The sequence below is a fragment of the Devosia sp. T2-14 genome (assembly GCF_055397495.1).
The window spans coordinates 57,672-111,135 of record NZ_AP027921.1 but is presented as its reverse complement, the minus strand read 5'-3'; the positions used below and the strand labels follow the sequence as shown (position 1 = coordinate 111,135).

The 53,464-nt window shown below is 63.2% G+C and carries 58 protein-coding genes and 1 pseudogene (2 of these 59 only partly in view); 17 read left to right on the top strand and 42 right to left on the bottom strand.

The features are described 5' to 3' along the window. On the top strand, positions 1-144 hold the final stretch of the coding sequence (locus ACZ5WT_RS00575) for a branched-chain amino acid aminotransferase (RefSeq protein WP_464285442.1). It extends 747 nt beyond the left edge of the window; the window shows 144 of its 891 coding nt (coding positions 748-891); its start codon lies off the left edge, out of view; it ends in the stop codon at positions 142-144. 89 nt (positions 145-233) lie between these two features. Here the strand turns inward: ACZ5WT_RS00575 and ACZ5WT_RS00570 are convergent, their stop codons facing one another. The 11 genes from ACZ5WT_RS00570 to ACZ5WT_RS00520 all read right to left on the bottom strand — a co-directional run bounded on the left by ACZ5WT_RS00570 (position 234) and on the right by ACZ5WT_RS00520 (position 9,547). Further along, a complete protein-coding gene (locus tag ACZ5WT_RS00570; protein WP_464285441.1) occupies positions 234-680 on the bottom strand; it encodes a molybdenum cofactor biosynthesis protein MoaE in 447 nt (148 codons plus the stop codon). A 3-nt stretch (positions 681-683) separates the two neighbouring features. Then, entirely contained in the window at positions 684-935 is a 252-nt protein-coding gene (moaD, locus tag ACZ5WT_RS00565; protein ID WP_464285440.1) for a molybdopterin converting factor subunit 1, read from the bottom strand. Next, positions 932-1,498: a CDP-diacylglycerol--glycerol-3-phosphate 3-phosphatidyltransferase gene (gene pgsA / locus ACZ5WT_RS00560; RefSeq protein ID WP_464285439.1), complete on the bottom strand. Its 567-nt coding sequence runs from the start codon at positions 1,496-1,498 to the stop codon at positions 932-934. Before pgsA ends, moaD begins: the two co-directional genes overlap by 4 nt. 183 nt (positions 1,499-1,681) lie before the next feature. After that, on the bottom strand, positions 1,682-2,755 hold the full coding sequence (locus ACZ5WT_RS00555; RefSeq protein ID WP_464285438.1) for a 3-deoxy-7-phosphoheptulonate synthase: 1,074 nt from the start codon (positions 2,753-2,755) through the stop codon (positions 1,682-1,684). Positions 2,756-2,989: 234 nt separating this feature from the next. Then, positions 2,990-3,793: an ABC transporter permease gene (locus tag ACZ5WT_RS00550; protein WP_464285437.1), complete on the bottom strand. Its 804-nt coding sequence runs from the start codon at positions 3,791-3,793 to the stop codon at positions 2,990-2,992. Positions 3,794-3,795: 2 nt separating this feature from the next. Beyond that, positions 3,796-4,593 carry an ABC transporter permease gene (locus tag ACZ5WT_RS00545; protein ID WP_464285436.1) on the bottom strand — a complete coding sequence of 266 codons (798 nt, stop codon included), beginning with the start codon at positions 4,591-4,593 and terminating at the stop codon, positions 3,796-3,798. Then, positions 4,590-5,597 (bottom strand): ABC transporter ATP-binding protein, encoded by a 1,008-nt coding sequence (locus tag ACZ5WT_RS00540; protein ID WP_464285435.1) that lies wholly within the window; start codon positions 5,595-5,597, stop codon positions 4,590-4,592. The genes ACZ5WT_RS00545 and ACZ5WT_RS00540 overlap by 4 nt, the downstream gene beginning before the upstream one ends. Positions 5,598-5,692: 95 nt before the next feature. Next, a complete protein-coding gene (locus ACZ5WT_RS00535; RefSeq protein ID WP_464287131.1) occupies positions 5,693-6,172 on the bottom strand; it encodes a pyridoxamine 5'-phosphate oxidase family protein in 480 nt (159 codons plus the stop codon). Between the two features lie 173 nt (positions 6,173-6,345). Continuing rightward, a complete protein-coding gene (locus ACZ5WT_RS00530; protein WP_464285434.1) occupies positions 6,346-6,699 on the bottom strand; it encodes a YciI family protein in 354 nt (117 codons plus the stop codon). Positions 6,700-6,884: 185 nt separating this feature from the next. After that, a complete protein-coding gene (uvrC, locus tag ACZ5WT_RS00525; protein WP_464285433.1) occupies positions 6,885-8,768 on the bottom strand; it encodes an excinuclease ABC subunit UvrC in 1,884 nt (627 codons plus the stop codon). Next, a complete protein-coding gene (locus tag ACZ5WT_RS00520; protein WP_464285432.1) occupies positions 8,765-9,547 on the bottom strand; it encodes an SDR family oxidoreductase in 783 nt (260 codons plus the stop codon). The genes uvrC and ACZ5WT_RS00520 overlap by 4 nt, the downstream gene beginning before the upstream one ends. A 205-nt stretch (positions 9,548-9,752) precedes the next feature. Here ACZ5WT_RS00520 and ACZ5WT_RS00515 point away from each other — a divergent pair, with 205 nt between their 5' ends. Both ACZ5WT_RS00515 and ACZ5WT_RS00510 read left to right on the top strand, forming a co-directional pair. Beyond that, the gene (locus tag ACZ5WT_RS00515; RefSeq protein ID WP_464285431.1) at positions 9,753-10,073 is read left to right on the top strand and encodes a hypothetical protein; all 321 of its coding nucleotides are present in this window, start codon (positions 9,753-9,755) and stop codon (positions 10,071-10,073) included. Positions 10,074-10,127: 54 nt separating this feature from the next. Further along, positions 10,128-11,072 carry a DMT family transporter gene (locus ACZ5WT_RS00510; protein WP_464285430.1) on the top strand — a complete coding sequence of 315 codons (945 nt, stop codon included), beginning with the start codon at positions 10,128-10,130 and terminating at the stop codon, positions 11,070-11,072. A 35-nt stretch (positions 11,073-11,107) separates the two neighbouring features. Here the strand turns inward: ACZ5WT_RS00510 and ACZ5WT_RS00505 are convergent, their stop codons facing one another. Further along, entirely contained in the window at positions 11,108-11,464 is a 357-nt protein-coding gene (locus ACZ5WT_RS00505) for an SH3 domain-containing protein (protein WP_464285429.1), read from the bottom strand. Between the two features lie 203 nt (positions 11,465-11,667). Beyond that, positions 11,668-12,090 carry a hypothetical protein gene (locus ACZ5WT_RS00500; protein ID WP_464285428.1) on the bottom strand — a complete coding sequence of 141 codons (423 nt, stop codon included), beginning with the start codon at positions 12,088-12,090 and terminating at the stop codon, positions 11,668-11,670. A gap of 144 nt (positions 12,091-12,234) precedes the next feature. Here ACZ5WT_RS00500 and ACZ5WT_RS00495 point away from each other — a divergent pair, with 144 nt between their 5' ends. The 3 genes from ACZ5WT_RS00495 (at position 12,235) to hemH (ending at position 15,889) form a co-directional block, all read left to right on the top strand. Further along, positions 12,235-13,137: a LysR family transcriptional regulator gene (locus ACZ5WT_RS00495; protein ID WP_464285427.1), complete on the top strand. Its 903-nt coding sequence runs from the start codon at positions 12,235-12,237 to the stop codon at positions 13,135-13,137. 9 nt (positions 13,138-13,146) lie between these two features. Then, positions 13,147-14,781, top strand: a complete 1,635-nt coding sequence (locus tag ACZ5WT_RS00490; RefSeq protein ID WP_464285426.1) for a HoxN/HupN/NixA family nickel/cobalt transporter — start codon at positions 13,147-13,149, stop codon at positions 14,779-14,781. Between the two features lie 82 nt (positions 14,782-14,863). Further along, entirely contained in the window at positions 14,864-15,889 is a 1,026-nt protein-coding gene (gene hemH / locus ACZ5WT_RS00485; protein WP_464285425.1) for a ferrochelatase, read from the top strand. A 21-nt stretch (positions 15,890-15,910) separates the two neighbouring features. Here the strand turns inward: hemH and ACZ5WT_RS00480 are convergent, their stop codons facing one another. Further along, positions 15,911-18,286, bottom strand: a complete 2,376-nt coding sequence (locus tag ACZ5WT_RS00480; protein WP_464285424.1) for a transketolase-like TK C-terminal-containing protein — start codon at positions 18,284-18,286, stop codon at positions 15,911-15,913. A gap of 134 nt (positions 18,287-18,420) precedes the next feature. Between ACZ5WT_RS00480 and ACZ5WT_RS00475 the strand changes: the two genes are divergently transcribed. Then, on the top strand, positions 18,421-18,879 hold the full coding sequence (locus tag ACZ5WT_RS00475) for an Lrp/AsnC family transcriptional regulator (RefSeq protein WP_464287130.1): 459 nt from the start codon (positions 18,421-18,423) through the stop codon (positions 18,877-18,879). 380 nt (positions 18,880-19,259) lie between these two features. On the opposite strand, the gene ACZ5WT_RS00470 is transcribed toward ACZ5WT_RS00475, so the two are convergent. The 4 genes from ACZ5WT_RS00470 to ACZ5WT_RS00455 form a co-directional block, all read right to left on the bottom strand. Beyond that, on the bottom strand, positions 19,260-19,631 hold the full coding sequence (locus ACZ5WT_RS00470) for a hypothetical protein (RefSeq protein WP_464285423.1): 372 nt from the start codon (positions 19,629-19,631) through the stop codon (positions 19,260-19,262). 60 nt (positions 19,632-19,691) lie between these two features. Further along, the gene (locus tag ACZ5WT_RS00465) at positions 19,692-20,048 is read right to left on the bottom strand and encodes an SH3 domain-containing protein (protein WP_464285422.1); all 357 of its coding nucleotides are present in this window, start codon (positions 20,046-20,048) and stop codon (positions 19,692-19,694) included. Positions 20,049-20,116: 68 nt separating this feature from the next. After that, on the bottom strand, positions 20,117-21,991 hold the full coding sequence (locus ACZ5WT_RS00460; RefSeq protein WP_464285421.1) for an ATP-dependent nuclease: 1,875 nt from the start codon (positions 21,989-21,991) through the stop codon (positions 20,117-20,119). Beyond that, positions 21,991-22,185, bottom strand: a complete 195-nt coding sequence (locus tag ACZ5WT_RS00455; RefSeq protein ID WP_464285420.1) for a KTSC domain-containing protein — start codon at positions 22,183-22,185, stop codon at positions 21,991-21,993. Before ACZ5WT_RS00455 ends, ACZ5WT_RS00460 begins: the two co-directional genes overlap by 1 nt. 425 nt (positions 22,186-22,610) lie before the next feature. Here ACZ5WT_RS00455 and ACZ5WT_RS00450 point away from each other — a divergent pair, with 425 nt between their 5' ends. Continuing rightward, positions 22,611-22,970, top strand: coding sequence for an endonuclease domain-containing protein (locus ACZ5WT_RS00450; RefSeq protein ID WP_464285419.1), 360 nt, complete (start codon positions 22,611-22,613; stop codon positions 22,968-22,970). A gap of 57 nt (positions 22,971-23,027) precedes the next feature. Here ACZ5WT_RS00450 and ACZ5WT_RS00445 read toward each other — a convergent pair whose 3' ends face one another. Further along, positions 23,028-23,267, bottom strand: coding sequence for a hypothetical protein (locus tag ACZ5WT_RS00445; protein ID WP_464285418.1), 240 nt, complete (start codon positions 23,265-23,267; stop codon positions 23,028-23,030). A gap of 36 nt (positions 23,268-23,303) precedes the next feature. Then, on the bottom strand, positions 23,304-25,685 hold the full coding sequence (gene uvrB / locus ACZ5WT_RS00440; RefSeq protein WP_464287129.1) for an excinuclease ABC subunit UvrB: 2,382 nt from the start codon (positions 25,683-25,685) through the stop codon (positions 23,304-23,306). A 477-nt stretch (positions 25,686-26,162) separates the two neighbouring features. Between uvrB and ACZ5WT_RS00435 the strand changes: the two genes are divergently transcribed. Further along, positions 26,163-26,765: an outer membrane protein gene (locus tag ACZ5WT_RS00435; RefSeq protein ID WP_464285417.1), complete on the top strand. Its 603-nt coding sequence runs from the start codon at positions 26,163-26,165 to the stop codon at positions 26,763-26,765. 14 nt (positions 26,766-26,779) lie between these two features. On the opposite strand, the gene ACZ5WT_RS00430 is transcribed toward ACZ5WT_RS00435, so the two are convergent. Continuing rightward, a complete protein-coding gene (locus ACZ5WT_RS00430; RefSeq protein WP_464285416.1) occupies positions 26,780-27,895 on the bottom strand; it encodes a helix-turn-helix transcriptional regulator in 1,116 nt (371 codons plus the stop codon). A 123-nt stretch (positions 27,896-28,018) separates the two neighbouring features. Between ACZ5WT_RS00430 and ACZ5WT_RS00425 the strand changes: the two genes are divergently transcribed. Continuing rightward, positions 28,019-28,537 carry a hypothetical protein gene (locus ACZ5WT_RS00425; RefSeq protein WP_464285415.1) on the top strand — a complete coding sequence of 173 codons (519 nt, stop codon included), beginning with the start codon at positions 28,019-28,021 and terminating at the stop codon, positions 28,535-28,537. Positions 28,538-28,852: 315 nt separating this feature from the next. Here ACZ5WT_RS00425 and ACZ5WT_RS00420 read toward each other — a convergent pair whose 3' ends face one another. The 7 genes from ACZ5WT_RS00420 to ACZ5WT_RS00390 all read right to left on the bottom strand — a co-directional run bounded on the left by ACZ5WT_RS00420 (position 28,853) and on the right by ACZ5WT_RS00390 (position 35,846). Next, entirely contained in the window at positions 28,853-29,800 is a 948-nt protein-coding gene (locus ACZ5WT_RS00420; RefSeq protein ID WP_464285414.1) for an N-acetylglucosamine kinase, read from the bottom strand. After that, on the bottom strand, positions 29,797-30,471 hold the full coding sequence (locus ACZ5WT_RS00415) for an N-acetylmannosamine-6-phosphate 2-epimerase (RefSeq protein WP_464285413.1): 675 nt from the start codon (positions 30,469-30,471) through the stop codon (positions 29,797-29,799). The genes ACZ5WT_RS00420 and ACZ5WT_RS00415 overlap by 4 nt, the downstream gene beginning before the upstream one ends. After that, positions 30,468-31,334: a carbohydrate ABC transporter permease gene (locus ACZ5WT_RS00410; protein WP_464285412.1), complete on the bottom strand. Its 867-nt coding sequence runs from the start codon at positions 31,332-31,334 to the stop codon at positions 30,468-30,470. The genes ACZ5WT_RS00415 and ACZ5WT_RS00410 overlap by 4 nt, the downstream gene beginning before the upstream one ends. Next, on the bottom strand, positions 31,331-32,242 hold the full coding sequence (locus ACZ5WT_RS00405; protein ID WP_464285411.1) for a carbohydrate ABC transporter permease: 912 nt from the start codon (positions 32,240-32,242) through the stop codon (positions 31,331-31,333). The genes ACZ5WT_RS00410 and ACZ5WT_RS00405 overlap by 4 nt, the downstream gene beginning before the upstream one ends. 77 nt (positions 32,243-32,319) lie before the next feature. Next, on the bottom strand, positions 32,320-33,558 hold the full coding sequence (locus tag ACZ5WT_RS00400) for an extracellular solute-binding protein (RefSeq protein WP_464285410.1): 1,239 nt from the start codon (positions 33,556-33,558) through the stop codon (positions 32,320-32,322). Between the two features lie 47 nt (positions 33,559-33,605). After that, the gene (locus ACZ5WT_RS00395) at positions 33,606-34,676 is read right to left on the bottom strand and encodes an ABC transporter ATP-binding protein (RefSeq protein ID WP_464285409.1); all 1,071 of its coding nucleotides are present in this window, start codon (positions 34,674-34,676) and stop codon (positions 33,606-33,608) included. 321 nt (positions 34,677-34,997) lie between these two features. Beyond that, a complete protein-coding gene (locus ACZ5WT_RS00390; protein ID WP_464285408.1) occupies positions 34,998-35,846 on the bottom strand; it encodes a MurR/RpiR family transcriptional regulator in 849 nt (282 codons plus the stop codon). Positions 35,847-36,126: 280 nt separating this feature from the next. On the opposite strand from ACZ5WT_RS00390, the gene murQ reads away from it, so the two are divergent. Next, positions 36,127-37,056: an N-acetylmuramic acid 6-phosphate etherase gene (gene murQ, locus ACZ5WT_RS00385; protein ID WP_464285407.1), complete on the top strand. Its 930-nt coding sequence runs from the start codon at positions 36,127-36,129 to the stop codon at positions 37,054-37,056. A 5-nt stretch (positions 37,057-37,061) separates the two neighbouring features. Continuing rightward, entirely contained in the window at positions 37,062-38,072 is a 1,011-nt protein-coding gene (locus ACZ5WT_RS00380) for a serine hydrolase domain-containing protein (protein ID WP_464285406.1), read from the top strand. 9 nt (positions 38,073-38,081) lie between these two features. Here the strand turns inward: ACZ5WT_RS00380 and ACZ5WT_RS00375 are convergent, their stop codons facing one another. The 4 genes from ACZ5WT_RS00375 to ACZ5WT_RS00360 form a co-directional block, all read right to left on the bottom strand. Then, positions 38,082-38,399 carry an SH3 domain-containing protein gene (locus ACZ5WT_RS00375; protein ID WP_464285405.1) on the bottom strand — a complete coding sequence of 106 codons (318 nt, stop codon included), beginning with the start codon at positions 38,397-38,399 and terminating at the stop codon, positions 38,082-38,084. A 118-nt stretch (positions 38,400-38,517) separates the two neighbouring features. After that, on the bottom strand, positions 38,518-39,204 hold the full coding sequence (locus tag ACZ5WT_RS00370; protein ID WP_464285404.1) for an SH3 domain-containing protein: 687 nt from the start codon (positions 39,202-39,204) through the stop codon (positions 38,518-38,520). A 224-nt stretch (positions 39,205-39,428) separates the two neighbouring features. Beyond that, positions 39,429-39,830, bottom strand: coding sequence for an acyl-CoA thioesterase (locus ACZ5WT_RS00365; RefSeq protein ID WP_464285403.1), 402 nt, complete (start codon positions 39,828-39,830; stop codon positions 39,429-39,431). A gap of 2 nt (positions 39,831-39,832) precedes the next feature. Next, entirely contained in the window at positions 39,833-40,426 is a 594-nt protein-coding gene (locus ACZ5WT_RS00360) for a thymidine kinase (protein ID WP_464285402.1), read from the bottom strand. A 109-nt stretch (positions 40,427-40,535) separates the two neighbouring features. On the opposite strand from ACZ5WT_RS00360, the gene ACZ5WT_RS00355 reads away from it, so the two are divergent. Both ACZ5WT_RS00355 and ACZ5WT_RS00350 read left to right on the top strand, forming a co-directional pair. Then, complete coding sequence (locus tag ACZ5WT_RS00355) at positions 40,536-40,985, top strand: N-acetyltransferase family protein (protein ID WP_464285401.1); 450 nt, start codon at positions 40,536-40,538, stop codon at positions 40,983-40,985. 279 nt (positions 40,986-41,264) lie between these two features. Continuing rightward, positions 41,265-41,648 (top strand): DUF2147 domain-containing protein, encoded by a 384-nt coding sequence (locus tag ACZ5WT_RS00350; protein WP_464285400.1) that lies wholly within the window; start codon positions 41,265-41,267, stop codon positions 41,646-41,648. On the opposite strand, the gene ACZ5WT_RS00345 is transcribed toward ACZ5WT_RS00350, so the two are convergent. From ACZ5WT_RS00345 to ACZ5WT_RS00320, 6 genes are all read right to left on the bottom strand, one after another. Further along, positions 41,645-42,550 carry a DMT family transporter gene (locus ACZ5WT_RS00345; RefSeq protein WP_464285399.1) on the bottom strand — a complete coding sequence of 302 codons (906 nt, stop codon included), beginning with the start codon at positions 42,548-42,550 and terminating at the stop codon, positions 41,645-41,647. The genes ACZ5WT_RS00350 and ACZ5WT_RS00345 overlap by 4 nt on opposite strands. A 178-nt stretch (positions 42,551-42,728) precedes the next feature. Beyond that, complete coding sequence (locus ACZ5WT_RS00340; protein WP_464285398.1) at positions 42,729-43,961, bottom strand: aminotransferase class V-fold PLP-dependent enzyme; 1,233 nt, start codon at positions 43,959-43,961, stop codon at positions 42,729-42,731. A gap of 158 nt (positions 43,962-44,119) precedes the next feature. Then, entirely contained in the window at positions 44,120-44,785 is a 666-nt protein-coding gene (locus ACZ5WT_RS00335) for a Spy/CpxP family protein refolding chaperone (protein WP_464285397.1), read from the bottom strand. A gap of 115 nt (positions 44,786-44,900) precedes the next feature. After that, positions 44,901-45,536 carry a LysE family translocator gene (locus ACZ5WT_RS00330; RefSeq protein WP_464285396.1) on the bottom strand — a complete coding sequence of 212 codons (636 nt, stop codon included), beginning with the start codon at positions 45,534-45,536 and terminating at the stop codon, positions 44,901-44,903. A 16-nt stretch (positions 45,537-45,552) separates the two neighbouring features. Beyond that, the gene (locus ACZ5WT_RS00325; RefSeq protein ID WP_464285395.1) at positions 45,553-45,981 is read right to left on the bottom strand and encodes a CBS domain-containing protein; all 429 of its coding nucleotides are present in this window, start codon (positions 45,979-45,981) and stop codon (positions 45,553-45,555) included. A gap of 174 nt (positions 45,982-46,155) precedes the next feature. Continuing rightward, positions 46,156-46,377, bottom strand: coding sequence for a hypothetical protein (locus ACZ5WT_RS00320; RefSeq protein ID WP_464285394.1), 222 nt, complete (start codon positions 46,375-46,377; stop codon positions 46,156-46,158). Positions 46,378-46,593: 216 nt separating this feature from the next. Here ACZ5WT_RS00320 and ACZ5WT_RS00315 point away from each other — a divergent pair, with 216 nt between their 5' ends. After that, positions 46,594-47,013, top strand: a complete 420-nt coding sequence (locus ACZ5WT_RS00315; protein WP_464285393.1) for a DUF4864 domain-containing protein — start codon at positions 46,594-46,596, stop codon at positions 47,011-47,013. Between the two features lie 22 nt (positions 47,014-47,035). Here the strand turns inward: ACZ5WT_RS00315 and ACZ5WT_RS00310 are convergent, their stop codons facing one another. Then, entirely contained in the window at positions 47,036-47,347 is a 312-nt protein-coding gene (locus tag ACZ5WT_RS00310; RefSeq protein WP_464285392.1) for a hypothetical protein, read from the bottom strand. Between the two features lie 29 nt (positions 47,348-47,376). Between ACZ5WT_RS00310 and ACZ5WT_RS00305 the strand changes: the two are divergent. Together ACZ5WT_RS00305 and ACZ5WT_RS00300 are read left to right on the top strand one after the other, a co-directional pair. Continuing rightward, positions 47,377-48,449: pseudogene (locus tag ACZ5WT_RS00305) on the top strand (LacI family DNA-binding transcriptional regulator). Between the two features lie 58 nt (positions 48,450-48,507). Beyond that, positions 48,508-49,710 (top strand): pyridoxal phosphate-dependent aminotransferase, encoded by a 1,203-nt coding sequence (locus tag ACZ5WT_RS00300; RefSeq protein WP_464285391.1) that lies wholly within the window; start codon positions 48,508-48,510, stop codon positions 49,708-49,710. 87 nt (positions 49,711-49,797) lie between these two features. Here ACZ5WT_RS00300 and ACZ5WT_RS00295 read toward each other — a convergent pair whose 3' ends face one another. From ACZ5WT_RS00295 to ACZ5WT_RS00285, 3 genes are all read right to left on the bottom strand, one after another. Further along, positions 49,798-50,904 (bottom strand): hypothetical protein, encoded by a 1,107-nt coding sequence (locus tag ACZ5WT_RS00295; RefSeq protein ID WP_464285390.1) that lies wholly within the window; start codon positions 50,902-50,904, stop codon positions 49,798-49,800. 1,186 nt (positions 50,905-52,090) lie between these two features. Further along, a complete protein-coding gene (locus ACZ5WT_RS00290) occupies positions 52,091-52,795 on the bottom strand; it encodes an HAD family hydrolase (RefSeq protein ID WP_464285389.1) in 705 nt (234 codons plus the stop codon). A 154-nt stretch (positions 52,796-52,949) separates the two neighbouring features. After that, on the bottom strand, positions 52,950-53,464 hold the 3' portion of the coding sequence (locus ACZ5WT_RS00285) for a LysR family transcriptional regulator (protein WP_464285388.1). 379 nt of this gene lie beyond the right edge of the window; only the last 515 of its 894 coding nucleotides appear in the window; its start codon lies off the right edge, out of view; it ends in the stop codon at positions 52,950-52,952.

Here is a 53,464-nt window from a genome sequence, read left to right as displayed (position 1 = left end):
GAGTGCTTCCTCACCGGCACCGCCGCGGAAGTGACCCCGGTCAGCGAAATCGGCCAGTACCGCTTCACCCCCGGCGATGGCTGCCGCACCCTCATCGCCGCTTATTCGGCCGAGGTCCAGCCCAAGCGCGCCGCCGCCGAATAAGCGGAATCAGATTGTGAAAAAGCCGGGCCAAGTGCCCGGCTTTTTTCGTTTTTGGGGTGGAGCCACGGCTCATGGTTCGAGGCGTGCCGCTATTCCCAGCGCGCCTTGGCGGCGTCGTCTTCCGCTTTTGCCTCGACCCAATGCGTGCCCTTGGGGCCGGTTTCCTGTTTCCAGAAGGGGGCGTCCGTCTTGAGGTAGTCCATCAGGAATTCGGCGCCCTTGAAGGCGGCGTCGCGGTGGGGCGAGAGGGTCATCACCTGCACGATTGGTTCGCCGGGGCCGAGGGTGCCGTAGCGGTGGATGACGGTGGCCGCGAGCAGGCCGAAGCGGGCGGTGGCCATTTCGACGATGGATGTGAGCTGGTTGACCGCCAGCTCGGGGTAGCATTCCAGCGTCAGCGCGGTGATGGGGTCGTCGGGCCTGGAGCGCACGACGCCGGTAAAGGTCACCGCGGCGCCCGCACCATTGCCGGCGGCGAGGAAGGCGTTGGTTTCCGCGCCCGGATCGAACGGTTCAGTCGAGACGCGCACGCTCATGGCTCAGCCGCCGGTCATGGGCGGGAACAGCGCGACAACGCCGGCGCCGGCAATCGGGGCATCATGCGACACCAGCCTGGCGTCGACTGCCGCGCGGATCAGGCTGCGCTTTTCGGTGGCGAGGGCGAAGGCCTCGTCATTGGCGGCGAGCCAGTCGATCAGCTGACCGACGGTGGTCACCTCGGCGGGCGGTGATACCTGATCCTCGCCGCGGTTGAGGCGTTCGCGCAGCCAGGCAAAGTAGAGGATTTTCATTTCTGCTCTTCGACCAGATGCGGCCAGCTGGCGCGCAGATACTGGAAGCCGGTCCAGATGGTCAGGATGCCAGCGACCCAAAGCACGATGTCGCTGGTGAGGCGCAGGCCGGGAACGATCCGCTCCAGCAGCACGATGGCGAGCGCCACCAGCTGCAGCGTGGTCTTCCATTTGGCCAGCCAGCTCACGGGCAGCACGACCTTGGTATTGCCGAGGAATTCGCGTAGGCCCGAGATGAAAAATTCGCGGAACAGGATGGCGCAGACCGGGATCATGTCCCAGCCCGAAAAGCTGCCGTCCCAGGCAAGCGCCGCAATCAGGATGCCGACGAGCAGCTTGTCGGCGATCGGATCGAGCATGCGCCCGAGCGGGGAATACTGGTTCCAGGCGCGGGCCAGATAGCCATCGAGCCAGTCGCTGGCTGCAGCCACGACATAGATGATCAGCGCGATGAGACGCAGCCCGACGTCGCCTGACATCACCAGCCAGACAATGGGAATGATCGCCAGGATGCGGGCGATGGTGATGATGTTCGGGACGAGCAGCAGCGGGTTCTTGGCCATGGGGGGACAGAACAGGAATGGGGGCGGAGGGTCAAGGTGGTTCGCTTGGCGCGCGGCGCCACGGCTGCTGCCCACCGACTTGATCCGTGGGCCTCTCGTCGAGAGTGCCGGTTGGGGAGTGGCCCTCGGATCAAGTCCGAGGGCAGCGATCGTGGGCGGGAGGGGGCGTGGCCCCACAGGCCCTTACGCCACGGCCTGGTTCGTCGCAGCGCGGCGCTGGGTGACGGATTCGGCGAGGGCTTCGAGCGTGGTGACGGTGGTGTCCCAGTCAATGCAACCGTCGGTGATCGACTGGCCGTAGACCAGGTCCACGCCGGGGACGAGGTCCTGGCGGCCGGCGACGATGTTGGATTCCACCATGACGCCGATGATGCGGCGATCGCCCGAGGCCACCTGGGCGCCGATATCGGCCAGCACGGCGGGTTGGTTCTCGGGCTTCTTGGAAGAATTAGCGTGGCTGGCATCGATCATGATGGCGGCGGGCAGGCCGGCCTTGGCGGCGGCAGCAGAAGCGGCTTCGACGCTGGCGGCGTCGTAGTTCGGCGTTTTGCCGCCGCGCAGGATGATGTGGCAGTCCTCATTGCCTGCGGTCGCGGCGATGGCGGACTGGCCATCCTTGGTGACGGCGAGGAAATGGTGCGGCTGGCTGGCGGACGACACGGCGTCGAGCGCGATCTTCACATTGCCATCGGTGCCGTTCTTGAATCCGACCGGGCAGGAAAGACCCGAGGCCAGCTCGCGGTGAATCTGGCTTTCGGTGGTGCGCGCGCCGATGGCCGCCCAGCTAACCAGGTCCGCAATGTATTGCGGGGTGGTCATGTCGAGGAACTCGCAGGCGGCCGGCAGGCCCAGATTGTTGATTTCGAGCAGCAGGGCGCGGGCGGTGTGCAGGCCCATATCGATCTGGAAGCTGCCATCGAGATTGGGGTCGTTGATCAGGCCCTTCCAGCCGACCGTGGTGCGCGGCTTTTCGAAGTAGACGCGCATGATGATTTCGAGTCGGTCGCCCAGCTTTTCGCGCAGATCGACAAGGCGCTTGGCGTAGTCGATCGCAGCGGCGGGATCGTGGATGGAGCAGGGGCCGACGACGACGGCGAGGCGGTCATCGCTGCCGGCGAGGATATTGTGGAAGGCATGGCGGCTGCTGAGCACGGTGCGGGTGGCGGCATCGGTGCGCGGATGCTGACGCATGACCTCGATCGGGGTGGTCAGCGGCTTGATGGCTTTGATACGGAGGTCGTCGGTCGATTTAAGCACTTGGGAGTCTCCTCGGGGGATTTTCGGGGAGGCGGGCAAGTGAGAAAAACAAAAGCCGCCTCGAGTATCGGGCGGCTGGCTTCGGGTTTGGTCGTATCTTGTGAGATCAGATCAAGCGCGCGGTAGCCTCCGCCGGGAGCGGATAGCTAAAATACCAAAACGAAAAGGTGGCGACGTTGATCATGGCGAGATGTGTAGCGCGGGAAATGGCCCGTGTCGACTCTGACTTTTGGCCTAGCCTCCCGCGCCCTGATATTGGCGCAGGCAGTGACGCCAATAGGCCACAGCCAGCAGCACGGTGAGCGGGCCGATGGCGAGCGAGGCCAGCGGCGCCCAATCGCCCAGCAGCGGCACCGGTTTGCCCAGGGCCACGGCGGTGGGCACATAGGCCATGAAGCCCAGCGGCGCAAAGGTTAGCATCATCACCTGCAGCGGCACCGGGAAAATGCTCATCGGATAGCGCGCCAGTTCCCAGAACCCGAAGAAAATCGCGTAGAGATGCTGTGCTCGCACCCAGATCAGCGCGGTGGCGCCGACGATGGTGAGGATGGCCGCCGTCATCATGGCGGCGCTGGCCACCACGGCGACCAGATACAGGGCGGTGAGAATTGACCAGTCCGCCGAGACCTGGGTCAGCGACCAGGCCATCAGGCCCAGGGCCAGAATGATGTGGCCGCCATAGCCGACATTGAGTCCGGAGAATACGAGATAGGTCCAGGCTCCGACGGGTTTCACCAGGATCGCGTCCACGGTGCCGAGGCGGACCTTCTCTTCCAGGTCGTAGAACTGGGTGAAGCTCATCGAGGCGCCGACGGCATAGGCGAGCAGGTGAAAGGACAGCAGCAGCGCCATTTCGGGCCAGCGCCAGCCGCCCAGATTGTCGAAGCGATTGATGATCAGCGCGATGGCCGCGTAGTTGGTGGCGTAGCTCAGGCCCTGGGCAAACCAGCCCAGCACCAGTGCGCCGCGATATTCAAGGCGCGTGCGTACATGCATGTTGACCAGATGCGGGATGACGGCGAGGTTTCGCGACAGCATGGTCAGCCCCCCTGCACAACGAGACGATGCCGGGCCTGCGACCAGAGCCAGCCGGTGAAGCCGCCGAGCAGGCCGAGCCACAGCAGGCCGATCCCCAGATGGGTCCAGGTGGCGGCGACGTCGAGTTTGCCGAGATAGACCGCCGACGGATAATAGCTGACCCAGGCGAAGGGCAGGTAGCTGCAGATCGCGGCCAGTGCCGGCGGCATGAACCACAGGGGCACGATCGCCCCGGACGCCAGCGCCATGACACCCTTGAGCAGCCATTCCAGCGCAAAGGCCGTCATCAGCCAGAAGGCGAGCAGTCCGCACATGGTGGCCAGCGTGAACAGCATGAGCCACGACATCGCCCAATAGGCCACGAACATGGCGCCGTGGAAGGCACTGGCCGGCGGCAGCAGGCCGACGGCCACCCCGATGACCAGGGCGACCGGAATAGTGGTGACGGTCTGCTCGAACAGGTAATGACCGAAATGCGTCGTCAGCACATAGCCGGGATAGTGGACCGGCTTGACCAGATAGATGGTGACATCGCCCGTGCGCACGTCCTCGCCGACCTGCTTGATCACGCGCTCGACGTTCCAATAGAGCACCGTGCCGGCCAGGATCGCATAGGTGATCATTTCGGGCAGGGTGACGCCATCAACGCTGGCCGCGCCGGCAAACGCCGCCGACCACACGGCGATATAGGCGAAATTGATGATCAGCTTGCCGAACCAGCTGGCCCAGACCTGATTGCGATAGACCAGCCGCGACTGGAACGCGGTGGCGGTAAAGGTGGGGTAAGCGGTGACCCTCATGCCCGCGCTGCCGCGAGCTGGGGTTTCTGCTGGTAGAAGGTGCGGATCACCTCCTCGATGGCGGGTTCTTCGAGCGCCACGTCCTTGAGGTCATAGCCCGAGCCCAGCTCGGTCAGCACATCGAGGATGGAGGTTGCTTCGCTGTCGAGCACGAAGTGCTTGGCAGCGCCGTCATCGGTGACGAGGCGGGCGGTGGTCAGGCTGATCGGGCCGGGATCGGCGCCGAATTCCAGCGTCAGGCGGCGGCGCGAGCCCAGGGCCGCGCGCAGGCGGACGAGTTCGCCATCGAACAGCAGCTTGCCGTCATCGACCATGATCAGGCGCGGGCAGATTTCCTCGATATCCTGCAGGTCGTGCGTGGTGAGGATGATGGTGGTGCCGCGTTCGCGGTTCACCTCGGACAGGAATTTGCGCACGGCATCCTTGGCGACCACGTCGAGCCCGATGGTCGGCTCGTCGAGGAAAAGGATCTTGGGATCATGCAGCAGCGCCATGGCGATTTCGGCGCGCATGCGCTGGCCCAGGCTCAGCTGGCGCACCGGGCGGTCGAGGTAGCCATCCATGCCCAGCATGGTGGTGAGATAATCGAGATTGCTGGCAAAGCGGGCATCGGCAATGTCGTAGATGCGGCGGTTGAGCTCGAAGCTGTCGCGCACCGGCAGGTCCCACCACAGCTGGCTGCGCTGGCCAAACACCACGCCGATTTCGGCGGCATTGATCATGCGCTGCTCGTGCGGATTGCGGCCGAGCACTGACAGCTCGCCCGCTGTCGGCTGCAGGATGCCGGTCATCATCTTGATCATGGTGGATTTGCCCGCGCCGTTGGGGCCGAGATAGCCCACGGCCTCGCCGGCAGCGATGGTGAAGCTGATATCCTCCACCGCGCGCACTTCGGTATAGCTGCGGCTGAAGAGCCCGCGGATCGCCCCGCCCAGTCCGGAGACACGTTTGAGTTGGCGAAAGGTCTTGGAGACCCCGCTGGCGCGAATGCTAATGCCGGACATGACTTCCCCCTAGTCGGGGGAACGCTAACCGATTCGTCCGCGCTGCGGCACGGGGTTCGGCAGGGGATATGGCGCCAGCGGGGCGCGGGTGAAAGCTACATCCGCACCTTGGCCGTATCGCCCATTTCGGGCTTGGCGCCGGTCACGGCCGCGAGCAGCATCTTGGCTCCGGCAACGACCATGTTGGGGCTGTCCCATACCTCGCCGTGATCAGGCGTCACCTTGATCAGGCGGATCTGGGGATCGGTGGCGTCTTCCCACCAGGCCTTGTCGAAGGCCTCCCACAGCTCGGTAATCATGGCGCGGTCATCGGACACTTCGGCGTCGCCCGAGATGACGGCGTATTTGTGCCCCCCATTGTCGGCCCAGGCCAGCGATACGGTCGGGAAGCGCTCAATCTCGGTCAGCTTGTGCCCTTCCAGATCGGTCAGGAAATAGATGGCGTTTTCATCCCGGCGGAGGCGGGCCGACATTGGCCGGCTGCGCTGGTTCTTGCCGTCCCAGGTGGTGAACATGCAGATGTCGATCTTGTCCGCCAGTTCCCAGATGCGGTCGATGGCTTCGCCCTTGGGCATGGTGTCGTTGTTGGCTGAGGTCATTGCAAAGCTCCGTGCGTTTGAGTTGCAAACGGGCGGGGCGGCGGGTGGTTGCCCGGCGAGCAAGATGTGAACGGGTGATGGGACCCCGCCTAACCGCCCCTACCAAGGGGGAGGCCAGGTGGGGGCAGGAGCCACCGACCCCTAAACCCTTACCCCGGCATGCTGAAGCTGTGCAGCTGCTGGATGGTGATTTCGCCTTCCCATTCGGGCCAGTGGTCGCGGTGGAGGGCGGCGAAGCGCTCGGTCCAGGCCATCATTTCGGCCTCGGTGGGCAGGTCGTAGATGGCGTAGCCGCCCACGACTTCCTTGGCTTCGGCAAAGGGGCCGTCGGTGAGGATCTGTTTGCTGCGGATCCGGACCTTGGCGGTGTCGCTCATGCCGCCGGTATCGACCATGCGGGAGCCGGCTTCCATGCCGAGCTTGACGATGGCCTCCATCAGGGCGGGCGGTGGCGCGCCGACTTCTGTGGGATTGGTGGTGGTGACGAAGGTGATGAACTTCATGGCTTTTCTCCGGTATTCGCAATGACGACGAACGGGGCCGGCGGGTTTCGACAAACGGATTCTACATTGTGACCCCCACCTGGCCCCCCCCTGGAAGGGGGAGGGACTGGCTGGTGGGTGGGGCAGGATCTCGCCAAATACCGCGATCGGCTCCTCCCCCTACCAGGGGAGGTTAGGTGGGGGTATTACCCCGCCCGATTGAAGTGGTCATAGACCAGCTGAGCCATGGCCTTGGAAATGCCCGGCACGGCTTCGAGGTCGGTCAGCGAGGCGCGGCCAGCTGCCTTGGCGGAACCGAAATGGTTGAGAAGGGCGCGCTTGCGGGCGGGGCCGATGCCTTCGATCTCGTCGAGCGGATTCTTGATCTGCTCTTTCTTGCGCTTGGCGCGGTGGGTGCCGATGGCGAAGCGGTGGGCCTCGTCGCGCAGGCGCTGGACGTAATAAAGCACGGGATCGCGGTGGGGCAGCATGAAGGCTTCGCGGTCCTCCATGAAGAACTTTTCGCGGCCTGCGTCGCGCTCCTCGCCCTTGGCGATGCCGATAAAGGTCACTTCCTTGGGCAGGTTGAGCTCGGCGATGACGCCGCGCACGGCGCTCATCTGCCCGGCGCCGCCGTCGATGATCACGACGTCAGGCCAGTCGGGCATGCCGGTGGTTTCATCCTCGGCGTCGTTGTCACTTTCATTGGCGAGGCGGGTGAAGCGGCGGGTCAGCACTTCGCGCATCATGCCGAAGTCGTCGCCGGCGACGATGTCGGATTTGATGTTGAAGGTGCGGTAGTGCTTCTTGGAGAAGCCTTCCTCGCCCGCCACGACCATGGCGCCGACCATGTTGGTGCCCGAAATATGCGAGTTGTCGTAGACCTCGATGCGGCGCGGCACCTCGGCCAGACCAAAGGTTTCGGCGACGCCTTCGAGCAGGGTGCGGTTGGTGGCACCTTCGGCGAGCTGGCGGCCCAGGGCTTCGCGCGCATTGTTGAGTGCGTGATTGACCAGGTCGCGCTTTTCGCCGCGCTTGGGCTGCTCGATATAGACGCGACGTCCGGCGCGGGTGGAGAGCGCTTCCTCCATCACCTCGTGTTCGGCCAGTTCGTGGCTGATCAGCACAAGGCGGGCCGGGGTGCGGTTTTCATAAAACTGGCCGATAAAGGCCTCGAGCACTTCGGCATCGGACAGGCTGGCATCGGCGCGGGGGCGATAGGGGTAATTGCCCCAGTTCTGAAAGGCGCGGAAGAAGAACACCTGCACGCAGAATTGCCCGCCTTCGTGGTGGATGGCGAAGACGTCGGCTTCCTCGACGGACTTGGCGGTGGCATCGCCCTGCGACTGGATCAGCGCCAGCGCCGAGAGGCGGTCGCGGATCAGCGCGGCGCGCTCAAAATCGAGCTGCTCGGCGGCCTGGTTCATGTCGTGCTGCAGATGATCGCGCACGCCCTTGGACTTGCCGGAGAGGAACAGGCGCGCATCCTCGACCAGCTCGGCATAGCCCTCCAGCGAGATTTCGCGGGTGCAGGGGGCAGCGCAGCGCTTGATCTGGAATTGCAGGCAGGGCCGGGTGCGGGCGGCGTAGAAGCTGTCGGAGCAATTGCGCAGCAGGAACGCTTTTTGCAGGCTGGCAATGGTGCGGCCGACCGCAGTCGCCGATGCGAAGGGGCCGAAATAATGCCCCTGGCGCCGCCGTGTGCCGCGATGCTTGGTCAGCTCGGGCGCCTCGTGATCGGTGGCGATCAGAATATAGGGAAAGCTCTTGTCGTCGCGCAGCAGCACGTTAAAGCGGGGCTTCAGGCGCTTGATCAGATTGGCTTCGAGCAGCAGCGCCTCGGACTCGGTCTCGGTGCGCACGAATTCCATGGTCACCGTGGCGGCGATCATGCGCTGCAGGCGCGTCTCGAGGGCTTCGGGCCGGGTGTAGTTGGTAACGCGCGCCTTGAGATTGCGGGCCTTGCCCACATACATGACCTCGCCCTGCGCATCGATCATGCGGTAGACGCCGGGCGCGGCGGGCAGCGTTCGCACGAAGGCGCGGATGACCTCGTGTCCGCTGGGCGGTGGAGTGGTGTCGTCGGTCATGTGCGGGGTGTTGGTTTGCTCTTGGGGAGATACTCCAGATGCTCGCCCCCGTCGAGCGCCAACATCTGTCCCGTCATTGAAGGGGTATTGAGCAACATCAGAACGCCATCGGCGATGGCCTGCGGACCGGCGTGGCGTTGCAGTGGCAAGGCCGCGACCGAGCGATCGAATTCGGCCTGGGTCTGGCGGGTATGCGGCAGCACCGGACCGGGGCCGATGGCATTGACGCGAATGGCGGGCGCCAGTGATTGCGCCAGCGTGCGGGTGGCCGACCAGAGCACGGACTTCGAGAGGCTGTAGCTGAAATAGGCCGGGGTCGGATGCAGCACTCGCTCGTCGACCAAGTTAACAATATTGCCATCGGCACCAGCCGGCAGCTGGCCAGCAAAGTCGCGGGCGAGGAAAATCGGCGCTTCGGCATGGATGGCGAAGTGCTGGTCCCACAGAGTTTCATCGACGTCGAGGGCGCTGTCGGGCTCGAAGGTCGAAGCATTGTTGATGAGTACGGTCAGTGGGCCGAAGCAGTCGGCGGCCTTGGCAATGACCGTGGCACGCTCCCTGCGATTGGCGAGATCGGCATGGAGCACCGCGGCGCGTCCGCCATTGGCCACGATCTCGTCGCGAACCGTTTCGGCGCCTTCACCATTGGACCGATAGTGGATGACAACGGCATGCCCGGCATGGGCCAGCGCCTTGGCAATGGCGGCCCCGATCCGGTCGCTGGCGCCGGTAACAAGGGCAATGGGGGCAGGGAGCGATGGTGCAGGACGATTCGACATGTTGGACGCTTGGAAACCTCGTGGGAGACCATAGGCCGCTTTGGCGGCCCACTTCAATGCTCGGACAGCCCGGATTTAGGGCGGTCTCCTGACAGTTTCAGGCAGTATCGTTGTCCTTTTGTTGCGACCTGTTCGGGCGTAGGCTCACTGGTGTCACCGTAGGGTCGGCTGGTGGCCTTGCGGCTTTTCCATGAGGGGGAAGTAAATGGAAGTTATCGTGCCTCTTATCGTACAACTGCTTGCCGGCGGTGTCGGTGGCAACGTTATCGGTCAACTCGCCAAATCTCTCAATCTCGGCACTGCGGGCAACTCCATCGTTGGCGCAGTCGGCGGCATCGCGGGCACCTGGCTGGCCAGCATGATTCCGGGTCTCGACTCGATGGTTGGCGGCGCTGCTGCGGCAGCGGGCACCGCTGGCGGCCTCGACCTGGGTGCGTTGGTCGGGCAGGGCGCTACCGGCCTGGTCGGCGGCGGCATTTTGACCGCCATCGCGGGTCTCGTGAAGTCGGCAATGGCCAAGAGCTGAACTTTGCGATAGGCAAATTCAACGCCCCGGCGCATCGTGCGGCGGGGCGTTTTCATGCCCAGCGATACCTCCGACATGTCCAGTCCCACCCCTGCTGCCCGCACCGATAATATCGGCCGCGCCATCATGCTCACCCTGATCACCATCGTGGTGTTCGGCGTGCAGGATGCGGTCTCCAAGGTGCTGGTGCAGACCTATTCGCCGTTCCAGATCACCATGATGCGCTATTGGGGCTTTGCCGCTTTCGCGCTGCTGCTGGTGATGCGGCAGGCGCCGTTGCGGCAGGCCTTCACCTCCAGAAAGCCGATGTGGCAGGTGCTGCGCGGCGTGCTGCTGATGGCCGACATCTGGTTCTTCGCCCTGGCGATGCAGACCGTGCCGCTGGGCGAGTTGCAAGCCATTACCCTGATCTACCCATTGCTGGTGACGCTGTTCGCAATCCCCATTCTGGGGGAGAAAGTTGGCGTGTTCCGTTTCGTGGCGGTGGGGATCGGGTTTCTCGGCGCCATGGTGGTGGTGCGGCCGGGCGGCCTGCCGCTCAGCTGGGGCGTGCTCTATTCGGTGGCTTCGTCCACGCTCTACGCCATCTATATTGTGGTGACCCGCAAGGTGAGCAGCTTCGACAGCGCCTCGACCAGCCTGGTTTATACGGCGACCGTTGGCCTGGTGCTGTCGGGCGCCGTGGGGGTTTTCTTCTGGCAGCCGATGGGCTGGGGCGATTTCATGATGGTGGCGACCATCATGGTGACCACCTGTGTCGGGCATGGGCTGATGGTGTTTGCGCTGTCGATGGCACCGGCCAGCGTGGTGCAGCCGTTCAATTATTTCTCGTTGCCCTGGGCGATCGTATTGAGCGCCGTGGTGTTCAACCACTGGATCGATCCGATCTCGCTGATCGGTGCCGCCATCATCGTGGGGGCAGGCCTCGTCGTCATGGCGCGTGAGAGGATCCGGCGGATACCGGCCGTAGTCGAGCCGCCCTTGCCGGGGCGCGACTAGAACGGAGAACGCCGCCCCGGAGGGCGGCGTTGCGATTAGTTGCCAATGCAGAAGTAGCCATTGGGGCCGTTGAAGCAGACGCTGCCGCCATTGTTCGGAGGCCAGGGCTGCGGACGCGGCGGAGGACCGGGGTTCCAGTGCGGCGGGCGCGGTGGACGCGGGTTCCAGTGTGGTGGACGCGATGGGGTGGGATCCCAGTAGGGCGGGCGGCCATAGCCGTCATCCCAACCGCCGCCGGGGCGGCCACTATTGAGGTAGCTGGAAGAGACCCAGCCATCCACGCCGCGCCGTTCCACAAAGCACCAGCTGCCGCGGCACTGCTGAACGTCTACCTGTTCGCCACGGCGCAGGACGTCGATGACGCCATAGCCGGTGCCGGGGCCCGAGCGCACATTGACGTTGCCCGTCGCAAAGGCGGGAGCCGATGGCCGCTGCAGACGTCGCGAGCAGTACCAGCGCTGCGAGCCCGGATGCCATGAGTTTCTTGCTCAAAGTCATCGTTGATCTCCTTGTCTCTGGGCAGCGAGTGCCCGTTGACGTGTAGAGAACACCTTTTCGGATGAACCCAAGCTGAATGGGGCTTTCAGGTTTCGGCTTAGAGGCTCAGCAGGTCGACGAAGCGCTTCAGTCGCTCGCCCAACTTCTTGCGCTGCTTCCGCTTGAGCTCGCCCATCAGGGCTTCTTCGAGCTGGGTCCAGTGATCGGCAAGGCCATTGCGAATGCGCCGGCCGCGTTCGGTCAGCGCCACGCCAGGCGCCAGTTCGGGGCCGACGGCTTGTGGGGTGACCAGTTCGCGCTCGATGAGGCGGCTGAGCCGCGCCGCCAGGCCCGCCTCGCTGAGGCCCAGTTCGGCGGCCAGATTGGCCTCGGTTGTACCGGAGCGTCCCAACTCGAACAGAATGGCGTCGTCGCCCGGCTCCAGGCCGCGTTCCATCAGCGGTTGCAGCAAGGCCTTGTGCGCAAGCTGGCCAGCTTCGATGAGCCGGTAGAGCGTGGAACGTGATGATGGTCTGGACATGGGTGGGAAAATAGTCCGAACTCCTGCGGCGCGTCGATTGCGCTTCTATCCTATCGTTAATCGTGGAAGCACCAAGGCGCGTTATTGTTCGCCCAATACAGATGAGTTATGCCTCCATTACATCGCTAGCGTGAACGGAGTGCCATGACACAGGATCTCGCCCGCATCCGCGCCTTCGTGCAGGTCTTTGATGCTGGCGGATTTTCCGCTGCGGCCAGACAGCATGGACGCTCCAAGGCTCTGCTCAGCAAATATGTGACCGATCTCGAAGATTATCTGGGCGTGCGGCTGATGAACCGCACGACGCGCAAGCTCAGCCTGACCGAGGCGGGCGAGGCTTACTATCGCGAAGCCAGCGCGTTGCTGCAGCAACTGGACGACCTCGACGCGACCATTACCGACCAGACCGCCGAGCCGCGTGGCCTGTTGCGGGTCTCGGCGCCGCGCAATTTCGGCGAGTCCACGCTGGCGCCCGCGATTTACGAATATCTGGCCAAGCACCCCAAGGTGACGCTCGATCTGCGGCTTGAGGACCGCTATGTGGACCTCGTCGACGAGGGCATCGACGTGGCGCTGCGGATCTCCACGATGGCGGATTCCTCGCTGATCGCGCGCAAGATTTCCGACATGCATGTGGTGGTGGGGGCTGCGCCCGAGCTGCTCAAGAAGGTCGGCACGCCCAAGCATCCCGAAGACCTGCGCCATCTGCCCTGCATCATCGACGTCAACCTGCAGGGCCAGTCCAACTGGCGGTTTGTCGACGACGAGGGCAAGACCATTTCGGTGCCGGTGAATGGGCCGTTGCGGGTCAATTCGCCCCTGGCGGCGCTCAAGGCCGCCAATATGGGCCTCGGATTTGTCGTATTGCCCTCCTATCTGGCGGATGCGTCGGTCACCAGCGGGGAGCTCGTCCCCGTGCTGTCCGAATACCTGCCGACCGGGCAAACGCTGCAGGCGGTCTATCCGCATCGGCGGCATCTGGCCGGCAAGGTTCGCGCACTGATCGATCATCTGGTCGAGTGGTTCCAGATCCACCCGATCAGCTAGGGGCACGATTTGATTTTCAGCCTGTTTGCACGCCGCCTGTTGGGCGCCGCCGCCACGATTCTGACCATGGCCGCACCCGCCATGGCGCATCCTCACATCCTGATCGACGCCAAGGTCGCGGTTGTTTTCGATGATAGCGGCGCCATCAATGGCCTGCGGCATGCCTGGACGTTCGACGCGCCGTTCTCGTCCTGGATGATCCAGGGTCTCGACGCCAATGGAGACGGCCAGACCACGCCCGATGAATTGCAGGCGCTGGCCGACGAGAACCTGGAGGGCCTCGGCGAATTCGGTTTCTACACCTTTGCCGGCAAGGATGACGCGCTGATGGCGTTCACGCCCGTCGGCGACCAGCGTTTTGTCTATGAGAACGGCCGCGCCACGCTGACCTTCAGTGTCGATGCCACGCGCCCCCAGCCGATGGCGGGCCGGTTCGACCTGGGCATCTATGATCCCGAGTACTATGTCGCCATCAGTTTTGGCGGCGCATCGGATGTGACGCTCGAGAATGCCCCGGATGGGTGCTCGGCCGTGGTCGAGCCACCCAAGCCGATGGACCCGGCATTGGGCGAGCGGCTTTATGCACTGGGGCCGGAGGTCGAGGCCCTGCCGCCTGACCTGGCGGCGGCAATGCGCGGCACTCAGGGTGTGATTGCGCTCAGCTGTGCCGGTGCGCCTGCGCCGGCCCCCGCCAATGCACTGGAAGCGGTGACGCAAGTGGCCGAAGCGCGGCCCAGCCTGCCCTTTGGCGGTCCGCCGCCCGAGCCGGGCCTCAACCTGCCGCGCACCGGCTTCTTCGGCTGGCTGCAGGATCAGCAGCGCTATTTCTATGGCGCAATGACCAGTGCGCTTGATGCCTTGCGCAGCGATTGGACCGCATTCTGGGTGCTGGGCGGGCTGAGCTTTCTCTATGGCATGTTCCATGCCGCCGGACCGGGCCACGGCAAGGTGGTGATTTCGTCCTATGTGTTGGCCAATGAAAGCCAGCTGCGGCGCGGAATATCGCTGAGCGTGGTCTCGGCCATGCTGCAATCGGTGGTGGCAATCGCCTTCGTGCTGGTCGCCGCGGGCCTGCTGGGCATGACCAGCATCGCCATGGGCGACGCCGCCAACTGGATCGGGATTGCGTCCTACGCGATGGTGGCCTTGCTGGGGCTGTGGCTGGTGGCGCGCAAGCTGTTTGGCTGGGGGCATCACCATCATCATCACGAAAGCCCGGCGCACGCTCACAAGCATGATCATGACGGGTGCGACCACGATCAACATGATCACGGGCACGACCATGCCGACCACGACCACGCGCATGTGGTTACGCCGGCCGCGACGGGCGGGAGCCTGCGCGAACAGTTGAGCGTGGTGCTGGCGGTGGGCCTGCGGCCATGCTCTGGCGCGCTGGTCGTGCTGGTGTTTGCCCTGTCTCAGGGGCTGCTGGCGGCGGGGATTGCCTCGGTGTTCCTGATGGGCCTGGGCACGGCGATTACCGTTGCGCTGCTGGCCACGGTCGCGGTGTCGGCCAAGGGGCTGGCGGCGCGCATCGGCGGGGCGGACAATGCGGTGACGGCTTCGGTGGTGTGGTGGCTCGAATTGCTGGGCGCCGTGGCGGTGCTGGCCTTCGGCGTGCTTTTCCTCATAGCAAGTCTCTAGCGCGACCCATCGCCGCCTTGCGCATGGCGCGAGAAATACTATGGTGCGCCACGATCCTAGAACACTTCCAAACTGGCAATTCATGTCCAATCCTCTGCCGGCGAACCATCCCTCCGTCAAAAAGCCCAAGATCGGCGTCGTGTTACTCAATCTGGGGACTCCAGATGCGACCGATTACTGGAGCGTGCGACGCTATCTCGGGGAATTTCTCAGCGACCCGCGCGTCATCGAGACGCCGAAGTGGCTGTGGTGGCCGATTCTCAATCTCGCGATCCTGAGCTTCCGGCCGCAGAAAAGCGGTCATGCCTATGCGCAGATCTGGGACAAGGAACGCAATGAAAGCCCGCTGCGCGTGATCACCCGCGCCCAGACCGAGGCGCTGTCCGAGCGGCTTTCCGGGCATGAGGAAATCGTCGTGGATTTTGCCATGCGCTATGGCAATCCCTCGACCAAGAGCGTGCTGGAAAAGCTGCGCGAGCAGGGCTGCCAGAAGATCCTGCTGGTGCCGCTCTATCCGCAATATTCGGCGACGACGACGGCAACGGCCAATGACAAGGCCTTCGATGCGCTCCGGACCATGCGCTGGCAGCCTGCCATCCGCACGGCACCGGCCTATTTCGAAGATGCCAAATATATCGAGACGCTGGGCAATTCGATCCGCGACGGCGTTGCCGCGCTGGACTTCGAGCCCGACGTCGTGCTGACCAGCTATCACGGCATGCCGAAGGAATATCTGGAACGCGGCGACCCCTATTATTGCCAGTGCCAGAAGACCACGCGCCTGGTTCGTGAATATCTCGGCTGGGACGAATCCAAGCTGATGGTGACCTTCCAGTCGCGGTTCGGGCCGACCGAGTGGCTGCAGCCCTATACCGACACGACGCTGGCTAGCCTTCCGGGCAAGGGCATCAAGAAGGTGGCGATCCTGGCTCCGGCATTCTCGGCCGACTGCATCGAGACGCTGGAAGAGATCGCCATGGGCGGCAAGGATACGTTCATCGAGGCGGGCGGGGATAAGTTCGCCTATATCCCGTGCCTCAATGACAGCCCGGCCGGCATGGACATGATCGAAGCCATGGTGCGGCGCGAGCTGAGCGGCTGGATTTAAGGGACTGTTGCACGCCTCGAACTACGAAGGCGTGCCACCGTAAGCTCCGATGATGAAACTCCGCGCCGCCGCCTCGATGGCGTCGGCGCCGATGCCGAAATGGGCGTAGAGGTCGTTGACCGTGCCCGTCTGGCCGAAATGCTCGACACCCAAAGTAATGGTACGGTGACCCAGCACGCTGCCCAGCCAGCCGAGCGTGGCCGGATGCGCGTCGATGGCCGTGACCAGACCCGCCCGGTTGGGAATTTCCGCCAGCAGGCTTTCGATGTGGCTACCATGGTTGGTGTCGCCGTGGAGCCGCGCCCGCTGTGAGGCGTGCCAGCCCGCGTTGAGCCGGTCGGCCGAGGTGACGGCCAGCACCGCGACATTGCGGCGATCCCCACCAATTCGTGCGGCGGCCTCGATGGCTTCGCTGGCCAGCACGCCCTGATAGGCGATGACCACCTCGCATTCGGGCGTCGGGGCTTTCAGCCAGTAGGCGCCGCGAATGATGCCTTCGGTCAGCGCCGCGTCGACGCTGCGGGGCGGCTGCTCGATGCCGCGGGTCGATAGACGCAGATAGACCGAGCCGCCGGTGACGTCGCGCGGCCAGTCGGCAAGGTCGGGGCGGGCGTCGCCCGAGCGCTGCATATAGTCGAAGGCCCAATCCATGATGATGGAGAGTTCGTCGGCAAAGGCCGGCTCGAAGCTCGCCAGCCCGTCCTGCGCCATGCCGATCAGCGGGGAGGCGATGGACTGGTGCGCGCCGCCTTCACCGGCCAGCGACACGCCCGAGGGCGTCGCCACGAGCAGGAAGCGGGCATCCTGATAGCAGGCATAATTGAGCGCATCGGCACCGCGCGAAATGAACGGATCGTACAGCGTGCCAATGGGCAGCAGGCGCTCCCCGAACAGGGAATGGCTGAGGCCCGCCGCGCCAAGCGCCAGGAATAGGTTCATTTCGGCGATGCCCAGCTCCAGATGTTGCCCCTCCGGAGTAAAGCGCCACTTCTGGGCACTGGGGATAGATTCTTTCTGGAAGACGTCGACCATTTCGCTGGCGGCGTAAAGATTTCGCCGGTTGACCCACGTTCCCAGATTGGTCGAGACGGTGACGTCGGGCGAGGTGGTGATGATGCGGCGGGCCAGATCACTGTCGGTCTTGGCGATGGCGTCGAGGATCTTGCCGAAGGCCGTCTGCGTCGATGTTATGCCCGTGCCGACGAATTGCGGGCCGATGGTGGCAACGGCGGGCGAGGTGAGGCGGCGGCTTTCGGTGGTGTTGAACGGCACCTGCGCGAGGAAGCGCTCGATGCCCTGGGGATCGGCGAGGCCTTCGAACTTGTCCCATTCGTGGCCCTCGCGGACATTCATCGACTGGCGCAATTGATCGATCTGCGCCCCGGTCATCTGGCCAGCGTGATTGTCCTTGTGGCCGGCCAATGGCGTGGCCCAGCCCTTGACCGTATAGGCGATGAATACGGTGGGCTTGCCGCTGCCGGCTGACCCGAACTGTTCGAGCAAGCTCGGAATGCAGTGGCCGCCGAGATTAGCCATCAGCTCGGCCAGTTCGGCATCGCTGCGACGGGCGAGGAGGGCGGTGAGAGGGCCCTGATCGCCGATCTCGTCGAGCAACCGCTCGCGCCACGCCGCGCCACCGCGGAACATCAGTGCCGAATAGATGGCATTGGGCGCGGCATCGATCCACGCCTTGAGCTTGTCACCGCCCGGCTCGGAAAAGGCCGCGCGCTGCAGGGCGCCGTATTTGAGGGTGACGACCTCCCAGTCGAAGGCGCGGAAGATGGCTTCGATGCGATCGTAGAGCCCCTCGCGGACCACGCCATCGAGGCTCTGGCGATTGTAGTCGATCACCCACCACGTGTTGCGCAGGCCGTGCTTCCAGCCCTCGAGCAGGCATTCGTAGACATTGCCCTCGTCGAGCTCGGCATCGCCGACCAGCGCGACCATGCGGCCCTCGGGGCGCGTGGTATCGGCCCAGGGCTTTGCGCGCACATAATCCTGGATCAGGCTGGCAAAGGCGGTGAAGGCGACGCCGAGGCCGACCGAGCCGGTGGAGATATCGACGTCGTCGGTATCCTTGGTGCGGCTGGGATAGGACTGCGCGCCGCCGAAGGCGCGGAAATTCTCGAGCTTTTCCAGCGTCTGCTTGCCGAACAGATACTGGATGGCGTGGAACACCGGCGCGGCATGCGGCTTGACGGCAACGCGGTCCTCGGGGCGCAGCACGCCGAAATACAGCGCGGCCATGATCGCCGCCATCGAGGCGGAGCTGGCCTGATGGCCGCCGACCTTGACCCCATCGACATTGGGGCGGATGTGATTGGCGTGATGGATCATCCAGTTGGAGAGCCACAGCGCTTTTTTGGTCAGCGCTTCAATTGCGGCAATCTTGTTCATGCGTCCCCCTCGGCGTGCAACCCATCGAGAGTGCGCCTTGCCGCCGGATATTTCTTGCCTATTCTGGCCATATCGTGTGCATCTGGCGCAGGATTTGCGTAGTTTGAGGCGCGGTAGTGGCAAAAACCTCCAAAATGGACCTGACCCCGGTGGATCGCAAGATTTTGCGGGCGCTGCAGGAAGACGGGCGGATGACCATCCAGGCCATTGCCGACCGGGTGGGGCTATCGGCTTCGCCCTGCCTGCGCCGGATACGGCAGATGGAGCAGGCGGGGATCATCGCCGCCTATAGCGCCACGGTGGACCAGAAGGCGGTGGGCCTGCCGGTTTCGGTGTTCATCTCGATCAAGCTCGAGCGGCAGCGGGCGCCCCAGCTCGATGCGTTCGGGACCGCGATCAGTCGCTGGCCCGAGGTGATGGAATGCTATTTGATGACCGGGCAGTTCGATTTCCTGCTGCGCGTGGTCTGCGCGGACCTGGCGGCCTATGAGGCCTTTTTGCGCGAGAAGCTGACGCAGATCGAGGGCGTGGCTTCCATCGAGAGCAGCTTTTCGCTGGGGCAGGTGAAGTATTCGCGGGTGCTGCCGTTGTAGGGACGTGCAGGCGCGGCAAAGCGCCGAACGCCTTGCTCAGCGGTGACAGGCGGCCGTTGACTCAACGGGGTAGTACGAGGGAGCCAAGGGCCGCCCGTCACGATCCGGGTTTTCGGCGGGGTTCGGTTCAGGCGCGACCATTGTTTCAGGTGCGGCTGCCGGGCCGGGAACACAGCTTTTCCCCGCCTTCTATGCTGCAAATGCCACCGAGGCGGCATCTGTCCGGCTGTGCCGGATCCAGCGACGAAATCCCCCACCCAGTCGGGCGCCCCCTCCTGCCGGTCTTCCCGCCCGGCCCTGCGTTGGGGCCGCGCGACTGGCGGGAATGGAACGATAGTGCCACGCGCTTCCGCAGGCGGGGATAAGTTCTTTTGCCCGGCTTAGCGATGCGGCGAGGGCAGGCCATCGCCGCGCGCCGGGCGATGGACATAAGTGCCCTTGGCCGGCTTGGTGAGGTGGAGATAGCGTTCCTCGAAGGTCACGGCCGCGCCGCTGAGCCGCGTGACCAGAATGGCGAAATCGGCGGCGGTAAACTTGGCCTGCAGATCAATCGGCTCAAAGCGCGGCAGGGCCGCCTCGCGGCTAAACAGCCGATTGGCGGCTGTTATGGCGGCATTGAGCGTTATGAGGCTCGCCTCGCTGATCGTGCCGGCGGGCTTGCTGACGCGCAGCACATAATTGAGCGCGGCCAGGTCCACCGAGAGGCGGTTATAGGCGTTGATGGATTTTGAGCTGAGATGGCGTTCGCGCATGGACACTCCCTGGATGAACCGAAGAGCATAGACCGGGTCCAGGCGGCGGGGAGAAAGCGCCTACCAGCCCGCCCCGGCAAAGTCGGGCGGGGTGACATTGACGAGGCCACGGCCAAACACCCAGGTCTTGTCGACCCAGCCATAACCGGGAATGCGGCACCATTGCCTGGCATTGGCCCCGCGCAACGCATACCCCGCACCACCCCAGCTGCCATGGCGGGAGTCGCTGTCATTCTGCGTGCACTGATCGACCGGAATTTCCGTGCCATCCGCAATGACGCCGACCACGGCATAGCGATCACCGGGCCCGGAATGGACAGCCAGATTGGCCCCGACCACCCGCGCGGTCACCGTCAGCGCCTGCGCGGGCAGGGCGGCGGTGAGGAGGAGCAGGGCGGCTAGGGCGATGGGGCGCAATTTTGGGTCTCGCGATGGGGTAGGCACGGTGTGACATGGAGGTGTGGCGGGGGAGCAGGGCGAGTTGGCTAGTTGGACCGCCAGAATTGTTGAAGACTATTCGTGAGTAGATCCAAGCTCGTAATCCCTTGGTGGGTCTCGAGAATTCTGCTCAGTGCCTCTTCTAAGACCATGGGATCCTTGTTCATTCTGGTAATGTCCCATCCCCATTCTTCAGCAATATTCCTCATGACCTCCGTCCAAGTCTCGTTGCTGGAAGCGATGCTCGACTGAATATTCTCAACGCTGGCAAAAAATCTAGAAGTAGAGAGGTCTTGGGATATCTCTGCTGGTATGATTACGTCGGCATCCGCAGCATATCTAATCATGTCTCCATTGGCGCGCTTTGCTTCGTTCTTGTCCATGTCGAAATCAAACACACAGAAGACGTCAATGGACATCCCGCGAGCTAACGCAAGTAGCATCGGCATTTTGGACTTGCCCCCGACCGGCACAATGTGACCGCCGGACACTAGGAACTCGAGGTACATCCCTCGATGTTTCAGATAAGCCGTAATGATGGCTTCATCTTCGGGGCCTTCCACCAATACGACCTTCGAGGCAAAGAATATCTCGGCTATGGAAGACTGAAGTGAACGATCCATACCAGATAGTGCGGCAGCGGCGCCGATGGGCTCAATGTCTTTTCGAACCGCGCAATAAGCGCGCTGCTCGTCAATCGTCCAGGAGTGGACTCTCGTTGTATTTCCGGATTTTCGGAGCGACCTTATACTTTCAAAATTTCTACCTGTTACAAAATATGGACTGTGAGTTGTAATAAGAACTTGTGAATCTTCATCAGCAAGTTTGGATAGCGCGGTTGAAAGGAATTTGGCCTGCGGTGGATGTTGGTATAGTTCCGGCTCTTCGATGCCAAGAATTAGTTTGAAGCCATTTTCTTGTGGTTGTACCTTTGTTGCCACGCTCAGAAGCGCCATAATGTATGTGCGCTGAATTCCGTGCCCAAAGTTCTCGGGAGAATGCAAAAACGTCCCATCTTTGAAGATTGACCTAATTGCCGGTTCACGAAGCACTATTGAGTGAGTGTCGTCCCACTGCAGTGCTACATTCACATGCGTCGTTGATAGTGATCTGAATTCTTTGTCAATAGTGCCGCCAACCTCATCGATCACGGACTGGGTTTCTTCTAGAACTTTTGATAATTGCTTTAGTGCTTCGGAGCGGATCGTCTCTATCTGGGAGTCAAAATTCACTCTTGATCGTACTGCGTACAGTACAAGTTTTGAGAATGCTGAGTTTCTCTGCTCGGACGCCTCGGCTGACGCGTCTTTGACCGCAGGGACGTAGATCCAGTCGAGGAACTTTCGCAATTTCGGTAAGGGGCCAGTTGCACCGTAGGCGTTTTCTTCGCTCGGTATCGCCTCAAAGTCGCTTGCGAATTGTTGTTCGTATTCGCGAACGGCGGTTTCCGCTTGGTCAAAATTTACCCACCTGGGCAATGGGGTGCCAGTTGCAATCAGTTCCTCGTATATGGGCTTTCGGTCGGCCGCCCGTAGCCCGGCGAAAAAAGGGGCGAGTTGTGGCAGCCCGTATCGGATCCCTCGGCACTTTGATGTTACGGCGCCACTCGCGTCTCTGGAGGCGATGATTTCAAATGAAAGGCGCCCGTTTCTTACGTAGTGCGACAATTCCGCGGCCGCATCGCCAGTGACATCTTCAAATTCAAATTGAAGACTTAGATCTTCAAGTCCCGTATTTACGGAGAAGTCGTCAATATTTATGGTTCCTGATTTTACGCCTTCCCCAAAGAAGATGTTCAGGGCCCTAAGTATCGTGGATTTTCCGCAATTATTTGGTCCGACGAAAGCAGTATAGTCAGAAAGAGCGATGGATTCGGATCGAAAGGACCGAAAGTTTGTAAACGAAATTCTAGACAAGCGCATTATAGGTTGTACCTGTCTTTGATGTGGTCATTATAATATTTCCCGACTGATCGGGCTGAAATCAGTGAAGCGTAAACTTGAGCTGGAACGCCGTAGAATGTATATGTGGCACCCTGTTTGAAGGTTACATAGAGTTCCTTTGATTCATAATTGTAATCTACAAAACTAATCGCACTTGATTTGACGCTAGGCATTTTTCCTCCAAATTGAAATATCAACGGAGGTGCGCGATTTGGCAAGCCGATTGGCGTTCTTTCCGACTGGTCCCTTCTGTTGCCCGTGTTCGGCGGGCAGAGCCGCTGGGCAGCCAAGTCCTGACATAATGTCTTCTCCTTCGCCTAGCCAGCTTCGATATCAGCGTGTTCGGTTCCCGCGTAACTGGGGTGCGTCCCATCATCTCAGGATGAATCCCGGCTCAGGGCCGGGATGACATCGGGTGTTAGGGCGGCTGGTGGTCGATGAGTCCGGCATACGTTGAGAGGACCCCCACGTAGCCTCCCCCTGGTAGGGGGAGGGACTGATCGGGGCGCTCGCGGTCTGGGCGGCTGCGAATGGGCGGTGGGGTGGTTTGGCCGCGATGGGCTCCTCCCCCTTTCAGGGGGAGGTTGGGTGGGGGCGGATGAAAGAGCAGATTGCTTTTGCGCGGGCGCGGCGGCGGGAGCAGACACCGGCCGAGCGGCGGTTCTGGGTGGTGCTGCAGCCGTGGCGTGAGGCGGGCTGGCACTTTCGGCGGCAGGCGCCGATGGGGCCGTTTGTGGTGGATTTCGTCAGCAAGCGGGACAAGCTGGTGATCGAGATCGACGGGGATAGTCATTATTCCGAGGCCGGTGTTGTTGGGGATGAGCAGCGGACGGCGTTTCTGGCGGGGCAGGGCTATCGGGTGGCGCGGTTCAGCAATGCGGAGGTGCTGGACAATCCGGAGGGGGTGTTTGCGGTGCTGGTCGGGATTTTGGGGGCGCCGGAGGGGACCCCCACCTAGCCTCCCCCTGGTAGGGGGAGGGACAGATCGGGGCTCGCTTTGGCAGGGGACTGAGCGCTAATAGTGCCCGTTCTGCGTTAGGGCGGTGTCGATCTCGTCTACCAGTTCGGGGTGGGCCTTGGTGGCTCGGGAGATCAGGGCGGTGTTGGCTTTGTCGATGGCCTCGGCCAGGTCGTGGGCGCAGCTTTGGTAGTCTTCGGGAGATAACTGCGCCTTGAGAAGGGGCAGGAGCGCGCTGAGGGCGCGGCCGCTTTCAAAGGCCGTGCGCACCATGGTGCGGGCTAGATCGATGTCCATGTTGCCCCCAGCGGTTCAAAAAGAGGCGCGGCGCTCTCAGTTCACCTCGCCCGTCAGCGTATCGAGCTCCATTTCCTTCAGGCGCTTCACCTCGTCGCGGAGCCTTGCTGCTTTCTCGAATTCGAGGTTGGTGGCGGCTTCGCGCATTTGGGTTTCCATGTCCTTGATGACGGCGGCCAGGTTGGCGCCGACCTGGACTTGTTCCTTGCCGTCGCGGCCTTTGCCGATCGACACGGTGACGTGGTCGCGCTCGGCCACGGAATCCACGATGTCGTGGATGTTGCTGCGCACCGATTGGGGCGTGATGCCGTTGGCGAGGTTATAGGCCAGCTGCTTTTCGCGGCGGCGGTTGGTTTCGGCGAGGGCGCGTTCCATCGAGCCGGTGATGCGGTCGGCATAGAGTACGACCTTGCCGTCGACGTTACGCGCGGCGCGGCCGATGGTCTGGATAAGCGAGGTTTCCGAGCGCAGGAAGCCCTCCTTGTCGGCGTCAAGAATGGCCACGAACCCGCATTCGGGAATGTCGAGGCCTTCGCGCAGCAGGTTGATGCCCACCAGCACGTCGAAGGCGCCCAGGCGCAGGTCCCTAATGATCTCGATGCGCTCGATGGTATCGACATCGGAGTGCATGTAGCGCACGCGAATGCCCTGTTCGTGCAGGTATTCGGTGAGGTCCTCGGCCATCTTCTTGGTGAGAACGGTGAGCAGGGTGCGGTAGCCGGCCTTGATGGTGGTGCGGATCTCGTCGATCACGTCATCCACCTGGTTCTTGGCGGGACGGATTTCGACCGGGGGATCGATCAGCCCGGTGGGGCGAATGACCTGCTCGGCAAAGACGCCGCCGGTCTGGTCCATCTCCCACGAGCCGGGCGTGGCCGAGACATAGACCGACTGCGGGCGCATGGCGTTCCATTCCTCGAAGCGTAGGGGCCGGTTGTCCATGCAGGAGGGGAGGCGGAAGCCGTATTCGGCCAGGGTCGCCTTGCGGCGCAGGTCGCCGCGATACATGGCGCCGAGCTGGCCGATGGTGACGTGGCTTTCGTCGACGAAAACCAGTGCGTTATCAGGCAGGTATTCGAACAGGGTCGGAGGCGGCTCGCCCGGCTTGCGGCCGGAGAAGTAGCGGGAATAGTTCTCGATGCCGGCGCAGGAGCCGGTGGCTTCCATCATTTCGAGATCGAAGAGGCTGCGCTGTTCGAGGCGCTGGGCTTCGAGGAAACGGCCGGCGGCGTTGAGCTCCTTGAGGCGTGCGGAAAGCTCGTCCCGGATCAGCTTGATGGCCTGGTTCATCGTCGTGCGCGGCGTCACGTGGTGCGAATTGGCGAAGACGCGGATGAAGCTGAGATCGGCCGACTTCTTGCCGGTCAGCGGATCGAATTCGACGATGGACTCGATCTCGTTGCCGAACAGGGTCACGCGCCAGGCGGCGGCTTCATAGTGGGCGGGGAAGATTTCGACGGTATCGCCGCGCACGCGGAAGGTGCCGCGCACAAAGCCGGTATCGCCGCGCTTGTATTGCAGGGCCACCAGCTTGGCGAGCAGCTGGCGCTGGTCGATCTTTTCGCCCTTCTGCACGTCGATGGTCATGGCGGTGTAATCTTCCACCGAGCCGATACCGTAAATGCAGGAGACCGAGGCGACGATGATCACGTCGTTGCGCTCGAGGATCGCGCGCGTCGCCGAGTGGCGCATGCGGTCGATCTGCTCGTTGATGGTGGATTCCTTCTCGATATAGGTGTCGGTCCGCGGCACATAGGCCTCGGGCTGGTAGTAATCGTAGTAGGAGACGAAATACTCGACAGCATTGTCCGGGAAGAAGGACTTGAACTCGCCATAGAGCTGGGCCGCCAGCGTCTTGTTGGGTGCGAGGATCAGGGCCGGGCGGTTGGTCTGGGCGATCACCTGGGCGGCGGTGAAGGTCTTGCCCGAGCCGGTGACGCCGAGCAGCACCTGGTCGCTCTCGCCATTGTTGATGCCTTCCACCAGCTCGGCAATGGCCGTGGGCTGATCGCCGGCGGGCTTGTAATTGGTGACCATGCGGAAGGGATTGCCGGACTGGCGCTTGAGGTTGCTCTGCGCCTTGTGCGGCACCCAGGGGGAGGAGCCTTCCACCTCCTTGCGGCCATGCAGGATGATCTGCTCGAGCGCCTTCACCGTAGCGGTGACGCCGACGGTCTGGGCGTTGGACACGTCCTCGTTATTGCGGGCCTTGTTCTTCTTGACCGAGGCATCGAGCGCATCGCGCAGCTTGCCCATGGTTTCGGGATCGGCAGCGGCGGCGCGGGAAATGTCGCGCGCGGTCATGCGGGCCTCGGGGGAGGCGATATGGCCAAAACCGGCCTGTGCGGGTTCGCCCATGCCGTCGAAGTCGATGCGGTCGACCGAGTTGATCTTGGTCTTGGAGGTCTTCTTCGACATGCCGGTGGCGGTGTCGTGGCTGGCCTTGGTTGTGCGGCGCTTTTCGAGCGCGGTTTTCTTTTTCTCGGCCTGTGCCAAGGCCTTGGCTGCATCGGCCTCGGCCTGCGCAGCTTCGGCGGCGAGCTTCTGATCGGCACGGTCGAGCGCGCGCTTGTTGCGCATGCGCTCGGCATAAAGGGGCTTGTTGGCGGCCAGATCCTCAGCCTTCTCGATCTCGCCGAGGAAGTCGTCGATGGAGAATTCAGCTTTGCCCGGGCGGGCGGATTTGTCGGCCATAGGGGAACACCGTGCGTCGAGGAAGGCGACTCACATGGGAAACGGAGCGCGCAGATGCAATGTTGTCAGCCAGTCTATCGCCTTACGAACGGATAGGGAACGGGGCTGCTGACAGGCCGTGTCAGGATCGGGTGCGGTGAGCCGCAACGTTGACTCGTGCCTTGTTTGCCGTTTTCATGAGAATAACTGGGGGCTTCAACCATGAAGAGACCTGTTGTCGTGACGGCGGCTTTGCTCGCCATCCTGCCGGCCGCCAGCGCGGCGGAGTGGACGGGCTTCTACGCGGGCGTGCTGGGCGGGGTTTCGTCCGGTGGATATAGCGACCAGTTCTCAACCGCGCGCAGCAATTATAGCGGCTTTTCGGCCGGGGCTTTTGGCGGTGCGCGCTTCGATGTCGGCACTGTTTTGCTGGGGGCCGAGCTCGGCGGATATCTGTCAAACATGCAGGTAATCGATCAAGGCATGTGGGCCGGAACGGAGTTCGGCATGCGGGCGCAGGGTACGGCCCGCGCGACGGCTGCCCTCGATCTCGATAGCTTTGCGCCCTATGTGGCCGCCGACGTGGTGGCGGGGCAGCAGCGCATGATTTCGGCGACGCCCGGATTTGGCCGCGACGAGGAATGGCATGCCGGGCTGACGGTGGCGGCGGGCGTCGACATCGCCCTCACTGAGAATGTCTTTGCGCGCGGCGAACTGTCCTACGCCACGTTTGGCGCTGCCACCTATGACCTGGGCAAGGGGCCGTTCCAGGCCTGGCCTACGGATCAGTTCTCCGCAGGCGTGGGCCTGGGTTTCGCATTCTAGCGAAGGGTGCCCCGCTAGTGCCCGAGGGGCGAGAGGAAGCGGACGACCAGGGCAGTCAGTTCGGAGCGGTGGGACACGCCGGTCTTGGCGAAGATGCTCATGCGCTGGGTTTTGACCGTGGCTTCGGATAGGCCGAGATCGTCGGCAATGGTGTGAAGCGTGGCACCGGTCAACAGGGATGGCAACAGGCGCAGCTCCGCGGCGGTGAGCTCGAAGATGTGCCCGATCGCCTCGATCTCATTGGCGTTGGCGAGGCGCTGGCTGGTCGACAGAATGACAACGACCAGATTGCCGATGGTCCAGCTGGAACTCACCTTGAGGGGCACGATGTGGGCGACGTCGTTGCTCTGCCCGGCGGCCGAGAATTGCAGCGTGGCCGGCTCGCCCGACTGAGCTCTGCCCAGGGCGCGGCTGAACTCGCGCCGGTATTGGGCTGGCACGCAGACCAGCCGTCCGCGCTCGTCGGCGAACTGGTGGCGACCGGCCATATGGGCGTTGGCGGCGGCATTGGCGAAGCGGATGATGGCGCTGTCGTCTACGACGATGACGGCGGCTGACAGCTCATCAAGCGTCGAGCGCAGGATGGCGGATTCCAGAGAGCGCATTTCGAGCAGATCGCTGATCTCGGCGGCGCGGCGCAGATGCGGCGCGAGCAGGCGCAGGACCTGCACATCTTCGTCGGTAACCAGGCCGTGGGACTGGTGACGAAACAGCGCGATATCGGCGACGCGGCGGAGGTCGCGCAGCAGGATCAGATGCAGGGAGTCGATGATCCCCATGGGCTGCATCACCTCGGTGGCCCAGCGGGACTCGCCATAGGTGGTGGGCGCCTCGCGGCTGGAGGTGCCAGGTTCATCGAGATCGCGAAACCAGAAACCGGGCAGGGTCTGCCAGACCTTTGCGCTCTCGCCGCTGAATTCATGCAGGCGCTGCAGCACGTCGTCGCCGAAATTCCAGCTGCGGAACAGCCGGTTGTCACGGGTGACCAGATCGGTGGCGATGATGGTGCCGGAATAGCAGCGCGTTACGGCGCACAGGGCCGCCAGCACATCGACCCATCGTTCGGGATCGGTGGCGCATTGGTAGATCAGCTCGACGAGAGCAGAAAACTGCGCGGTTGACGTTGCCATGGACCACCCCGGGAGGTGTGTTGCGGCCCCTCAAATCGGCGCGCATTTCAACCGAACAGCCGATGCCGGTCAATCGACCCGGCGGTAGTCCTCTTGGCCTAGTGCGCAAGGCAGGAGGAAGCGATGGCGCTGCAAGAGGCGTGGCGATTTTGCGTTAAGTGCAACGGCCTGTTCTTCGATGGCTATCCCGACAAGGGGCCCTGTCCGGGCGGCGGAAGCCATGAAGCGCAGGGCTTCGAATTCACGTTGGCTTATGACGTTTCATCCAGTGACGAGGACCAGCGCGATTGGCGCTACTGCGCCAAGTGCCACGAAATGTATTTCGACGGCTATGCGGACAAGGGGCTGTGCCCGGCCGGGGGTGGACACGCGGCGGCGGGCCACGTCTTCACGCTGCCGCACAGCCAGCCCGATGATCTCTTCGCGCAGGGCGCGTGGCGGTTCTGCGGGAAGTGCAAGGCCATGTTCTTTGATGGTGACACGACCAAGGGTGCTTGCCCGGGCGGCGGCGCGCACAGGGCCTGTGCCTGCCCCGGCGGCGGAGGGCATGAGGCAGCGGGATACGTCTTCGTGCTGCCTCACAAGGTTGCGGCCGGCATTGCGGCGTCAGCCGTCCCAGCGTCAATCCCAATTCAACAGTAGTGCAGGAGGACGCGATGGTGCTTCAAGAGACGTGGCAATATTTGATCCGGTACGGCAACGAAGTTTTTGAGCGACATGCCGACAAGGGGCCCTGCGCCTGCGGGGGCGCGCACGTGGCTGTGGAAATCAAGGCCGGGCGCGATCTGCCGGGGATCGGTACGGACCGGACGGAGTGGCGGTACTGCTCTCGGTGCTACGAGGTGTATTTCGTGGGGTACCCGGAGGCGCACCCCTGAGATCGGGTGCGGGGCGGTCTCCCCCACCTGACCTCCCCCTGGAGGGGAGGGACAGATCGGGGGGGAGCGTCGCGCCTGGTTAGCGCGCGATGCCGGCGTTGGTGGTGAGGACGGCGTGCCAATGGGCGCCGAGGGGCAGATGGAGCTGCGCGGCGATGAGGGAGGCGTCGGCCTTGGGGAAGATCACTTCGTGACCGGCAAGGGCGGCGGTGATGGCCTCGGTGAGCACCGGGTGCAGCGCCAGAACGCCGCCGATGAAGCCGATCGGCTTGGTGCCGGCGCGCTCGGTGAGGGCCTGGGCGAGGCGGGCCAATTCGATGCCGGCATCGTGCAGGATGGAGAGGGCGGCGGGGTCGCCGGCATGCGCAGCCTTGCTCACGGCGACGGCCAGCGTGCCGATGCGGCCGCGATCGCCGGCATAGACGTATTGGCGGACGGCATGCCAGTCATTGCCACCGACCAGCGTGAACAGCTCATCGGAGAGGAGCTTGACCTCGTCGAACGAGCCGGTGTGGTCGAGGCGACGGAAAATATGGTCGAGGGCACGCAGGGCGATCCAGGTGCCCGAACCGGCATCATCGATCAGCACGCCACGGCCGCCGACGCGCACATAGGTGTCGCCTTCGCCGATATGCAGGCCAATCGAACCGGTGCCAGCAGAAATCAGGTGGCCCTGGCCGGGCTGGAAGATCGAGGCGTAGGCCAGGGTCATGTCGTCGACGACGATGATGTTGCCGTTCTCGACGCCGAAGGCCTCGCGCAACAACAGGCGCAGGTCATCTGCCACGCCGACGCCAAAGCCGGTGAGGCCGGTGGAGACGGTGGCGGCGGAGAGGCCGGTCGTGGTCATCTCAGCCGCGATCGTCGCAAGCGCGGTGCGCAGTTTCTCACGCTCGGCGGGATTGAACAGATGTCCGGTGGCGCCATTGGCCTTGCCGCGAGCGACGACGGTGCCGTCGGCGCTGCAGGCGGTCCAGCGACTGGCGGTGCCGCCGACATCGATCCCCAGATGGATCGCGTCGCTCATGCGCCGGCGCTTTCCCTGATGAACATGCGGGTGATCTCGCGGGGATTGGTGATCATGGTGCCGACAACAACCGAATAGGCGCCGGCGTCGTAACCACGACGGACCCAGGCAGGGGTGTTGTAGCGGCCTTCGGCCACGATGGGAACCGACACGCGGGCGGCAAGCTGTTCCACCAGGGCCAGATCGGGCTCGGCGGGCTTGGGCTCGGTGTAGGACGTGTAGCCGGAGAGAGTGGTCGAGATATAGGTCGCGCCCATCTGCTCGGCAGCCAGACCCTCGTCGAGGGTCGAGATATCGGCAAAGGTCTCGACGCCCAGCTCGTCAGAGATGCGGCGGATCAGCTCGGCCGGATCGTCGCCGATGCGGGGGCGGGGGGTGCAATCGAGCGCGATGATCGTGGCACCGGCCTCCGCCAGCAGCTTTGCAGCGGCAAAGGTGGGTGTGATGTAGACGGGCACTTCGGTCGAGAAGATCTTGTGGATGCCGATCACCGGCAGGCCGGCGGCCGTGACGGCGCGAACGTCGTCGGGGCCATTGGCGCGAATACCGGTGGCGCCGCCATCACGGGCGGCGAGCGCCATGGCGCCCATGAACTGGGGGCCGTGCATGGGATTGTCGGCGCGGGCCTGACACGAAACGATCAGGCCGCCCTTTACGAGATTCAAAGTCACTTCACTGCACCTGCCGTCATGCCGGAGATGAACTGCTTGGACAGCAGAATGTAGATGATGATGATCGGTGCAGCCGACAGGGTCAGGCCCGAGAACAGGGCACCATAATCAGTGGCGTATTCGCCCATGAAGGTGGTGAGGCCCTGGGGCAGGGTCTTGAGGTTGTCGTTCTGGATGAAGACCAGCGGGAAGAAGAAGTCGTTCCAGATCGGCACGACGTTCTGGATGCCGGCGATGACCATGGCGGGCTTCACCAGCGGCAGCATGATCGACCACATGATGCGGGCTTCGCTGGCGCCGTCCATGCGGGCCGCGTCCTCGAGCTCGTTGGGGAGCGTGCGGATGAAGCCGGTCATGATGAACACGGTCGTGGGCAGGCCCATGGCGGTGTAGACGAAGATCAGCGACAGCTGGTTGTTCAGGATCCCCAGGTCGCGCATCAGGATGAAGAGCGGGATGATGGCCAGCTTCAGCGGCAGGGTGAGACCGGCCACGAAGAACATCAGGATGAAGCCATTGCCCTTGAAGTCGTAGCGACCAAGGGCATAGGCGGCCATGGTGCCCAGCGTCAGGATCAGCACCATCGAGCTACCGGTGACGACGAACGAGTTCATCAGGTAGCGCAGGAAGTTGGTGTTCTCCCAGATCTTCATGAAGTTCGCGATATGGCCGAAATCAGGAAGGCTGAATGGACGCTGGAAGATGTCCATGTTGGTCTTGAAGGCCGAGAACACCATGATGATGATCGGGGCCAGCATGATGAAGGTGTTGGCCACCAGGATGATCTGCAGCAGGCCGTCGCGGCCCAGGGTCGCGAGCAGGCCCTTGCGGTCGTAATAGGTGTTCTGAGTGGTCGCACTCATAGCTGGATCTCCCGCGAGCGCAGCTTCACGGTGATGGCGCCGGCAACGACTGCGATAAAGATGAACATCAGCACGGCCAGTGCACTACCCAGGCCAAAGTCCTGGTGCGCGGCGGAGACGTTGCCGAAAGCGGTGCGATAGAAGTAGAGGCCCAGAACGTCGGTGGAGCCATAGGGCGAACCATCGAGCCCGCCCATGATGTAGGGCAGTTCGAACCAGTTGAAGGCGCCGACGAATAGCAGCACGAAGACGATGGTGGCGCTCGGAGCAACCAGCGGCCAGACGATCTTGGTGATCTTGGTCCACTCGCTCTGGGTTTCCATGCGCACGGCATCGATGATGTCGTTGGGGATACGCTGCATGCCAGCCAGGAACACCAGGGCAGGGAAGCCCACCATGTGCCAGGCCTGCGCCGCGATGATCGACCAGAGGGCGGTGGATTCCTGTCCGAGCCAGGGCTGGGCCAGGAAATCGAGGCCGACGCCACGCAGGCTCTGGTTGACGATGCCGAACAGGGGGTGAAGGAACAGCTTCCAGAGATAGGCCACGATGATGGTGGACAGAACCACGGGAAGGAAGACCGCAACGCGGTGGAAACGGGCACCCGGCAGCTCGCGCCAGAGCGCATAGGCCAGGAAGAATCCGAGGCCGTTCTGCAGCACCATCAGCGCGAAGAAGACAATGATATTGTGGGTGAAGGCATTCACCGTGCGCGAAGCATAGGGCTCAACGAACAGCACGGTGTGGAAGTTCTCAAACCAGACGAAGTCGCCGCGGAGCAGACCCTGCCAATCGTAGAACGCGTAGGTGAAGGCGGCGATGATCGGATAGACGATGAACACTGCCACGAACGCCAGCGGCGGTACGATCAGCGCGGTTATCCATAAACCTCGGCCAGTCAGTCGCATTGGAAGGATCTTTCTTGCAGGTGGTCGCCGCGTCAGCGGGATTGGACGGGACCCGAAGGCCCCGTCCGGTCGCGATGTTACTTCTGGAACGGGGTGTACCAGGCAGCGAGCTCCTTGGTGATACGCTCACCAGCAGCCTCGGGAGTGGTCTGGCCAGCCAGCAGCTTCTGGACTTCTTCCTGCAGCAGGACCGAGCCGGAGGGCTCGCCGAAGCGGAAGTGAACCAGCATCATGTAGGGGATCGAGTGAGCATTGAGCTCGGCAACTTCGCCCAGGAGCGGGTTGTCGAAGGTCACGCCCGGAACGGTCGAGATGTTGTTCAGCGAGTTGGCGAACGCCTGACCGAAGTCCTTGCTGGCAACGTAGTTCAGGAACTTCAGGGCCGCTTCCTTGTTGGCACCAGTGGCGTTGGCTGCATAGCCACCGTCAAAGTAGATGCCGACAAGCTTCTCGTCTTCCGCATTGACGCCAGGAGCGGCAAAGACGCCCAGGTTCAGCTCGGGGTTGAGGGTCTTGAAGGTCGCCAGTTCATACGAACCGCCGGCAAACATTGCGGCCATGCCCGAGGCAAACAGCTGCTGGGATGCGGGGTAGTCCAGACCGATGAAGCCATCGGGGAAGTAGGCGCTGATTTCCTTGAGGGCTGCGAGGCCGTTGGTGAAACGCGCGTCGGTGAAGTCAGCCGTGCCGGCGATCAGGTCGTCGTAGAACGAACGGCCCATGGTCGAGTAGACCAGATCGGCGGTGATGGTTTCGTTCTGCCAGGCGGTCGCGGTGCCATTGCCGAAAGGCATCAGGCCAGCGTCCTTGAGCTTCTGGCTCAGAGCCAGGAACTCAGCCCAGGTCTGGGGCTCTTCGATGCCATTGGCGTCGAAAATGTCCTTGTTGTAGATCACGAACTGGGTCTGCGAAGCAAACGGCACAGCGTAGATCTGGTTGTCCGAACGCATGGTTTCAGCCTGCAGGGCGCTGGCCGAGAAGCCTTCCAGGTTCGGAACGGTTGCCGTGGTGATCGGCTCGAGGTAGCCGGCCGAAGCAATGGCTTCCATGCCGCCGTAAGCGCGAACCATCATCAGATCCGGGCCGGTGCCGCCAGCGAGGGCGGTGGACAGGATCGTGTTGTAGTTGGCAGCTTCGAAGGTCTCGAGCTTGATGGTGATGCCGGGATTGGCAGCTTCGAAGGTCTTGATGAACTCTTCGTACTGCGCGCGGTCTTCCTGGCGCCAGGACCAGAAGGAAAGTTCCTGGGCGAGGGCGCTGTAGGCCGACAGCATGGTGGTGGCCATAACGGCCGTTCTGATGAATAGCTTCTTCATTCTCTTCCCTTGGTTGCTCCGGTAGTTATTCCAGTGCTTGCCTGCCGCTATGCGGTCAGGCGTTGCTTCGTTGCGCTGCTGAAGTAGTGCGCTTTATTTGGCAGGATATTGATGCGGACCGGCGCGTCGATGGCGTAATCGACATCGGGCGTGCAACGCACGCTCAGCTGCGAGCCATTGGTCAAACGCACATAAACGAAGGCGTTGTCGCCCAGGTATTCGGTGTAGACGACGTTGGCGGCAAAGCCCTCGCCCTCATGGCCGGACGAAAGTTCGAGCGCGTCGGGGCGGACGCCCAGGATGAAGGACTTGTCATCGCCGGCCGGCAGGCTGGTCGGGGTGATCGCGCCGGTGCCGGCGATGGCCAACTGGTTGCCGCTGCGTTCGACGTCGAGCAGCGCCATCTGGGGCGAGCCGATGAAGGTCGCCACGAAGGTGTTGGCCGGGGTCTCGTAGAGTTCGCGCGGCGTGCCGAACTGTTCCACCTTGCCCAGGTTCATGACGACGATGCGGTCGGCGAGGGTCATCGCTTCGACCTGGTCGTGCGTCACGTAAATGGTGGTGCCGCCGATGTCGCGGTGCAGCTTGGCGATTTCCAGACGCACCTGGCTGCGCAGGGCAGCGTCGAGGTTGGACAGCGGCTCGTCGAGCAGCAGCAGATCGGGCTTGCGCACCAGAGCGCGGCCGATGGCGACGCGCTGGCGCTGGCCACCGGACAGTTCCTTGGGCTTGCGCTTGAGGAGCGGTTCGAGGCGCAGCATGCGCGCAGTGTCTTCGATGCGCTTTTCGACTTCGGCCTTGTCGAGGCCCATCAGGCGGGCGCCGAAAGCCATGTTCTCGTAGACGTCCATATGCGGGTAGAGCGCGTAGGACTGGAACACCATGGCAATGCCGCGCTTGGAGGGCGGGACATCATTCATCAGGTGGCCGTTGAGACGGAACTCGCCTTCGGTGATCGGATCGAGCCCGGCGATCAGACGCAGCAGAGTCGACTTACCGCAGCCCGAGGGGCCGACGAAAACGATCAGTTCCTTGTCGTTGACCTCAAGGTCGATGCCATGAAGCACCTTGACCGCCTTGAAGCCTTTTTTGATGCCACGCAGGGATAGTTGAGCCAAGTGCCTTCTCCGTGGCTTGATTGAACAATGCCGGTGGGTCCAAGGCTGCGCGGTTCGTTGCCGTGCTTGCTCGCGAAGGCGACGCCAGCTTTGGAAAGCCTGCTCATCCCCTTCGTCACGCCCGCAGCAGTGTCCGAATCCATCCTCGCCCCATTCCGTTCCTCAAGCAAACCGCCCAAGGGCAGGTCTGTCTGAAGATACGCATTGGTGGAATATTAAATTCCTATTTTTGATCGTGTCAAGAATAAGAAATTACTGTGACAATGTGTGCAGGCGATTGCGGCCGAGGCGGGCAGCGGGCAGCCGGCGGCGGAGAGGCGGCTATTCCTTGAGGACGTGAACCGCGGTTTCGCTGGCGTGAATGTAGTCGTAGGCATCGGGCTGAACCTGCAGCAGCAGGATGAACAGCATGTCGGTCAGCATCAGCTGCGCGTCGCGCGAGGTGATGGCCGAGGAGCGTACCCGATCTTCGTCGGCGACGGTGTAGAGGCTGATATCGGTCAGCGCCGACAGCGGATTGGGCGTGAGTCCGGTGACCGAAATGATGGTGGCGCCGCGCGCACGGGCCAGCTCTGCTATCCGCAGAATCTCCATGCTGGTGCCCGAATAAGAGATGGCGAACAGCACGTCCTTGCTGGTGAGGGTGGAGGCATTGGAGATCTGGATGTGGCTGTCATTGTCGAGCAGCACGTTGCGGCCGAGCTTGAGCAGCTTGTAGGAGAAGTCGCGCGCCACCAGCGAGGATGCGCCGACGCCTGCCAGCTGAATGCGGCGGGCCCCGGCTAGGGCGGAGAGAGCTTCGCCAATGGTCTGCTCGCTATTGGCGGAGGTGGTTTCGCGCATCGAGAGCAGCTTGCTGCCGGTGAGCTTCTGCAGAATCGTCATGTAGCTGTCGCTGACATCGATCGTGCCGTGAATCACCCCGGCGGGGGCCTGCCATTCCTGGGCCTTGGCCTTGTTGACGGCCAGCTTGAGCTGCTGGTAGCCGACATAACCGAGTTTCTGGCTGAACTTGACGACGCTGGACTGGCTGCGCCCGGTGGCTTCGGCCAAGGCCGCCGACGAGAGCGACAGCATGCGCTCGGGATCATCGATGATGAACTGGCCGATCTGGCGATCCGCCTCGGTCATGGTCTCGAGTCGGGCGTTGATAATCTTCAGGATGGACATGCGGATCTCCCTCAGAGCGGACTATTTCGCGTCCTGCCATGACCGTGGTTTGCGGTGCCGTTCCCTGTCTGACGCTTCAAACCTGCACGAGGCGTGGATGCAGCAATATTTCGAATAGTCGTGTGATTGCAATGCACTTGGCCCAGTCCCCCCCGACCGATTTCGCCTCGGGAAACCTCGCGCCATGCGCCTGCATCCACTAAGGAATAGAATATTCTTCACTTCGTTGACACAAGGAATATTCACTTCTAACACTTGGGCGAAAAGTGAGTGGAAGCTGATGACCAAAAGCACCTTGATTGCGGAGTTGGGGCAACTCGTCTCGGAATCGCGCAACCCGGACACGATGCAGATCGACCTGATGTCGACCGAGCAGGTTCTGGTCGCCATGAACGAGCAGGACGCCCTGGTTGCGCCAGCCGTGCAGCGGACCATTCCTGAAATCACCAAGGCAGTCGACAAGATCGTCGCGGCCTTCAAGGCCGGCGGCCGTCTGATCTATATGGGTGCCGGCACCAGCGGCCGCCTCGGCGTTCTCGACGCATCGGAATGCCCGCCGACTTTCGGCGTGTCGCCCAACATGGTCGTGGGCATCATTGCCGGCGGCGACCACGCGCTGCGCCATCCGATCGAAGGCGCTGAAGACAGCCTCGAAGAAGGCCGCACCGACCTGCAGAATCTCAATCTGTCCAGCAAGGACGTGGTGGTGGGAATCGCGGTCAGCGGCCGTACCCCCTACGTAATCGGCGGGCTGGAATATGCCCGCGAGATCGGCGCTACCGCAGTGGCCCTCTCGTGCAATCCCGAATCGACCATCGCCAAGATTGCCGATATCGCCATCTCGCCCGTTGTCGGGCCGGAAGTGCTGACCGGCTCGACCCGCCTCAAGTCGGGTACGGCGCAGAAGGTCGTTCTGAACATGCTGACCACGGCCAGCATGATCCGCATCGGCAAGTCGTATGAAAACCTGATGGTGGACCTGTCGGTCAGCAACGAAAAGCTGCTGGCCCGTGCCACCGGCATCCTGGTCGAGGTTGTTGGCTGCACCGAGGAAGAGGCGCGCGGCTATCTGGCCCAGAGCGGCAATAACGTGAAGCTCGCCATCCTGATCGGTTTGACCGGCATGGAACGCGACGAGGCCGAAGCCGCGCTGGCCAAGGCCGACGGGTTCCTGCGCACCGCCATCCGCGAGCGGCACGTTCAGGGCTAATTCCGATGGGCGCAGCTGACGCCGATCTTTCACAAGCACTCGACCGGGCCTTCGTTCCGGTCGAAGCAGCCGTCACCAGCGGCCGCATTCCCGGCGCGGTGCTGGGCATGGTCGATCGCCATGGCAACAGGATGACGCGCGCGCTGGGTTTTGCATCACTGGTGCCCGAACAGCGCCCCATGACGCTCGAGACCTGGTTTGATCTCGCGTCGCTCTCCAAGGTGCTGTTCACCACGCCGCGCATTCTGGCGCTGGCAGCGCAGGGCGTGATCGATCTCGATGCGCCGCTGACCTCGATCATTCCCAATCTGCGGCAGTTCGATCCCAATGGCTGGGAGCGCAAGGTGACGTTCCGGCAGTGCCTTGGGCACCAGACCGCGTTTCCTTCCTCCGAGCCGATCTTCACCTATGGCGAGAACCCGAACCTGCTGCGCAACTTCGTGTTGCAGCATGCCTGGACGCCGGGACCGGCGGGCTATTCCTGCATCAATTTCATCCTGCTCGGCATCGCGCTGGAACGCATCGCGGGCAAGACCATCCGCGAGATGGATCCGGGCCCCGGCTTTGCCTTTTCGGCGCCAGCAGACGAGGCAGCGGCCACTGAATTCTGCCACTGGCGGGGACGGGTGCTGAGCGGGGAAGTGCATGACGAGAACTGCGCGGCGCTGCAGGGAGCGGGCAATGCCGGGCTGTTCGGCACGGTAGACGCGGTGCTCGACGCGGCCGGCGCGATGCTGCGCGACGCGGAGAGCCCGGTCGTGACGCTGATGCGCACGCCGCTGTCGGCAACGCGGACCCATGGCTGGGAGCGGCCATACAAGGGCTGGTCGGGCGGCGACCTGGCGGGGCCCGGCACGATCGGACATACCGGCTTTACCGGAACGGGGCTTTGGGTCGATTTCGATGGCGGCCGCGCCTGGACGCTGCTGACCAACCGCGTGCATCCGAGCCGCTATGCCGATAGCGGCATCTTCGCCCTGCGCAGCGCGGTTGGCGATCTCATCAACGCAAGCTGAGGCGCTCGCCTAGTTGGCGGTGATCCGGCGCGGCCACGGTGTCGAGGTGGTGCCGAAGGAAATGCCGTGCTTGTAGGTCCAGCCGTGACCGCCCGGGCCATCGACCACGCACCACAGCTTCTGGCACCGCAGGACGCGAATGGCGAGGTCGGGCGCGATCTCGCCGGTGACGGCATAGCCCGTGCCTGGTCGGGCATAAAGGACAAGCGGCTGCGCGCTCCAGGCAGGGGTGCCAATCCTGTAGGCGGCGCTGGCGGGCGCGGCGGCAGTCAAGGCCATGAGCAGCAGGCTTGTGAGGGTAGTCAGCAGGCGACCGAAGTAACGCATGGATGAATTCCCGAGCTGATTATCGCATCGAGACTAGCGCGCCGAGTGCGCCGCTCCAAGCGGCAAGAAAAAGGGCCCAGCGGTGGCTGGGCCCTTGGATTTTGTCGACCGCTAAATATTAGCGGATGCGGATCGAGGCGATGTAGTCGTCGAAGTCGCCGAGCGAGGAGGCGCTGGTGGAGTAGGTGCGGCAGTTGCGGTAGTTGCTCTCGCTGCAGACCTGAACCTGCAGGCCGGTCGGGTTGGCGATGGACGAGATACGGTCGGTCCAATCGCCGAGGTTGCGGACGCTATCACCTGATTCCAGGCAGAAGCTGTCGCCGCGCATGCGGGCGCGATCATAGAAGCAGACTTCAGCATAAGACGGCAGCGACGGGGTCGGCAGGATTACCGGCGGCTGCGACGGGGTGGGACGGATCACCGGCGGCTGCGATGGCGTCGGGCCGACGCCGAAGTTGAACGAGGGGCCATTCGGGCCAACGGTGAAGCCGAAGGAGAGGCCGGGCTGGCTCGGATTGACCGGGCGGCCGCCGGCGCTGAGATAGCTCGCCGAGACCCAGCCCGATGGACCGCGCTGGACAATGTAGCACCACGAACCCTGGCACTGCTGCACATCGACCTGAGTGCCACGGCGCACGGTGTCGATGACGGCATAGTTGGTGCCGGGGCCGGAGCGCAGGTTCACATTGCTGGTTACGGTGCCGGGCGCTGCGTTGGCGGCGGGCAGGAACACGACCATGGCGGTCATGGCCACGGCGATGCCGGTGGCGATCTTCAGCAATATGCTACGGGTATGGCGGTTCATGGCGATGCTCCTCTGTGCTGGTCCGGCCGATCCCGGGGATCGAGATGACGCAAGCGGCCGGTGACGCTTCAGCTAGGTTGTTCAAGAAACGGGGACTGTCGCGAAAGAGTTCCGGTCCCCGGAAATTTGGTTTGTCTTCGAAATAGTGGAGGCCTGACCGTCGAGACCTTATGCCAGCATGACATCATGGTCTGCCTGAACGCCAGCTGAACGAAGTGCCGGGGTTAAGCGGTGGTGGGCGACGGAATGATGCGGCGCTTGTTGCCCTGCTCGTCGAGACCGACATAAACGAAGCGCGCCTCGGTGACCTTGACCCGGTCGGGCAGGCGCTGGCGGCGGGCCCAGGCTTCCATGCCGATGGTGATGGAGGTGTTGCCGACGCGCTCGACGGTTGTGTAGACGCACAGCACGTCGCCGACCTTGACCGGCGCGATGAAGGTCATGGCCTCAACGGCCACAGTGACGACGCGTCCGTGGCTCAGTTCCACGGCGGCGATGGAGCCGGCGATATCCATCTGGCTCATCACCCAGCCGCCGAAAATGTCGCCGGCGGGATTGGCATCGGCGGGCATGGCCAGCGTGCGGATGGTGAGAGTGCCTTTGGGTTCGACGCCAGTATTCGACATGGTCAGGGTCCTTTCACGGGCCAGCGGCCAACCGCCTCTTCCCAGTGCTTGCGGCAGAGGGAGATGTAGACCGATTTTTCGATGGAGACCTGTTCGCCATCGGTGAGCACGCGTCCGTCGGCGTTCTGGCGGACCACCATAGTTGCCTTGGCACCGCATTCGCAGATGGTGCGAATTTCCCGCAGCTCATCGGCAATGGCAAGCAGGGCCTGCGAGCCGGGAAACAGCTTGCCCTGGAAGTCGGTGCGCAGGCCAAAGCACATGACCGGAACCTTCAGGCGGTCGCTGACGCGCGCCACCTGCCAGACCTGATCGGGGGTGAGGAACTGGGCCTCGTCGACAAAGACGCAATCGACCTTGCTGTTCTCATGCTCGTCGCGAATGGACTGGTAGAGATCGTCCCCGGCCGAATAGAGGGCGGCGGGCTCGGAAATGCCAATGCGCGATGAAATGAGACCGATGCCGTTCTCGACATAGAGCGCCGAGGTGTAGAGCAGCGGACGCATGCCACGCTCGCGGTAGTTATAGGCGGCCTGCAGCAGCAAGGTGGACTTGCCGGCATTCATCGCCGCGTATGAGAAGTAGAGCTTGGCCATTTCGAGCAGGGTCTCACGGTTGCGTCAGTGGCATGGCTAGGCAATAAACTCTGTGCGACCCCGCATGAAGCGGCAGCACGCATCATCAACAGTTCATTGTGGGGCCGGCATGTCCAGTGTTGTCATCCGAAGAGCCACGCCGGACGACCGGGCCGCGGTCGAGGCGCTGCTGGATACCTCGTGGCGGACCCACTGGGCGCCCCATGTCGAGCCGGAATCCATCGCGCGGTTCGAGCGCGAGCAGCCGGTGATTGGCTATGTCGAGACCTATATCGACCAGTTCATGCTGGCCGAGCGCGATGGCGTCATCGCGGGCATGTATCACCTCGAGGCGGGTGTGCTGCATGCCATCCACGTGCATGTGCTGTTCATCGGCAGCGGCGTGGGGCGGGTGCTGATGGACCATGCGGAAGCGGCGGGCGCGCGGCGGCTGGATGTGCGTGCCTTCAACAGCCGGGCGCGGGCATTCTACGAGCGGCGCGGCTGGCGGGCGGTGGCGGAAATGGAAGCATCGGAAATGGGAACGCCGGTGCGGTCCATTTTTATGGAGCGGCGGTAGTCCAAAAAAGAGGCCGCCCGAAGTGGGGCGGCCAATTGCCGAGGGGTCGGCGGGGAGAGGCGGGGTTGGCGGCCGCGCTCTCGCAGGTGCCGGCGCGACGTTGGGGACGTGGGGCGCGGCGGTTCCGGGGCACAAGGAGGACCGGGAACGCTGAAACCCTACCGGCGTTGTGTGACGCGGGCGTGACAGGGCGGGGAGACCGGGCTACCGCAGTGTTCAGATGCAGTTCAGGTTTGCCATGACATTGAGCTGAGGTTCCCGCTGTATGGAGTTCCGGTGATGCAGAAATCGCTTCTTGTGCTTGGCGCCCTGGCCGCCCTGGTCCAACCCGTCATGGCTTCGCCCGAGGGCATCTGGGAAATCGAGATGCGGGACTCGCGCTACAGCGTCGAGCTGTGCGGAGACGACGGTAAGCAACTGTGCGGCACGTTGATCTGGCTGGGCAATGGCGCCGACAATGCCGAGAACATGCCTTATCTCAACACTCTGATGATCGACCACGCCAAGCCGACAAAGCCCAACCAGTGGAAGGGCGACCTGCACATCTATGGGCAGACCGCCGGAGGCACGATAACGCAGGTGAGCGAAGACCAGATCACGCTGAAAGGCTGCGTTGTTTTCGTGGTGTGCAAAACCTACCAGATGTACCGCTACAAGCCCTAGTTCGTCGGCCGTGCCACGTGGGCCTGCCGCCGCGCCCAGAGCGGAGGCAGGGCTTCGACGGCCAGGATGGCGACGAAGATCAGCGCTGCGCCGGCATAGCCCACCGGGGGCAGGCGTTCGCCCAGCAGCAGTGCGCCGCCCAGGGCCGCGAAGAGGCTTTCGGCGGAGAGGATGATCGCCGCATTGGCCGGTGGCACATATTGCTGGCCGATGGCCTGGAAGGTGAAGGCGACGGCGGTCGACAGGACGCCGGCATAGGCGATCTCGATCCAGCCGGCGGAAATGCCTTCCAGCGTCGGCGTTTCATGCACGAAGGCGAAGGACAGCGCCACCACGCCGGCGATGAGAAAACTGACGGCAGAGATGAAAATCGGCAGGCCGGTTTCGCGCGCGATGAGGCCAAGCAGAATGACGTGCAGTGCCCAGAACACGGCACTGATCACGATGAGGCCGTCGCCGCCATTGAAGCTGGCGAGCCCGCCGCCATTGAGGAAATAGATGCCGACCAGCGCCAGCGGCACGCAGGCATAGATGATCGGGTGCGGGCGCGTGCGGAACATCAGGAAGCCCAGAACCGGCACGAAGAACACGTAGAGCCCGGTGAGGAAACCCGCATTGGTGGCCGAGGTGGTGGCCAGCCCGGTCTGCTGCAGCCACGACCCCATGAAGAAGACCAGGCTCATGACTACGATCAGCATCCATTGCCGCAGGGTCAGGGCCTTGGTCTGCCTGCGCTTTTCACGCAGGGCCAAGGGCAGGACCAGCAGCCCGCCGAGTAGGTAGCGCACGCCGGCGAAGGTCAGCGGGCCCATCGAATCCATGGCGGACTTTTGCGCGATGAAGGCAAAGCCCCACAGCATGGTGCAGACAATGAGCAGGAGGGCGGCGACGGGGCGGGACATGGGAAGACTTTGCGTTGGCTCGGGGTGTTCAGTCGTCTCCCTCCCCCTTGTGGGGAGGGATCAAGGGTGGGGGTCGGCTGGCCGCGATATTGGGGCTCTCGCACCCCCACCCGGCTCGATCACCTAGCTCGCTGTCCCTCCCCACAAGGGGGAGGGAGGCAGACTGATAGCCTTGTGGCTACTTCAATTCCGCGTCCAGCGCGGTGATGAGCTGGGTGATTTCTTCGGGTGTGGTGTAGTGCACGAAGGAGAGGCGGAGGACGCCGTGATCGGGGTTGATGCCGACGGCTTCGAGCAGGCGGTAGGCGTAGAAGTGGCCGCCACCGGCCATGATGCCGTGGCGGGCAAGGCGCCGGGCGACGTCGGCGCCGGGTTCGGCGAGGGCCAGCGCGATGGTCGGGGCGCGCAGGTTGGGATCGTCGGGGCCGATGATGCGGATGCTGTTCTTCTGGCGGAGATAGTCCAGCAGGGGCTTTGACAGTGCGATTTCCTGAGCGCGCATGGCGGCGTGGGCGCGGCGGAAGGGATTGGCGCCTTCCACGGCATCGCCCGCAATGTCGGCGACGGTTTCGAGATAATCGATAATGCCTGAGGATGCGGCGATCTGGGCGTGGTCGGGACCGGCCGGGGTCAGGCGGTAGCGCGGCTTGGCATCGTTGAAATAGTGGCCCTGATTGGGGAGCGACAGCGCCAGTTCGGGGCGGACGGCCATGATGCCCTGATGGGGACCATAGGTCTTGTAGGCAGAGAAGAAGTAGATGTCGGCGCCCAGCGCCTTGAGGTCGGGCAGACCATGCGGGGCGTAGCTGACGCCATCGATGGCCGTCACTGCGCCAATGGCATGGGCGCGGGCGGCGATATCGGCGACGGGATTGATTTCGCCGGCTACGTTGGAGCAATGCGGCGCGGCGATGAGGCGGACCTTGCTGTCGAGCAGGGCGTCGAGCGCGGCCAGGTCGAGGCGGCCGGTCTGGGGATCAACGCGCCATTCGCGGATCTCGATGCCGCGATTGGCCAGGCGGCGCCAATTGCCGGTATTGGCTTCGTGGTCCTGATTGGTGACGACGATGGCATCGCCCGGCTTGAGCCAGCCCGCGAAGGCATTGGCCAGCACATAGGTATTGGCCGAGGCAGAGGGGCCGAAATGGATCCAGTCGGCGGTGACATTGAGCGCCTGCGCCATCCGCTCGAAACTGAGGTCCATGGCCTCGCCGGCGGCCTGCGAGGCCGGGTAGTAGCCGTAGGGCTGGACTTTGGTGGCGCGATAATAGTGATCGAGCTTGGACAGCACCGCCCGCGATGTATAGGAGCCCCCGGCATTCTCGAAAAAGGCCTGGCCCTGCAGCGACGGTTCGGAAAAAGCCGGGAATTCTGCGCGAATGCGGGTCGGATCGAGCGGCAGGTTGGTCATGGGAATGTCCAGTCGGAGGGTCGTTTATTGGTAATTGATGACCGAACAAAAGCAACCCCCGGCCGTTGAGGGCCGGGGGTCTTGGGGCGCCGGCCGGGGGCAGGCCAACGCCGGGCGGTGCTCCGCCTTAAGGAGAGAAGGCGGAGCCGCCGAAAGGCTTAGCCGTTGGTGGCCGGTGCAGTCGGAGCCGTGGGGGCTTCGGTCGGCGCCTGGCGCGGGCCGCCCTGACGATGGTCACCGCCGCGGTGGTCGCCACCCTTGCCGAAGCGGCGGAAATCGCCGCGCCCATCACGGTCGCCGACGCGGTCGGGACTCTGCGGCATGAGCTGGGTTTTCTGCTCATCGGTCAGGCTATCGAAGAAGGCGGTGGCCGAAGGCTGTACGGCTTCAAGCGCAGCCAGGCGCGCCTGCTGGAGCGCGATGGAGTCCTTGAGGCGAGCCGACATGTCGGGCAGGGTCGGCGTTTCACCGGCGGCAGGCGCGGCGGGGCGCAGCGCTTCTGTGGCGGTGGCAAAGCTGGTGGCCGCGGCTAGGGCATCGGTCTTGAAGGTGTCGAACAGCTTCTGCTGGTCGGCGGTCATCTCGATGGCGTGGCTGAGACGGACAAGCGCGATCTCGACACCTTCGGCACCGCGAGCGAAGTTGAGCATGTCGCCGCCAAACCGGCCGCCGTGATTGCCGCGGTAGCTGGAAGGCTGGCCGGACTTTGCATCGGCCTGCGTGGCCGGTGCAGTACTGGACTGGGCATAGGTGGGGGCGACGGCGGTCAGGACGACACTGGCAGTCATCAAAGCCACAATGGCGGTCGTGGTGATCGTCTTCATGGGGTAGTTTCCTTTGCATGGGGCCGGGGTGATCCGGCGGAAACGACCCTAGATCGATTTGCCTCTTCTTGACCTTGCGGGGGGATGAAGACTTGGTCAGGTTGGTAATGTGGCGCTAGGGCCGGATATCGCGAATGCCCGAAATGATCAGCGTGGCGCCGAGCGCCCCAAAGGCCAGCCCGAAGGCGGTTTCGATCCAGCGCCAGAACCGGGCATAGCCGCGCGTGGCCAGGCCGGTGGAGAACATGACGGCATAGAAGCCATAGATCAGCGTCGCCGATACGGCGACGAGCGGGCCGATGGCCAGGACCTGGACTGCGCCAAGGCCGGAGCCGAACAGGAAGGTGGCGATCGCCATCCACATCAGCAGCGCCTTGGGGTTGGTCATGACCACGAAAAGCCCGCGGCGCCAGGCGGTGACATCGGACACGGCGCGCGTTTCGGCGCGGAGGGCTGCCTCGGTGCCCCGCAGGACGGCGCGCAGGCCGCGATAGCCCATGTAGCAGAGATAGGCCCCGCCGATGAACTTCAGCGTGGTGAGCAGGGCCGGTACGGCGGCGAGAACCGCGCCAAGGCCCAGAGAGACCAGCGCGGCCCAGATCAGGGTGCCCGACGCTATGCCGGCGACGACCAGCAGGGAGGCGCGCCGCCCGCTGCCCAGCGCCGTTTCGATGACGGCGAACATGTTGGGCCCGGGCGAGGCCTGTGCCGCGGCCACGCCCAGCAGGACGACGAGAAAGCTCTGGAGCATAAGGGGATCCGAAACGTCAGGACGAGATGTATTCCCTTAGCACTTCTGCCTCGTGCTCGATCTCCTCAATTTTGAATTTTACCACGTCGCCGATCGAAACGATGCCGACGAGAGCCCCGCCTTCGGTCACCGGCATGTGGCGGATGCGCAGGCGGGTCATCCGCTCCATGACATCGGCGAGAATGGTGGTACGGCTGCAGGTGACGACGCCGCGCGTCATGCATTCGCTGATCCGCAGCGAGAGTGCGCCTGCCGGGTCCTTGCCGATGCGGCGGACGATATCGCGCTCGGAGAGGATGCCGATGATGGCGCCTCTCACATCGGTGATGACAACCGCACCGATATTGTTTGCGTTGAGCACAGCAACGGCATCGCTGAGAGTGCCGGTTTCGGGCAGGGTGTGAACCACGACGCCCTTGGTCTGCAGGATGGCATCGACATACATGTTGAGATCCTCCTGGGCGAGATTGTGAACCCAGGACGCGCGGGCGGCAAGTCCCTGCTAAAGTAGGATAAAGCGGCTTGCGAGGGGCCGGGAGCGCCCACATCCAGACCAAGAAAAAGGGGCCGGCGAACGCCGACCCCAGGGAGACTTTGGTTAGGAGGCTGGGAGATCTGCCTAGCGTTGCTGGCTGGTCCAATCGGTGCGGGACGGGCGGGGAGCTGGGGTTTCCGCCGGAACCTGACCGCGGAACACGACGCGCGCGGCTTCGAACATCATCACGAAGAGCAGAATGGTCAGCGGCACCATGAACACCGCAATCTGGGTGTCGGGCTGGGCCGCGATATTGGCAGCGGTGGCCGGTGTGACGCCAACCATCAGGGCAGTGGCAGCGCCCAAGACGAGCATCGCCGAGGACATTGCTGCATAAAGCCTGAAACTTTTCCGCTTAGGAGACGTAGATTGGTGCATGGGATCGACGTCGTGGTCTTCTCTTCGCATGGTCCAATCTAGCCACCTGAATGCGGTTCGAGTTTGTGTCGAATGGGGTGGGGCGCTGACCATTTGAGGGCGAAACTGTGGCGGGCGACCCCGCAAACCGATCAGGAGGCTCGCATGCGCGTGATATTCGCCGTTGCCTTCATGTTCCTGTCGCTGCTGGGCCCAGCGCTTGCCCAGTCCGAAGAAGCACCCTGGCAGGCCAGTGTGACCGGGCAGATCCAGGCGCTTCGCGCCGCGGATGCCGAGGCGGCGCTGGCTTTTGCCGGGGAGGGATTTCGCACCCGGTTCAAGGAACGGCCCGAGGTGTTCTTTGCTACCATCGTGACCGCAGGCTATGCCCCGATCGCATTGTCGCGGTCGCACAGCTTTGGCCAGTATGAGCGGATCAGCGAGGTGGCCGTGTTGCAGGTGGTCAACTTCGTCGGACACAATCAGGCCCTGTACGAAGCCATTTACGAGCTGGTCGACGAGCCCGGCGAAGGCTGGCGGGTGCTGGGCGTGGTGTTGCGCAAAATAGACGGCGTCGGCATCTGACCGGCGCCGTGCGACGTGGTGATCACGGCAGGTGGTGGCCAAGAGGGCGGTGATGCAGTGAAGGACGGCGGGTGAACACGGCCGATATGGCGGAAGCGATGGCGCTCATCAGTCCGTCGATATGGCGCGGATTGTGTGCAGGTGGCACGGCAGGGCGGGGCGTTTCTTCCCAATGCTGGTGATAGACATTCTTGAAAAGATAGCTGGCAGGGATCATCTGAACCTCCTGTTGAATCGATTCAACAAATGTGCGCAGGGATGCGTTGAACCGGTTCAAAAGATGGGCCTGCGCTGTGCGGGAGTCAAGCAGAAATTGAACCGATCCAATCGCCATGTTACCGTTGGAATCGCGGGAGGTGGCGCGTGAACAAGCAGGGAGAGATCAGCATCAAGCTGCGGGACGTGGCCAAGGCGGCAGGCGTGTCGCAGGGCACGGCGTCCAATGTGTTTAATCGCCCCGAAGTGGTGCGGCAGGAGGTGCGCGAGCGCGTTCATGCGTGGCCAAGGAACTCGGCTATGCCGGGCCGAGCGCTGCCGGTAGGTTGCTGCGGGCCGGCAAGGTCAACGCCATTGGCGTAGCGACCTATGAGTCGCTGACCTACTTTTTTGATGATCCCTGGGCGCGGGCGGTGCTGTCGGAAATCTCGGCGGTTTGTGATACGCGCGGCGCCGGGATCGCGCTAGTTTCGGCGCAGAACCAGCAGAAGGTCGCCTGGAACATCGATAGCGCGCTGGTGGATGGCTTCATCGTGCTGTGCATGGAGCGCGGCGAGCAATTGCTGCAGCTGACGCGCAACCGGCAATTGCCCTATGTGGCATTAGCGCTCGATATCGATGCCGCCGATGACAGCGTGACGGCCATTGCCGTGGACAATCGCGGTGGGGCGCTGCTCGCGGCGCGCCATGTCGCCGGGCTTGGGCATCGCCGGGTGGCGATCCTGGCGCTGGAGTTTTCCAAGGGCCATGTCGGCCTGACCAGCCCGGAAGCAGCGGCGGCCAGCATTTATTCGACCGACCGCGAGCGCATGTACGGTTACTGGCAGGGGCTGGAGGAAGCGGGGATCGGGCGCGAAGCCGTGCCCATTTATGAAACGCGCAATACCAAGGCCAATGTGGATGCCTGCATGGCGGAGCTGTTTGCCGGAGACGCGCCGCCGACCGCAATCATCGGCATGTCGGACCAGGTGGCGCTGTTTGCCATGCAGTGGCTGCGCCAGCACGATATTGCCGTGCCACAGCAGGTTTCGGTGATCGGGTTCGATGGCGTGCCGGAGGCGGCGCTGTCGCTGCCGGGCCTGACCACGATTGAGCAGCCGCTGGCCGAGCTTGCGCAGCGGGCGGTCGCGGCAATCCTAGATGACGACGCGAGCGGCGGGCGGCAGACGCTGGCGTTGAACCTCGTGGTGCGCGGCTCGACGGGGCCAGCTCCCCGATAGCTCTTGCGAGGCCGTGAGCCTGCCTCTATCAATCGCGCGGCACTAGCTGGAGGTTGATATGGGGTTCTTGTCCGAAGCACTGGAGCGCGTGGCGCCGTCCGCAACGGTGGCGATCAGCCAGAAGGCGCGCACCATGGCGCAGGAAGGCCGCGACATCATCGCGCTTTCCGCCGGTGAACCCGATTTCGACACCCCGCTCAATGTGCGCGACGCAGCAAAGGCCGCAATGGATGCGGGCAAGACGCGCTACACCAATGTCGATGGCATTCCTGAACTGAAGGAGGCCGTGGCCGCCAAGTTCCGCCGCGACAACGGGCTCAACGTGACAGCTGCCGACTGCTTTGTTGCCTCGGGCGGCAAGCAGATCATTTTCAACGCCCTGATGGCGACACTGAACCCCGGCGACGAAGTGGTGGTGCCGGCGCCCTATTGGGTCAGCTACCCCGAAATCGTGCGGCTGTGCGGTGCCGAGCCAGTATTTGCGGTGGCCGACGCTTCGACGGGCTTCAAGCTCAAGCCGGAAGTGCTGGAAGCGGCGATCACGCTCAAGACCAAGTGGCTGCTGCTCAATACGCCATCGAACCCGACCGGCGCGGCCTACACGGCCGAGGAGTTGCGCGGGCTGGCAGACGTGCTGTTGCGCCATCCGCAGGTGCACATTCTCACCGACGATATCTATGAAGTGCTGGTCTATGACGGCGGCACTTTCGCGACCATCGCGCAGGTGGAGCCCGCCCTGCAGGCGCGCACGCTCACGATGAACGGCGTTTCCAAGTCGCACGCCATGACCGGCTGGCGTATCGGCTATTGCACCGGCCCTCGGCCCCTGCTGGCCGCTATGCTGAAGCTGCAGAGCCAGTCGACCACCAATGCCAGCTCCATTTCGCAGTGGGCGGCGGTGGAAGCGCTGAATGGTCCGCAGGAATTCCTGGCCGAATGGCGCGCGGTGTTCCAGCAGCGCCGCGATCTGGTGGTGGCCGGGCTCAATGCCAATACCGGGCTCGATTGCCTGACGCCGGAAGGCGCGTTCTACGTATTCCCATCGTGCAAGCGTCTGCTGGGCAAGACCAGTGCCGGTGGCAAGCTGCTGGTGACAGACGAGGATTTCGTCATGGCGCTGCTGGAAGAAACCGGCGTAGCGCTGGTGCATGGCACGGCATTTGGCCTGCCGGGGCATTTCCGGCTGAGCTATGCCGCGAGCAATGCGGAACTGGAAGAAGCCGTGCGGCGCATCCAGGCGTTCTGCGCGGGGATCGCGTAGGTTTTGTGATGGTTCGAGAGGCCCGCGGATCAAGTCCGCGGGCAGCAGTGGTGAATGGAGTGGCGGCGGAGACGTGCCGCTGCCAGGCTACTTGCCCATCCAGCTGAGGAAGCTGGAGCTGCCGCCGCTGGCGTCGCCGAACATCTGCATCAACTTGTTGGTGGACTGGTAGCTCTGGACGGCGGCTTCGTAGAATTTATCGCTCCAGCCGGCGGCCTGGCGCTCCTCGATGCTCATCGATGAGAAGATCGAGATGATGTTCTGGCTGAAGGCTGTGGGGTCGCTGGACTTGGCGGCGTGGTTGAAGCCGGCCAGCAGGGCGGCGCCGCTCTTCTGGCGCATGGCCGCCGTGGCGGCAGTGACCTCTTCCGGCGAGAACTGGCCCTTGGTGTCGAGCACGATGGACGATAGCGAGCGGCTGTCGAACTTGGACAGGTCGATATAGGTGCCCACGGTGGTGTTCTTGTTGAAGCTGGGCGCCTTGCCGTTGCTCACCGCGTCGGCATAGAGCTTGTCGATGGCGCGGCGGGCGCCGGTGGCGACATCGGCGATATCCTGCGGGCCTGATCCGGTGCCGGCCTGAATGAGGGCCAGATAGAGCGCGACGGGGTCTTCCTCGCTGGTCTTGGGCAGGGTCTTGGGATCGGCCTGCAATTGCTTGAGGCCTTCGGTGACGGCGGCGCGACCGGCGATCCAGTCCTTGCCAGTCTTTTCCTCGGGGCTCAGGGAATCGAGATACTCGGCGGCGGCCTTGTAGAGGCCAGTATAGTTGCCGGTGACCTTGGCGACGGCGGCGGGGCCGGCCATGGCGGCCTCGAAACGGCGGGCCATTTCTAGGCCCGCGGCTTCCTGCTCGTCTGCGGTGAAGGCATCGTCGCTGGCCATGGCGAAAAGCTCGCGGGCATCAAGGCTCGCCATGTTCAGGGCCAGTTTGCCCCCTTCGAGGGGAGAGGTGCGGCCAGCATCGGTGAGGAGCGCAGTGAGCTTTGCGCGGGCCTCGGCGATGACGGTGGCGAAATCTTTGGTGTCGAGTGCGGCGCGCGCCTCGTCGGACAGGGTGACCGAGGTTGCAGCCGGCTGAGTCGTGGGGGCAGGGGTGGTGTTGGCGGAGGCGATTCCGGCGCCCGCAGCCTGAGCCGATGCGGCAGCCTTGTAATAGGTATTGGTCGAGTAGGCGGTACTGACGGCAACCATGGGGCGCTCCTGCAATCGGTCAGAGACCGTGGTGCAAGACGCGTGCCGACAAAAAGCTCAATGGAATCAACGGAAGTAAGCCGGGGTGGTTCGCTTTGCGGCAAAATCTGCCGGGGAGGCGGAAAAACTGACCCGGAAAAGAGAAGGCCCCGCCCGAGGGGATGGGCAGGGCCTAGGGGGTCATATGCCGAAGCATCTGACCTTGGAGGAGCGGCGCCACGAACGCCGCTGATCTGGTCGACAAGAAGTATCTGACTCTGTCGGTGCGCACACAAACGCTCAATGGGAAGTGCTGCCATGCAGATTCGCAGGGCTCGACTGTCATAGGGGCAAAAAAAGAGGCTCCAACCGAAGTTGGAGCCCAATGATAGGGCCGAAGCCAAATCGAAGTATGGTCCTGCGCAAGGGAGGAGGAGATGCGCCAGACCGGATGGACCCTGGCCGAGGGAGGAGGATACGGCCAAAGTCCGGTGTCGCAAGACGCGGGTCCGAGGGAGGAGGATACGGAGCGGCGTCACCAGCGACAAAGCCAATATAGGTTTTGACCGTTTGGTCAGCAATACGCAGTGCTACATGCCAGCCATGCGGTGGACACAGCGACAAGTTGTCAACCTGACCTTGAAACGCAGAGCTCGGCCCCCACCAGGGCAAAAAAAAGCCCTGTCCGAAGACAGGGCTTGATGACTGGCCAGAGGCCAAATCGAAAGGTGGGCAGAGAGCAAGGGAGGAGGAGATGCGCTCTGCCAGTGAACCGGGATCGAGGGAGGAGGAGACGATCCAAGTCCGGGTGTCGCGATACGTGGTCCGAGGGAGGAGGAAACGAAGCACGCCTCAGCGACGCCCTCTATATGTACTCTATCGAACCAGTAGACAATACGGGGTGGGTCATAACAGCCATGCACATTTGCATAGGCTGGAAAACAATGTGGCCCCGCTCGAGGGGAGAGCGGAGCCACATCGGTTTGCGGGAACAAGTTCCCACAAGGAGGGAACGCAGCAGGCAGCAAGGGAGGAGGAGAAGCGCCCGCTGTGCTGAGCTGCATATAAGTCGCGCGCATCTGCTCAGCAAATGAGCAAACGACATGCGAGCCATGCGCTCGCCGCATGTAGATCGAGAATGGGTTTCACAATCAATGATTCATTGGGCGGCTGACCCATTTGTCGCACGATGTGGAAAACGGCGTCGTCAGCCCTGCTTTTCGAACTGCGCCAGCGCTTCGGCCAGGGTGCCCAGGTGCTCGATTTTGGCGTAGCGCGGCTCATTGATCGGCTCTTCGGCATGCTCGTAGGACCAGGTCAGGTCATGCGGCACATAGACCGCAAAGCTGCCGGCGGCGAGGGCGGGCAGGATGTCGGAGCGCAGGGAATTACCGACCATGACGGTGCGTTCGGCGCCATCGGTGTGGCGCTTGAAGATGCGGTCATAGGCGGCCGGGGTCTTATCGGCGACGATCTCGATGGCGGCGAAATATTCCGCCAGACCGGACGCGGCGAGTTTGCGCTCCTGATCGAATACATCGCCCTTGGTGATCAGGATGAGGCGGTGGGTCTGCTGCAGCTGGTCCAGGGCCTGGTCGACATAGGGCAGGGTTTCGATCGGATAGCTGAGCAATTCGCGGCCGGCGGCGAGGATCTCGGCGATGACGGTGCCGGGGACGCGGTGATCGGTGACGTCGAGCGCCGTTTCCACCATCGAGAGGGCAAAGCCCTTCATGCCGAAGCCATAAAAGGACAGGTTGCGCGTGACCGAGGCGATGAGGCGATCGTTAAGATCGGGCGCGTCGGTGTAGGGCGCAAGCAGGTCGGCAAAGCGTTGTTCGGTCAGGCGGAAGAACTGCTCGTTCTGCCAGAGGGTGTCGTCGGCATCGAGGGCAATGGTGGTGATGGACATGGTCGGCCCCGGTGGCACGCCCTCGTGGTTCGAGGCGCTGAAGGCGCGCACCTCACCATGAGGTCTACTTTGACTCAGATGCTGCAGTGGCCCTCGTGGTGAGGTGTGAGACTCTTGCGAGCCTCGCACCACGAGGGCGTAACGCCTGGTTAGATTAGAACGCCCACTCGCGGGCCTTTGCGACGAGGAAGTCGCGGAAGACGCCGACACGCTTGGAATTCTTGAGGGCCGGAGGATAGACAAAATAGGCTTCGTAGGCCGGGAGCTCTATTTCGGGGAGCACCTGGACCAGGCCGTCTTCCTGCTCGGTGACGTAATCGGGCAGCATGGCGATGCCGATGCCGGCGCGGGCGGCCTGCATCATGCCGTAGATGGCGTTGATCTTGAGGGCAGCGCGGCGCGGGCTGTTGTCCGACCGGCCCATGCGCTCGAGATAGTTGATGTCGCCCAGATAGGACGGCACCGGTTCGCCGAAGCTGATGATGCGGTGATTGTCCAGCTCGTCCGAGGTAGTGGGCATGCCATGCTCTTCGACATAGGCGTTCGAGGCATAGAAGTGGTTGTGGACGGTGAACAGCTTGCGCTGGATCATCTCCGACTGGTTCGGGCGGTGCAGGCGGATGGCCACGTCGGCCTCGCGCATCGCCAGGTCGAGCTCGGCGTCGTTGA

Excerpts from the sequence above, each read along its gene's own strand:
- ACZ5WT_RS00570 (WP_464285441.1), bottom strand. The coding sequence starts at position 680 with ATGAGCGTGCGCGTCTCGACTGAACCGTTCGATCCGGGCGCGGAAACC.
- moaD (WP_464285440.1), bottom strand. The coding sequence starts at position 935 with ATGAAAATCCTCTACTTTGCCTGGCTGCGCGAACGCCTCAACCGCGGC.
- pgsA (WP_464285439.1), bottom strand. The coding sequence starts at position 1,498 with ATGGCCAAGAACCCGCTGCTGCTCGTCCCGAACATCATCACCATCGCC.
- ACZ5WT_RS00550 (WP_464285437.1), bottom strand. The coding sequence starts at position 3,793 with ATGCTGTCGCGAAACCTCGCCGTCATCCCGCATCTGGTCAACATGCAT.
- ACZ5WT_RS00545 (WP_464285436.1), bottom strand. The coding sequence starts at position 4,593 with ATGAGGGTCACCGCTTACCCCACCTTTACCGCCACCGCGTTCCAGTCG.
- ACZ5WT_RS00540 (WP_464285435.1), bottom strand. The coding sequence starts at position 5,597 with ATGTCCGGCATTAGCATTCGCGCCAGCGGGGTCTCCAAGACCTTTCGC.
- ACZ5WT_RS00535 (WP_464287131.1), bottom strand. The coding sequence starts at position 6,172 with ATGCCCAAGGGCGAAGCCATCGACCGCATCTGGGAACTGGCGGACAAG.
- ACZ5WT_RS00530 (WP_464285434.1), bottom strand. The coding sequence starts at position 6,699 with ATGAAGTTCATCACCTTCGTCACCACCACCAATCCCACAGAAGTCGGC.
- uvrC (WP_464285433.1), bottom strand. The coding sequence starts at position 8,768 with ATGACCGACGACACCACTCCACCGCCCAGCGGACACGAGGTCATCCGC.
- ACZ5WT_RS00520 (WP_464285432.1), bottom strand. The coding sequence starts at position 9,547 with ATGTCGAATCGTCCTGCACCATCGCTCCCTGCCCCCATTGCCCTTGTT.
- ACZ5WT_RS00515 (WP_464285431.1), top strand. The coding sequence starts at position 9,753 with ATGGAAGTTATCGTGCCTCTTATCGTACAACTGCTTGCCGGCGGTGTC.
- ACZ5WT_RS00510 (WP_464285430.1), top strand. The coding sequence starts at position 10,128 with ATGCCCAGCGATACCTCCGACATGTCCAGTCCCACCCCTGCTGCCCGC.
- ACZ5WT_RS00500 (WP_464285428.1), bottom strand. The coding sequence starts at position 12,090 with ATGTCCAGACCATCATCACGTTCCACGCTCTACCGGCTCATCGAAGCT.
- ACZ5WT_RS00495 (WP_464285427.1), top strand. The coding sequence starts at position 12,235 with ATGACACAGGATCTCGCCCGCATCCGCGCCTTCGTGCAGGTCTTTGAT.
- hemH (WP_464285425.1), top strand. The coding sequence starts at position 14,864 with ATGTCCAATCCTCTGCCGGCGAACCATCCCTCCGTCAAAAAGCCCAAG.
- ACZ5WT_RS00480 (WP_464285424.1), bottom strand. The coding sequence starts at position 18,286 with ATGAACAAGATTGCCGCAATTGAAGCGCTGACCAAAAAAGCGCTGTGG.
- ACZ5WT_RS00475 (WP_464287130.1), top strand. The coding sequence starts at position 18,421 with ATGGACCTGACCCCGGTGGATCGCAAGATTTTGCGGGCGCTGCAGGAA.
- ACZ5WT_RS00470 (WP_464285423.1), bottom strand. The coding sequence starts at position 19,631 with ATGCGCGAACGCCATCTCAGCTCAAAATCCATCAACGCCTATAACCGC.
- ACZ5WT_RS00460 (WP_464285421.1), bottom strand. The coding sequence starts at position 21,991 with ATGCGCTTGTCTAGAATTTCGTTTACAAACTTTCGGTCCTTTCGATCC.
- ACZ5WT_RS00455 (WP_464285420.1), bottom strand. The coding sequence starts at position 22,185 with ATGCCTAGCGTCAAATCAAGTGCGATTAGTTTTGTAGATTACAATTAT.
- ACZ5WT_RS00450 (WP_464285419.1), top strand. The coding sequence starts at position 22,611 with ATGAAAGAGCAGATTGCTTTTGCGCGGGCGCGGCGGCGGGAGCAGACA.
- ACZ5WT_RS00445 (WP_464285418.1), bottom strand. The coding sequence starts at position 23,267 with ATGGACATCGATCTAGCCCGCACCATGGTGCGCACGGCCTTTGAAAGC.
- uvrB (WP_464287129.1), bottom strand. The coding sequence starts at position 25,685 with ATGTCGAAGAAGACCTCCAAGACCAAGATCAACTCGGTCGACCGCATC.
- ACZ5WT_RS00435 (WP_464285417.1), top strand. The coding sequence starts at position 26,163 with ATGAAGAGACCTGTTGTCGTGACGGCGGCTTTGCTCGCCATCCTGCCG.
- ACZ5WT_RS00430 (WP_464285416.1), bottom strand. The coding sequence starts at position 27,895 with ATGGCAACGTCAACCGCGCAGTTTTCTGCTCTCGTCGAGCTGATCTAC.
- ACZ5WT_RS00425 (WP_464285415.1), top strand. The coding sequence starts at position 28,019 with ATGGCGCTGCAAGAGGCGTGGCGATTTTGCGTTAAGTGCAACGGCCTG.
- ACZ5WT_RS00420 (WP_464285414.1), bottom strand. The coding sequence starts at position 29,800 with ATGAGCGACGCGATCCATCTGGGGATCGATGTCGGCGGCACCGCCAGT.
- ACZ5WT_RS00410 (WP_464285412.1), bottom strand. The coding sequence starts at position 31,334 with ATGAGTGCGACCACTCAGAACACCTATTACGACCGCAAGGGCCTGCTC.
- ACZ5WT_RS00405 (WP_464285411.1), bottom strand. The coding sequence starts at position 32,242 with ATGCGACTGACTGGCCGAGGTTTATGGATAACCGCGCTGATCGTACCG.
- ACZ5WT_RS00400 (WP_464285410.1), bottom strand. The coding sequence starts at position 33,558 with ATGAAGAAGCTATTCATCAGAACGGCCGTTATGGCCACCACCATGCTG.
- ACZ5WT_RS00390 (WP_464285408.1), bottom strand. The coding sequence starts at position 35,846 with ATGTCCATCCTGAAGATTATCAACGCCCGACTCGAGACCATGACCGAG.
- murQ (WP_464285407.1), top strand. The coding sequence starts at position 36,127 with ATGACCAAAAGCACCTTGATTGCGGAGTTGGGGCAACTCGTCTCGGAA.
- ACZ5WT_RS00380 (WP_464285406.1), top strand. The coding sequence starts at position 37,062 with ATGGGCGCAGCTGACGCCGATCTTTCACAAGCACTCGACCGGGCCTTC.
- ACZ5WT_RS00375 (WP_464285405.1), bottom strand. The coding sequence starts at position 38,399 with ATGCGTTACTTCGGTCGCCTGCTGACTACCCTCACAAGCCTGCTGCTC.
- ACZ5WT_RS00370 (WP_464285404.1), bottom strand. The coding sequence starts at position 39,204 with ATGAACCGCCATACCCGTAGCATATTGCTGAAGATCGCCACCGGCATC.
- ACZ5WT_RS00365 (WP_464285403.1), bottom strand. The coding sequence starts at position 39,830 with ATGTCGAATACTGGCGTCGAACCCAAAGGCACTCTCACCATCCGCACG.
- ACZ5WT_RS00360 (WP_464285402.1), bottom strand. The coding sequence starts at position 40,426 with ATGGCCAAGCTCTACTTCTCATACGCGGCGATGAATGCCGGCAAGTCC.
- ACZ5WT_RS00355 (WP_464285401.1), top strand. The coding sequence starts at position 40,536 with ATGTCCAGTGTTGTCATCCGAAGAGCCACGCCGGACGACCGGGCCGCG.
- ACZ5WT_RS00350 (WP_464285400.1), top strand. The coding sequence starts at position 41,265 with ATGCAGAAATCGCTTCTTGTGCTTGGCGCCCTGGCCGCCCTGGTCCAA.
- ACZ5WT_RS00345 (WP_464285399.1), bottom strand. The coding sequence starts at position 42,550 with ATGTCCCGCCCCGTCGCCGCCCTCCTGCTCATTGTCTGCACCATGCTG.
- ACZ5WT_RS00340 (WP_464285398.1), bottom strand. The coding sequence starts at position 43,961 with ATGACCAACCTGCCGCTCGATCCGACCCGCATTCGCGCAGAATTCCCG.
- ACZ5WT_RS00335 (WP_464285397.1), bottom strand. The coding sequence starts at position 44,785 with ATGAAGACGATCACCACGACCGCCATTGTGGCTTTGATGACTGCCAGT.
- ACZ5WT_RS00330 (WP_464285396.1), bottom strand. The coding sequence starts at position 45,536 with ATGCTCCAGAGCTTTCTCGTCGTCCTGCTGGGCGTGGCCGCGGCACAG.
- ACZ5WT_RS00325 (WP_464285395.1), bottom strand. The coding sequence starts at position 45,981 with ATGTATGTCGATGCCATCCTGCAGACCAAGGGCGTCGTGGTTCACACC.
- ACZ5WT_RS00315 (WP_464285393.1), top strand. The coding sequence starts at position 46,594 with ATGCGCGTGATATTCGCCGTTGCCTTCATGTTCCTGTCGCTGCTGGGC.
- ACZ5WT_RS00310 (WP_464285392.1), bottom strand. The coding sequence starts at position 47,347 with ATGGCGATTGGATCGGTTCAATTTCTGCTTGACTCCCGCACAGCGCAG.
- ACZ5WT_RS00300 (WP_464285391.1), top strand. The coding sequence starts at position 48,508 with ATGGGGTTCTTGTCCGAAGCACTGGAGCGCGTGGCGCCGTCCGCAACG.
- ACZ5WT_RS00295 (WP_464285390.1), bottom strand. The coding sequence starts at position 50,904 with ATGGTTGCCGTCAGTACCGCCTACTCGACCAATACCTATTACAAGGCT.
- ACZ5WT_RS00290 (WP_464285389.1), bottom strand. The coding sequence starts at position 52,795 with ATGTCCATCACCACCATTGCCCTCGATGCCGACGACACCCTCTGGCAG.